Origin of the sequence: Xanthomonas hortorum, from assembly GCF_040279205.1 — a bacterium.
GTDB classification, from domain to species: domain Bacteria; phylum Pseudomonadota; class Gammaproteobacteria; order Xanthomonadales; family Xanthomonadaceae; genus Xanthomonas; species Xanthomonas hortorum_F.
On sequence record NZ_JBEOLS010000048.1, the window covers coordinates 1 to 40,939 of the forward strand.

Here is a 40,939-nt window from a genome sequence, read left to right on the forward strand (position 1 = left end):
TTATCGTTTCGAGTGTCACCTCGGGCAACTGTTCGGGCGAATCAAGGGAGAATCCGGCGTGGGTACCAAGCTACACGGCGATCGCTGAGATCCAGGCTCTCACGGTGGCCCACGCCGGCTCTCGACACCTAATCTGCCAGATTGCGAACAGATAAGGCTCTTACGCGGCATCCATGCCGCGTAAGGTCCCGCGACGGTGAGCGGGCAAGGACCAGTCGAGTTGATCGGCGTGCATAGCTTTCAATAAAGCAATCAGCAAACTGTCTGGTGCGGTGTCCTCACCGATTGCGGGACCGTGTGGCGGCATGGATGCCGCCACCGAGCCTACACGGACGTACTTGCGGCGTGTCCCGCGAGCGGTGAGGGCATCGCGCCCTCGATCCACTGAGCCTTTGCCTGCAGCCTCGCCGACCTTGCGTTTCTTGAAGCGCTCCGCTCGCACCTGAGGATTGCCCGCTGCGTTTGCCAGCACCCTGAAGACGGACATGAAAAAGGCGCCTCGCGGCGCCTTTTGCGTTCAAGCGTATTGGCCGATCAGTTCCAGCTCAACACGACCTTCCCGGCCTTGCCTTCTTCCATCAGGTCGAAGCCCTTCTGGAAATCGTCGATCGGCAATTGATGGGTCAGCACCTTGTGCAGCGGGAAACCCGACAGCACCAATTGGGTCATCTTGTACCAGGTCTCGTACATCTTGCGGCCGTAGATGCCCTGTACGGTGAGGCCCTTGAAGATGATCTTGTCCCAGTCGCAGCCGGCGCCGCGCGGCATGATGCCGAGCATGGCGATCTTGCCGCCGTGATACATGCAATCGAGCATGTCGTTGAAAGCGCGTGGGTTGCCGCTCATTTCCAGGCCCACGTCGAAGCCCTCCATGTGCAGGTCGGCCATGACATCCTTGAGCGATGTCTTGGAGACGTTGACCACGCGGGTGGCGCCCATGTCGGCGGCCAGCTTGAGGCGGAAATCGTTGACGTCGGTGACCACCACGTTGCGCGCACCGATGTGCTTGCAGATACCGGCGGCGATGATGCCGATCGGGCCGGCACCGGTGATCAGCACGTCTTCGCCGATCACGTCGAATTCCAGCGCGCAATGCGCGGCGTTGCCGTAGGGGTCGAAGAACGCGGCCAGCTCGGAGGGAATCTGGTCGGGGATCGGCCACAGGTTGCTGGCCGGCATCACCATGTATTCGGCGAATGCGCCATTGACGTTGACGCCGATGCCGACCGTGTTGGGGCACAGATGCGGGCGGCCACCGCGGCAATTGCGGCAATGCCCGCAGACGATGTGGCCTTCGGCCGAGACGCGCTGGCCGACCTGGTAACCGGTGACCGCCGAACCGAGCTCGGCCACACGGCCGACGAACTCATGGCCGATGGTCAGACCAGGCTTGATGGTGCGCTGGCTCCACTCGTCCCACAGGTAGATGTGCAGATCGGTGCCGCAGATTGCGGTCTTTTCCAGCTTGATCAGCACCTCGTTGGGGCCAGGGCTGGGGACGGGAACCTGTTCCAGCCAGATGCCCTTGTTCGCTTCGCGCTTGACCAGCGCCTTCATCGTCTGCGCCATCTGGCGGGACCTGCTGAGTGAAAGTAAGGCGGCGATTATAGGCGTCGCGAGGTTTACGCCATGCGGCGGTGCGGGAATTGGCGGTGTTGGCCGACACGGATCTTGGCGGGGTAGGCGCCGATGTAGTCCTTCTCCCATCGGGAGAAGGTGGCGCGCAGCGCCGGATGAGGGGGCGCCTCAGAGACTTACCAGTCCCTGCAATGACAAACGCGTCGCTACGCGCCTTCAGAAGTGACGCGCCGACTGCTTCGCCCGTACCCTCACCCAAACCGCCGCTCCGCGCCCCGGCCCGCGCTTGCGGCGCTGGCGCTCCCAGCCACGCGCGCCAGTGGCGCGCAAGCCGCGCCTTTTCGCCCCGCAGGAGAGGGGAAAAGGCGCCGGCAACTCAGAACTTCACATCCAGGCTCATGAAGTATTGCCGCGGCGCGCCGACCACCATGGTCTGGTTGTAGCCATCCGGATCGGAGGCGACATAGCCATTGGTGCCGGTGCTGGCGAAGTAGCGCTTGTCGGTGAGGTTGGTGATGTTGAGCGCCAGCGCCACATCGGCCACTCCGCCCACACGACCGAAGTCGTAACGCGCGCCCGCATTGAACAGCCAATACGAAGGCACCTGCGAATCGTTGAGGAAAGTGATGTAGCGCTTGTCGACGTACTTGCCGTCCAGATCCAGGCGCAGGTTGCCGAGTTGGTAGCTGGCGCTGGAGGAGAACATCAACGCCGGGATGCCGACCACGTCCTTGCCGGAGGTGGCGACCACGCCGTTGTTGAGGTAGTCGTCCTGATAGCGCGAGCGATTCCACGACAGCGAGTTCAACCAGCTCAGGCCCTCCATCGGACGCCACATCAAGGCCAGATCCGCACCCGCGCTGTGCACGGCACCGACATTGCTCAGGATCGCCGCGCAGGTCTGCACCGCGCTACACGGCGAGGTGGTCAACAAGCGGTTGGAGAACTTGGTGAAATAGGCATCGGCAGAAAGCTGGAACTGCGCATCCTGCACGCGGTAACCCACCTGCACGGTCTGCGATTCTTCCGGCTCCAGCGTCGAACGGCTGCGGTCGAACGCGGCCTGCGAGGTGCCGAACGGGGTGAAACCGAAGGCGGCGATGTTCTTGCTGTAGGAGGCGTAGATGTCCTGGCGCTCGTCGAGCTTGTAGTTCACGCCAACCTGCGGCAGGAAGTTGTCTTCAGCGCGGATGCGCCCCTGTGCCAGCGCGGTGGTCGGCACCAGCGATTGCGCGCGCGTGGTGGTGCTGAGCGCCTTTGCGCCGTAGTTGAGGGTCAGGCGATCGTCGAGCAGACGCACGGTGTCCTGCAGGTACAGCATGCGGGTCTGGGTGGTATAGCGCTGCAAAAAGTCGCGACGGAACGGGGTCTGCGCTTCGTAGACGTTGTACAGCGAGGTGTAGCCCTCGTTGCCCAGCGCGAAGTAATTGCGCCCTTGCGTGGTGCGTGCATTCTCGGCCCACACGCCGGCTTCCAGATCGTGATTGCCCCACGACCACTTCAGTGCGCTGGTACCGCCGAAACGGTCCAGGCCATAGTCGGTGGTGCGCATCGACACCGGGATCTGCGCCGAGGTGACGACATACGGTGTCACCCACTGACCTTCGCCACGATTGCTGTGATAGTAGCCGGTGGCATCGAGTGTGGCGCCACCGAACACGAAAGTGCCCGACAAGCCTGCCAGGTTGTCGCGACGCAGACCACCGCCTGCGTAGTAGCTGGCATCCAACCAACTGTAATCATCGGGCAGCCCGGCCAGCGATTGCGGGTAGCCGTTGGCCACGCCGCTGGTGGCACCGGTGTTTTGATACGCACGCGCCATCTGTACCGCAGTGGCCCAATCCGGCTGCAGATAATCGTAGTCCCAGCCCAGCGCACGCTGGCTGGTCAACGACAGATCCATGTAGTCGTATTCCTTGCGCCGCGAGGTATCCACAAACAGGCTCAGACGATTGCCGTCGCCCCATTGATACACGGTCTTGAGGTTGGCCTGCTCGGACTGCTGGTCGCCAAAGCCCTTCCACTTGTCGGTGGTGGCATTGGCATAGGACAGATACGCCGACAACCCATTGCGATCGCCGGTGTCGCCACGCACGAAGGTGCGACGCGTCGCATCGCTACCCACTGTCTGCACCAGCCGCAGGCCAGGCGTGGTCTGCGGATCGGCCGAATAGAACTGCATGGTGCCGCCGAGATTGGTGTTGGACGCAGTACCGAGCGCGCCAGCGCCTTGCGCGATTTCCACCGAGCCGAGGTTTTCCGAAATGATGGCGCGCGTGATATGCAGGCCGTTGGTGACGCCGTAGCTCATGTTGCCGAGCGGAATGCCATCGAGCGTGTAACCGAGCCGGCTCTGATCGAAGCCGTGCAAGGTCACCTGCGTGGACCATTCGTAGGTGCCGAACGGGTCGGCCGATTGGAACTGCACGCCCGGCAATTTTTCCACTGCCTTGAAGGCGCTGCTGCCCGGTGTCAGTTGCTCGATGTCCTGCCGGCTGATGCGCTGCACCTGGCGCGTGCTGCCTTGCGAGACCACGTTGATCGCATCCAGCTGGGTGGCATTGGTTGCGGTATCGGCGGTGGTGACCGGCGCATCCGCGACCGGCGCGTCTGCAATGGCAGCCGGATCGGCAGCCGTTGTGGCGGCAGATGCCATGACGGGAAACAGCGCTGCCAGGGCGAGCGCCGGCGGAGTGACATGAAAACGACGAGTGCAAGTCATGGGGGAATCCTGTTCGGGCACGGCTGAGGGCGGACGCGCGGTGCAAGACCGACGTTTCGCGACGCAGGGTGTCAACGACTCATGAAACATTGATGACGGTCGCTGTCTTAAAACTGTCGCGCCCGCCCGCTATACGTGTCGTGTCCAGCCGCAACCTGCGGCCACGCACCCGTATTTCTGCAAGGTTTCGCATCCATGACGTCTTCCCCCTCGCGCCGTGATTTCCTCAAGCGCGTCGCCGCGCTGACTGCTGCCGGCGCCTTGCCGTCTTCGATCGGCCGCGCACTCGCGCTGCCGGCCAATTCGCGCACCGGCACGCTGCGCGACATCGAACACGTGGTGATCCTGATGCAGGAAAATCGCTCGTTCGATCATTACTTCGGTGCGCTGCGCGGCGTGCGCGGGTTCGGCGATCCGCGTCCGCTGCAGTTGCGCGATGGGCATCCGGTATGGAGCCAGCCGGCAAAGGACGGTCGTCGCTTGCTGCCGTTCGCCTTCGATTCACAAAACACCTCCGCGCCGTTGATCAAGAGCCTGGATCACTCCTGGAAAGCCGGCCACGGGCAGGACCCGGCGCGCTGGGCCGAGTACGACGCCTGGGTGCCGTACAAGGGCGAATTGACGATGGGGTATTTCCAGCGTCACGACATTCCGTACTACCACGCGCTCGCCGATGCGTTCACCATTTGCGATGGCTACTTCTGTTCGCTGCACGGGCCGACCAATCCCAATCGCATGTATCTGTTCACCGGCACCAGCGGCCCCAGCGTGGGCAATGTCGGTGCGCAAGCGGTGACCAATGCCGACGACGGCAACTGGACCGCCGACATGGCGCGCGACAAACCCGGTTACTCGGCGATGGACTGGACCACCTACGCGCAGCGTCTGCAGGCCGCGGGTGTGGATTGGCGCGTGTATCAGGAATACGACAACTTCGGCTGCAACTCGCTGGCGTATTTTTCCCACTATCGCGATCTGCAGCCCGGCGACGAACGCTATCGGCGCGCGCGTGCGTGCGTGCCCGGTTCCACTGCGGAAAACGCCACCACCACGCAGGCCGAGCATCTGGTCGCCGCGATCGCCGCCGATGTGCAGGCCAATCGTTTGCCGCAGGTGTCGTGGGTCGTTCCGCCCACCGCCTATTGCGAACATCCGGAAGCACCGCCGGCCTATGGCGAATCGCTGGTGGCGCGTTTGATCGATGCGCTCACTGCCAATCCGGAGGTGTGGGCGAAGACTGCGCTGATCATCAATTACGACGAGAACGACGGCTTCTTCGATCATGTGCCTGCGCCATTGCCGGCGCTGGATGCGCGCATGGGGCGCAGCAATGTCGACACGCGTGGCGAGGTCTACGAGGGGCTGCCGATCGGCCTGGGCATCCGCGTGCCGATGCTGGTGATCTCGCCATGGACGCGCGGCGGCTGGGTCAATTCGCAGGTGTTCGATCACACCTCGGTACTGCGCTTGCTGGAGCGCCGCTTCGGCGTGGCCGAGCCCAACATCAGCCCGTGGCGGCGTGCGGTGAGCGGCGATCTGACCAGCGTGTTCGATTTCCGCAAGCCGGACGATTCGGCGTTGAGCGCGTTGCCGGCGATCGGCGACTATCGCGCACGCACCGCCGCCGTGAGTGGCAAACCATTGCCGGTGCCGCCGACGAAGGCCAGCATGCCGCGACAAGAGCCGGGTCAACGCCCTGCACGCGCGCTGCCGTACGCCTTGCAGGTGCATGCGCGTGTACAGAATGGAGACGGTGTGCAACTGCAGTTCGTCAACAGCGGCGCTGCGGCAGCCGCGTTCAACGTCTACACCAGCGCTGCAAGTGGTGGCCCGTGGTACTACACCGTGCTGCCCGGCACGCAGCTCGACGATGTACCGCTTGGCGCTACACACAACGGTGCCTATGCCTTGAGCGTGCATGGGCCGAATGGATTCCTGCGCGAGTTCGCGGGCGAACTTGCAGCTGTGACGCAATCTGCAGCGCCGTGGTTGGAAGCCAGGCAGGACGGCGAAATACTGGTGCTGGAACTCGGCAATGCCGGGCGCCAACCGTGCACGCTGCAACTGCGCGCACTGGATTACGCAGACCCGACTGCGCGCGCAGTGCAGCTGGCCGCAGGCCAACGGCAGACCATCCGCCTGCCGTTGGCAGCAAGCGATCACTGGTATGACGTTGTTGTGGAGCAGCCGGGTGGGGCATTCCGCCGGCGTCTGGCCGGGCATCTGGAAACCGGCAAGCCCAGCCGCAGCGACCCGGCGTTCGGTCGCGGCTGAGGAGCTGGCGCAGCGCGCGCTTTCAGCCGTGCGGCGTGCTCGGCGGCCATGCGGCCGGGCACGCCGCAAGCGGGTAAGGTTCGGCCTGGCGTCGATCCCGCCACTGAGCGCAAACCACGGAGGGCGTGGGGCGGTATCATTCCGCTCCCGTCTGGCCGCAAGGCACGTCGGACCCTCCCCCAAGGAATCTCTCGCGCATGCGCATCCTGCTTGCTCGTCACGGCGAGACGCCGTGGAACGCCGAAGGCCGTTACCAGGGCCAGATCGATATCCCGCTGTCGCCGGTCGGCGAAGGCCAGGCCGCTGCCCTTGGTGCGCGCCTGCAGTCGCTGGAGATCACCCGCGCGGTGGCATCGCCGCTGTCGCGTGCGCAGGCCACTGCGAAGCTGGCGCTGGGCAGTGCGCGCGAGAGCTTGCTGCAGACCGACGCGGACCTGCAGGAAATCGCGCATGGCGAATGGGAAGGCTTGCTGGCCAGCGAGATCAACGACAAGGATCCGGCGCGCTTGCGTGCCTGGCGCGAAGAACCCGACACCGTGCTGATGCCCGGCGGCGAATCCCTGCGTCAGGTGCTGGACCGCAGCTGGCGCGGGCTGGTGCGCGCCGCCGAAGGCCTGGGCGCCGACGACACCTTGCTGGTGGTGGCGCACGATGCAGTCAATCGCGTGATCCTGTGCAAGATTCTGGGCCTGCCGTTGTCCAAGCTGTGGACCTTCCGCCAGGCACCGACCACGCTCAACCTGCTCGAAGGTGAGGACGTGGATCATCTGGAAGTGGTGCGTCTGAACGACTGCGCGCATCACACGCCATTTTTCGGTGAAGCCAAGCATCGGGCGTTGTAAGGCTTCGATTGGAAGGGGGTAAGCAGTTCGGTGGCGCGCAACAGTGGAGCAACCTCCAAGCGTACAAAGCCCATCAAGCTGGCACTGGTGCTCGGACTCTCAGGCCTGCTGGTGCTGGGAGTCTTCGGCAATTTCATCCCCGCCACGTTTCTATCTGGTCGGCAATGGCTAGCGCCGATGCTGCTGACAGGAGCCATTCTGACGGCCCTGCCTTTTCTGCATGCCTACCGCTACGGGCGACTTAAGGCAGTTGTCAGCAACGGCGTGTTCAATACGTTGCTGGCAATCGTCGTGGCGCCGCCGTTGCTGGGCTGCGTGTGCTGGCTGATGCTGGCCCGAGGTGCGCCGTGGGTGTACACGCGTATCGCCGGTGTCAGTTTTCAAGAAACGCATGTCATGCAGACTGAGTACTTTCAAAGCGGGCGTTCGTGCAAATACAGATTGAGTGGCGGGCCGCTGGAAGATCGGTTTCCCAGCCATCTGTGCATCAGTGAGGCGCTGTATCGTCGGCATCCCGATCAGCAGATGACCGTGGTGTTGACCGGTCAGCGCTCGGTGCTGGGAATGCGGATTGCAGCGATCGAAGACGTCCCGTGAGCGAGGACGTCTCGACACAGGTAATTGGATTTGGCAACGACAAGCGCATGTGCCTGAGCACGCCGTCGTCTTTTGTCCGAGCACGTCGCGGCCTGGAAATTCGCGATAATGCAGTTCTTCCTGCGCAGTCCTCGCCGTGAACGCAACCAACTCTCTCTTCGACTGGCTCGCCTACATCGAGCAACAGCATCCGCAGAACATCGCCATGGGCCTGGAGCGCGTGCGCGAGGTCGCTGCGCGTCTGCAGCTCGCAGCGCCGGCCACCCACGTCATCGTCGTCGGCGGCACCAATGGCAAAGGGTCGACCGTGGCCTTTATTGAGGCGATCGGGCGCGCGGCCGGCTGGAAGGTGGGTACCTACACTTCGCCGCATCTGCTGCGCTACAACGAGCGCGTGCGTATCGATGGAGAAGAGGCCAGCGATGCACAACTGGTCGACGCCTTTGCAGCTGTCGAAGCGGCGCGTGGCGAGACCGCACTGACCTATTTCGAGTACGGCACGCTCGCAGCGCTGTGGCTGTTGCAGCGCTCCGCGCTGGACCTGGCGGTGCTGGAAATCGGCCTGGGCGGGCGCCTGGATGCGGTGAACATCATCGACTCCGATGTGGCGGTGATCACCACCGTGGATATCGACCACACCGATTGGCTGGGCGAAGACCGCGAGGCGATCGGCACCGAGAAGGCCGGCATCATCCGCGCCTGGAAACCAGTGGTCCTGGGCGAAATCGACCCGCCGTCGAGCGTGTTGCGGCGCGCCTACCAGCTGGGCGCCAATGCAATCCGCGCCGGCAGCGATTACTTCTTCGAGCGGATAGATGCACAGCATTCCGACACACAACAATCCGCCCCGCAGCATTGGCGCTGGCGCGATGTTGCAGTGACCCTGGAACTCCCGATGCCGGCCCTGCACGCGCCGGTGCAACTGGCCAACGCCGCCGCCGCGATCGCCGCGCTGCAGGCATTGCCAGTCGAGGTACCCCATGCGGCTTGGGCGCAGGGCATCACCAACGCGCAAGTGGCCGGGCGTCTGCAGCGCATCGATGTCGATGGCGTGCAGGTGGTGCTGGATGTCGGCCACAACCCGCAGGCCGCGCGCGCGCTGGCCGACGCACTCGGCGCGCAAGCGCACCCAGGAAGCACGCATGCGATCTACGCCGCATTGGCAGACAAGGACGTGCCGGACGTGGTGGCGGCGGTAGCCACGCAGATCGACCACTGGGTGCTGGCCGGGCTGGCCGGCGCACGTGGGCAGTCGGCCGAGGCATTGCAGCAACGCCTGCAGGGCACCGCAGCGGCGCAGGCGCCGTGCCATCGTGACGTCGCAAGCGCACTGCGCGCGGTACTCGCGGCGGCCAAACCAGGCGATCGCGTGCTGGTGTTCGGCTCGTTTCATACCGTCGCCGACGCGCTGCACGCACTTCATTCAGGCCACCAAGGTCGGTAGCCCGGCTGCGGCCTTATAATCGCCGCGGCAACCCGCCACGCCGCCTCTCGTCTCTTTACGTGGATACTGCTCTGAAACAGCGATTGATTGGCGCCATCGTTCTGGTGGCGCTTGCCGTGATCTTCCTGCCGATGCTGGTCAAGGGCCCTGCGCCGTCGAGCGGCGTGGCCGATGTGCCGCTCGATGCACCCGCAGCGCCTGCCAATGGCGAGTTCGAAACCCGCGAATTGCCGCTGGTCACCCCGGGCGATGCGCCGGCCGGCGGTGCGCTGGGCATGCGCGGTGCCGCCACGGCGCCGGCAGCGGTGCAGGACAACCCGGATGCGGCCGACCTGGCCAAGCCCTCCAGCGCGCCATCGGCCCCTGATGTGGCCGCCGGCAACTACGCGGTGAATTTCGGTGCCTACGCCACCAGTGCCGATGCCGATGCGGTGATCGCGCGGCTCAAGCAGGCGCAACTGCCGGGCTTCAGCGAAAAGACCCAGATCAACGACCGCCCTGCCTGGCGCGTGCGTGTGGGGCCGTATGTCGATCAGGCCCAGGCCGAATCGGCCCGCCTGCAGGCTGTGAAGGTGCGCGGCGACGTCAACGCGCAGGTGGTGACGCTGGATGCCAATGCCGCCGCGCCAGCGCCTGCAGCTGCGCCAACGCCTCCGCCGGCCGCAAAGCCCAGCAGCAGTGTGGCAGCCGCCAGCACCTCCGCGCCGACCAAGACCGAAAGCCTGCCGCCGGAACCCGCCAAGCCGGTGGCCGCCGCGCCCAAGCCGGCCGAAGTGCCCAAGCCTGTGCCGGCCAAGCCCGAACCTGCCAAGCCGGTCGTGGCTGCGCCTACCGCGCCGGCAGCGCCTGCGGCCAGTTCGGTCGGTTTTGCGGTGCAGTTGGGTGCGTTTGGCCGCGCCGAAGACGCCAATGCCCTGCGCGACCGCGTACGCGCCGCCGGCTTCAGTGCGTTCGTCGAACAGGTCCGCACCGACAAGGGCGCGCTCAACCGCGTGCGTGTCGGCCCGGTGGCCAACCGTGGCGATGCCGAACAGCTGCGTGCGCAGGTGGCGGCCAAGGTCGGCATTTCCGGCATGGTGCGTCCGCATCCGTAAAACGGCTGCGCCGCCATCGGGTGGGCGTCGCCGGTATCAGACATCTGCATCGGCGCGACCCTTCGTACACTGCGCTGCTGCAGGCCGTCCGCATCAAGCCTGACAGCCACTCACGACATGTCGTCGGTGGCTGTCAGATTCCCGATCGCCTCACACCCATGGAGGGGAGCGCAATGAACACCGAGCCAGGTTGCAGCAACGGCGCGCGCGCCGCGCGGAGAAGTGGGCAATGATCGACATGGTGCTGGGCGTCATCATTCTGGTGTCGGCCCTGTTGGGCTTGCTGCGCGGCTTTGTCGCGATCGTGGTCGGCACGCTGTCGTGGTTGCTTGCTGGCTGGGCCACATTCCAGTTCGGCGGCTCGGCCGCGCGCTGGATCGCCGACGGCAAGCATCCGTCGGCCACCGAGTCGTTCGGCGGCTACGCGATGGTGTTCGTCGGCGTGCTGATCACCGTAGCGGTGATCGGCATGGTGATCCGTGCCGGCGTCGATGCGGTGCGGCTCGGCGGGATGGACCGCATGCTCGGCTTCGGCCTGGGGGTGGTGCGCGGCGGCTTTCTGGCCAGCGTGCTGGTGCTGCTGATGAGCTTCACCCCGTTGCCGCGCGAGCCGGCGTGGCGGCAATCGGTGCTGATGCCGATGCTGTCGCCGGGCGCGGGCTGGATGCGGGCGCAACTGCCGGCCTGGCGGATGCCGTCGATGGACATGCCATCAATGGAACTCGGCAACTTGCCTACGGAGTTGGGGAAGTTGCCCTCGGCAGGCGATAATACGGACCTGGGCAAGGCGCTATCCGGGTCCGGTCTGAGCGACACCATCACGCGTGCGCTTGGGCAACCCGGTAAAGCCGCCAGCGACGGACGTGATCCGACGCAGGCGATGCCGGCCAATATCGATCCGGCGCAGATTCGCGGCGGAGAAAGCGACCCGGCTCGGGTCGAGTCTCAAGGCCAGGCACGGCCACCTTCACAGTAACGGCGCAAGCCGCAGCGGAGAACGCGCACCATGTGTGGCATCGTCGGTATTGTCGGCAACCAAAACGTCGCCGGGCAGCTTTATGACGGCCTGACCGTCCTGCAGCATCGTGGGCAGGACGCGGCAGGCATCGCCACCGCCGATGGCACGCGCCTGCGCGTGCAGAAGGCCAATGGCCTGGTGCGCGATGTCTTCGACGAAAAGAAGATGGCGGTGCTGGAAGGTCGCGTCGGCATCGCGCATTGCCGCTACCCGACCGCCGGCTCGGAAGGCATGGACGAGGCGCAGCCGTTCTACGTCAACTCGCCCTACGGCATCGCGCTGGCGCACAACGGCAACCTGATCAACACCGAGGCCTTGCGCCAGCAGGTGTTCGAGGCCGACCGCCGCAACATCAATACCGATTCGGACAGCGAAGTGCTGCTGAACGTGTTCGCCTACGAGCTGGACGCGCAGCGCATGCTCACCCCCGAGGCGGCGATCCGTGCGGTGGCCGGTGTGCACCGCCGCTGCAAGGGCGGCTATGCGGTGGTCAGCGTGGTGCTGGGCCTGGGCCTGGTGGCATTCCGCGACCCGCACGGCATCCGTCCGCTGGTGCTGGGCAAGCGCGATCACGCCGAAGGCACCGAATACATCGTGTCCTCCGAATCGGCGGCGCTGGATATCCTGGGCTACCAGCGCGTGCGCGACGTGCGCCCCGGCGAGGCGCTGGTGATCACCGCACGCGGCGAGCTGTTTTCGGAAATCTGCGCCGCGCCCACCGACCATGCGCCGTGCATCTTCGAGTACGTGTATTTCGCGCGTCCCGATTCGATGATCGACAACATCTCGGTGCACAAGGCGCGCATGCGCATGGGCCTGAAGCTGGGCGAGAAGATCTTGCGCCTGCGCCCGGATCACGATATCGACACCATCATTCCGATCCCGGACACCTCGCGCGATGTGGCGCTGGAGATGTCCAACGTGCTCGGCGTGAAGTACCGCGAAGGCTTCGTCAAGAATCGCTATGTGGGCCGCACCTTCATCATGCCGGGGCAGGGCGAACGGCAGAAATCGGTGCGCCGCAAGCTCAACCCGATCCACCTGGAATTCCGCAACCGCGTGGTGCTGCTGGTCGACGATTCGATCGTGCGCGGCACCACCAGCCGGCAGATCGTGCAGATGGCACGCGATGCCGGTGCGCGCAAGGTGTATCTGGCCTCGGCCGCACCGCCGGTGCGTTACCCCAACATCTACGGCATCGACATGCCGGCCGCCGAAGAGCTCATTGCGCATGGCCGCAGCGAGCACGAGATCCAGGAATTTCTCGGCTGCGACTGGCTGATCTATCAGGATCTGGAAGACCTGGAAGTGGCGGTGCGCGAAGGCAACCCGGACATCAAGCAGTTCGATTCCTCGTGCTTCAACGGCGAGTACATCACCGGGATCGAGCCGGGTTATTTCCAGCGCATCCAGCAATTGCGCTCCGACGAAGCCAAGCGCAAACGTCGCGCGTGATGGTGGTGGGGCAGCGTTGTGGAGTTGCGCTGCCCGCGAACGACGGAGCGCTGATGTGACGATGGATCTCTTGCAGGCCGCGCACGCCTGCCTGCAAGCGGCCGATCCGCTGGAGAAGGTCGCGCTGACTCAGCGACATGCGGCCGCGTTCCGCGCCGGCACGCTATCGTTGCCGTCGCCGCAGGCCGCGCCCCCCGCGCCGATCTGCATGCCTGGCCGGCCTGCAACGCCGGTGCTGGTGCATCCGCGCGAGGTGCCACGGCGTGGATTGGGCACGCCGGAAGGGCGCGCCGCCTTTATCCACGCCATCGCGCATATCGAACTCAACGCCATCGATCTGGCCTGGGATGCGGTGTACCGCTTCCGCGGGTTGCCGGATGCGTTCTATGCGGATTGGGTAGCGGTGGCCGACGACGAATCGCGTCACTTCATGCTGCTGCGCGCGCGATTGCAGGCGCACGACCACGATTACGGCGATTTCCCCGCGCATAACGGCCTGTGGGAAATGTGCGAGAAAACCGCGCATGACGGCCTCGCACGCATGGCCCTGGTGCCACGCGTGCTGGAAGCGCGTGGTCTGGACGTGACACCGGCCATGATCGTCAAGCTGCGCTCGCTCGGCGATATCGCCACTGCGCAGGTGCTGGAAACCATCCTGCGCGAAGAAGTGGCGCATGTAGCGGCCGGCTCGCGCTGGTATCGCTGGTATTGCGCGCAGGCCGGCATCGAGCCGCGCGCGCGTTTCAAGGCGCTGCTGCGCGAATACGCCGGCGGCTATCTGCATGGACCATTCAATATCCAAGCGCGGCTGCTTGCTGGTTTCGATGAGGATGAGTTGGCCAGTCTGGTGGAGCAGGCTGGCTGAAAAATGTGCGCGGGTTCCCTCCGCGCAGCCGCCGGAATCGCATGCATTCAAGGCGAGCATCACAGAACTGTAATTTTCCTTTGCAACTACTTGCAATGTGGACTGCCACTCCGGCCTTAATGGCGTCCCGGGGGCAGGGGCCCGGTGTTTCACATCCGTTACTTCCATGTCTAAGGAGAGAGAGACGATGAAGTCGAAGTCGATGTGCACCACGGTGGGTCTGATCGCCATGTGTCTGGCCGGTTCGGCCGCCGCTGCGGGCAAGCCGCTGTATCAATCCGGTCCTGCGCTGAGCCGCAGTGCTGCCGCCACTGCCACCACCGAACCCTCGCTGCAACGTGTGTTGAGCTCACCGTCCACAGCCACCGCGCAGGTGGTGCAGCTCGATGCCGGTGCAGTGACCGCATCGGAAAAACTGCTGGAACTGCAACTGGATGGCCAGATCATTACCGCCACCCAGGCCAAGGTCGATGCCTTGGAAGGCGGCAATAGCGTGTGGTACGGCAACCTCGGCCCGCGCGGTGGCACGCGTGCACGCACGCTGTCGGGGGTAGACCCGCTGAACTCGGCCATTCTGGTGCGCAGCGGCGACACCGTCACCGGCACCATTCGTTACGCTGGCAAGCTGTATCGCCTGCGCCCGCTCGCCGACGGGCGCCACGTGCTGGTGCAGGTGGACGAGCAGCGCATGCCGCAGGAACATCCGGCCGAATACAGCGTGCTGCCCAAGTTCGACATGCCCAGCGACGGACGCGTTAGCGCTGCCGCCGCATCGTCCGGCAGCCCGGCCACCATCCGCGTGCTGGTGGTCGCCACCAATCAGGCAGTGACGGCGTACGGCGGCAACATGCAAGCGCTGGTGCAGCTGGCGGTCGCCGAATCCAACCAGGGGTACATCAACAGCAACGTCGGCCTCACCTTGCAGCTGGCGCGTTACGAGACCACCAGCTACAGCGAAACCGGCAACTTCACCACCGACCTGCAGCGCTTCCGCGTGACCAACGACGGTTACATGGACAGCATCCACACCAGCCGCAACACGTATACCGCCGATGTGGGCGTGATCGTGTTGAACAACGCCACCTACTGCGGCCTGGCATCGGGTATCGGTTCGACCGCAGCAACCGCCTTCGCATCGGTGTACTGGGATTGCGCCACCGGCTACTACAGCTTTGCGCATGAAATCGGGCACCTGCAGAGCGCACGCCACGACGCTACCAACGACCCGAGCACCTCGCCGTATGCCTACGGCCACGGTTATCGCTATGGCAACAGCTGGCGCACCATCATGGCCTACGACTGCAGCAGCGGTTGCCCGCGCCTGAACTACTGGTCCAACCCCAACATCAGCTACAACGGCGTGCCCATGGGCAATGCCAGCACCGCCGACAATCAGCGCGTGCTGGTCAACACCAAGGCCACGATTGCCGGCTTCCGCTGAGGTTGACGTTGAGCGTTTCGCTGTCGGCCCGGCACTCCATGTGCCGGGCTTTTGCCGCTACACCCGCGCGCGGGTGTAGCGCAGACTAGGCGCACCGTCGGCAACTGCCGGCCTTGTCTTGTGGAGCGGAGCACTCATGTCCAAGTCCTTGCGTTATGCGGCGCTTTGCCTGGCCGTACTTGCGGTTGCCGGCTGCAAACAGCAACCCGCCGAGCCGGCTCCCTCGCAACCCAAGCCCGCTGCTGTGGCGACGGCAACGCCTACCGGCAACGATGCCGAAGCGCGCGCGCTGCATGTGCTGGAAGCGCGCTTGCAGAGCGATCATTTTTATCCGGACAACTGCATCAGCATCCTGTCCGAACAAGGCGATGCGCCCACCCCGGACGCCTCCGAATTCGCAGTGCACGAGCGCCATGGCAACGACTGCCCTGGCGACCCGCAGACCAGCCCGGTACGCGACCGCTTCCGCGTGCAAGCCGACGGCACGGTGCTCTGGTACGACGTGGTCAATGCCGATTTTGTCGACTACGCCGAGCATGCGCGTAGCGTGCAGTGATGCCTGTACTCGCTAGGTTCTCTCAGCCACGCTAAAGCGCCAACTGCTCCAGCGCGATGCTATCGGCATCCACACGCAACACCGAGCCTTGTTCGTACCAGTCGCCCAGCACGATGCGCGTGCAGGTGTGGCCACCGGCCTGCAGCGTGTGCACGTTGGGGCGATGGGTATGACCGTGGATCAAGCGATCCACGCCATAACGTACGAAGGTCGCTTCCACTTCGGCCGGTGCGACGTCGGTAACGGTTTCGAAGCGCGATTGATCGCCCTGCTTCAGTTCCGATTGCCGCGCCTGGCTGGCGCTGCGCGCCTGCTGCGCGAACGCCACCCGTGCGGCCAGCGGCTGGGCCAGGAACTGCGCCTGAAACACCGGGTCGCGCGTCTGTGCACGAAACGCCTGATAGGCGGTGTCGTCGGTGCATAGCAGATCGCCGTGCATCAGCAGCGTCGGATGCCCGTACAGATCGATGACGGTGGGGTCGGGCAGGATGCGGAAGCCGGCGCGCTGCGCATAGGTCTGGCCAACCAGAAAATCGCGGTTGCCTGCCATGAAGAACACCGGCACGCCGCTATCGGCGACGGCATGCAGCGCAGTGGCGACCGCGTCTGCGGCGGTCGACGGGGTGTCATCGCCGATCCAGGCTTCGAACAGATCGCCGAGGATGTAGAGCGCGTCGCTGCCAGGTACCTGCGTGCGCAGGAAGTCCAGAAACAGTTCGGTAATTGCCGGCCGGGCCGGATCCAGATGCAGGTCGGAAATGAACAGGGTCGTCATTGCGCCATTGTACGGCGGCAGCGCGGGACGGGAACCGGGACGCTGGGGTAGGCAGCGTGAGCAGGACAAGCACGGAGCGAAATCCCCTCTCCCTGCGGGAGAGGGGTAGGGGTGAGGGTACGAGGCGAAGCCACACGCTGAAGTTGCAATTGCTGCGTGTTGGCTTTTTATCAACCTTCGCGAGAGATCTTCTACGGCGAGTGCGCGAGGCTTCGCACGTCCCCTCATCCGCCCCTGCGGGGCACCTTCTCCGAGGGGAGAAGGGAGTGCTGAGACGCGTTACTTATCTGGGCGGATCACTCGGGCCGGCCCGGCCTGATTCATCACCCCAACAACACCGGCAATCCCCACAACGACAAGCTGGCCAACACCACCCCGATCGCCGTCGCCGCCAGCACATCACTGGGATAATGCAGTCCCAACACCACCCGCGACAGCGCCACGCCCGCCGAAAACGGCACCAGCAACGGTGCCAGCCACGGATAGTAGGCCAGCGCCACGATGCTGAAGGACACCGCGTGCAAGGTGTGGCCGGACGGAAAACTGAACTCGTCCAGCGGTGCCACCCAGGCGCGAATACGCACGTCGGCGGCATACGGGCGTGGCCGCCGCGTCCAGCGTTTGAGCGACTTGTACAAGGTCAGCGCGAGCACGCCGGTGGCCGCCATGTGCGCAGATGCGCGCACGCCGTCCATGCCGTCGAGCAGCACCAACAGGCCCATCAGGCCATACCAGAACACCCCATCGCCGAGCCGGCTGATGGTGGCGAACGCGCGCCGCACCGGGTGGCGCCGGCACCAGTGATTGGCGCGCCGGCACCAGCGCGCTTCGTGACCGCGTAACACCTCAAGCCGCGTTGCCGACATAACGCCCCCGTGCAGCGGTGATGCCCAGCAACAAGGCTTCGAAATCGGACACCACATTGTCCGGGTGCAGTTTCTGCATCGCCTGCGCGGCCGCAGCGCCCATGCGCTGGCGCATCGCGTCGTCGTCGGTGAGTGCGACGGCGGCCTGGATAAACGCCGCGTCGGTCTCGACGGCCGCGCCGCTGTGGCCGCTGCGCAGATACTCGCGTGCAGCGCCGTAATCGAAAGCGACCGTGGCCACGCCGCTGGCCATGGCCTCCAGGGTCACGTTGCCGAAGGTCTCGCTGCGGCTGGGGAACAGGAACAGATCGCCGCTGGCGAAGTGGCGTGCCAGCGCTTCGCCGCGCTGGATGCCGCAGAAAATGAAATCGGGATTCTCGTGCGCGATCTTGTCGCGTGCCGGGCCATCGCCCACCCACACAAAGCGTGCCTTCGGGCGAATCTGCTGCAGCTTGCGAAAGGCATGGATGGCAAGTGGCAGGTTCTTTTCGTTGGCGATGCGCCCGACGTAGATTGCAGCGAAGCCTTCGCCTTCGATCCCCCATTCGGCACGCAGGGCGTGATCGCGTCGCGCCGGATCGAACTGCTGGTTGTCCACCGCGCGCGCCAGCAATTGCACGCGCTCGAATCCGCCCTCGCGCAGGAATTGCTGCAACTCGCGCGTCGGCACCAGGGTGGCATCGGCCTGGTTGTGAAAGCGCCGCATCCAGCGCAACGCGGTGCCTTGCAGCCAGGCGGCGCCGTAGTCGGGCAGATATTCGTCGAAACGCGTATGGAAGCCGGTGGCGACCGGGATGCCGAGCCGGCGCGCTGCACGCATCGCCGACCAGCCCAAGGGGCCTTCCGTGGCCACATAGATCGCATCCGGTTGCGTGATTCGCCAATGACGGATGAGGCGCTGCGTTGCCGGCAGCCCGAATTTCAGCCCCGGATAGCGCGGCAGCGATGCGCCGCGCACTAACAATGCAGTCGCCGGTTCCGTATCGCCGCTCTGACGCGGGCGCACCACGTCCACCTGATGCCCGCGTGCGCGCAGGCCGGTTTCCAGGCCGTGCACGGTCAGCGCTACACCATTGACTTCGGGGGGATAGGTTTCGGTAACGATCGCGTAGCGCATGCCCGTTCTCCGGTTTTGGCTAGCTTCCGGGAGAGCGATGGCATGGATGTTGCGGCGATAAGTCGCGGCGGTGACAAGCGCGACGGGAGTGGGAATTCGGGATTCGGGATTGGAGATTCGAGATTCGCAAAAGCGTTCTCTGCTTATCTCGGCGAGCACGCAACACATCACGTACCGCGGTCAACAAATCCCGAATCCCGAATCCCGAATCCCGCCTGAGGCCGCAGGGCCTCAGGTCACAAACGGCTTGAACGCGATTCCCAGCCCGGCCATGCTTTCGACTTCGCCAATCAGATCGGCGCGCAGCAACGGGCGCGAGTCGATCCAGCTTTGCGACAGGATCAATGACAGCCGGGTGTCATCGGCAGTGATTTCCAGGGTCGGAATCGGGTCGGACTCGTGCGCGCGATGCAGCAGCACTGCCAGCCGCAACAATGCGGCCTTGCGTCGGGTCGGCAGCAACAAACGGTCCGGCAGCGCCTCGAACGCGGTCTTGGGCACGTTGCGCCGGTGCGTGCGCACCAGCGACGCCAGCACCTGCTGCTCCTGCCGCGAGAAACCGGCGATATCCGAATGCTCCAGGATGTAGCTGCCGTGCACGTGATATTGGCTGTGCGCGATGATCAGCCCCAGCTCGTGCAACCGCGCGGCGCGGCGCAACACCTGCGCATCGTCGCCATCCAGTTGCCAGGATTCGCAGACCTGATCGAACAGGCGGCAGGCGGTGGCTTCCACGCGCTGGGCCTGCACTTCGTCGATCCCGTAGCGCTGCACCAGCGAGGCCACCGAGCTGTCGCGCGGATCGTTCTCGCCGCCGCGGCCGAGCATGTCGTACAGAATGCCTTCGCGCATCGCCGCCTTGCTGACCATCAGCTTCTCCAGCCCCAGGGCCTGGAATGCAGCCTCGAGTACCAGAATGCCGCCGGCAATAATCGGGCGCCGCTCGGCAGCCAATCCGGGCAGCTGGATGTCTTCGATGCGCTTGGCCTTGAGCAGTTCATCGCGCAGCGCCGGCAGCGCCTCGGCAGTGATCGCGCCCTTGGTGAGCTTCATCGCCGCGCAAATCTCGCCGATGGCCTTGTGGGTGCCGGACGAACCGATCGCCTCATGCCAGCCCAGCGCCTTGTACTGATTGGCGAACTGCTGGAACTCGGCGCCGATCTCGGTCAGCGCGTCCTTCCACTTCTTTTTCGACAACTTGCCGCCGGGGAAAAACCGTCGTGTGCTGGCGATGCAGCCGGCCTGCAGACTTTCGCGTTCCAGCGTCTGAAAACCGCGGCCGATGATGAACTCGGTCGAGCCGCCGCCGATGTCGATCACCAGCCGGCGCTGATCGGGCTTGGGCGGCTGCGCATGTGCAACGCCCAGATAGATCAGGCGCGCTTCCTCGCGGCCGCTGACCACTTCGATCGCATGCCCGAGCGCGGTTTCGGCCGGCATCAGGAACGCTTGTGGCGAACGCAGCTGACGCACCGTGTTGGTGGCCAGCGCACGCACGCGCAACGACGGCACTTCACGAATGCGCTGGCCGAAGCGCGCCAGACATTCCAGTGCACGTTGGCGCGCTTCGTTGGAAATGCCACCTTTGCCATCCAGGCCATCGGCCATGCGCACGGTCTCGCGCAGGCGATCGACGACGCGCAGCTGACCCATCAGGTAGCGCGCGATGACCATGTGGAAACTGTTGGAGCCTAAGTCGATGGCGGCAAGGTAATCGCCGTCGCGCAGTGGCGGTATCGTGGGGGAGGGTGTTGGCATGGCCGCATGGTAGCCGATGGATGGTTCGCCCCGTGAGAGGCACCGACAAAACGACTGCGCACACTGCGGCAAGGCGTGTGTGGCGCCCGCCGCGTACCAACCACGAGCCGGCTGCGCTGCGCCGCCGGCACCAATGCACGACTGCGCGCTAGGTGTTGTCAACCGCTCGTTAGACCCGATCGAGCAAGGTCATCTGCGCCGAATGCGCCGGCTCGCCGGGGCCCGGCGTGCGCTTGTGATAGACGCCCTCGGCATCCAGCTCCCAGGCGTTGACGTTGTCGTCCAGGTAGTTCTGCAACGCTTCGCGATAGACCCGCTTGGCCAGGTCCGGGTCCAGGATCGGGAAGCAGGTCTCCACGCGCCGCAGCAGATTGCGTTCCAGCCAGTCGGCGCTGGCGCAATACAGTTCCGCCGCACCATCGTTGCCGAACCAGTACACGCGGCTGTGCTCCAGAAAACGCCCCACGATCGAACGCACGCGGATGTTGTCGGAGAAGCCCGGCACGCCCGGCCGCAGCGTGCAGGCGCCGCGCACGATCAGATCGATCTGCACACCGGCTTGCGACGCCGCGTACAACGCGCGCACCACTTGCGGCTCGTTGAGGGCATTCATCTTGGCGATGATGCGGCCCGGGCGCCCATTGCGGGCCAGCCGGGTTTCGCGTTCGATCCGCTTCAGCACCCCGGTATGCAGGGTAAACGGCGATTGCAGCAACTGCTCCAGCTTCATCCGCGGTGCAAGACCGGACAATTGCTGAAACAGCATGTGCACATCGTTGCCGATTTCCACATCCGCCGTGATCAGGCTGATGTCGGTGTACAGACGCGCGGTGCCGCTGTGGTAATTGCCGGTGCCCAGATGGACGTAGCGTTTGAGCTTGCGGCCCTCGCGTCGCACGATCAGCAGCATCTTGGCGTGCGTCTTGAAGCCGACCACGCCGTAGACCACCTGCACGCCGGCTTCCTGCAGCTTGTCGGCCAGGCCCAGGTTGGCTTCTTCGTCGAAGCGCGCACGCAGTTCCACCACGACGGTGACGTCCTTGCCGTTGCGCGCGGCCAGGATCAGCGCATCGACAATCAACGAATCCTTGCCGGTGCGGTACAGCGTCTGCTTGATCGCCAGCACGTTCGGGTCGACTGCGGCCTGGCGAATCACGTCCAGCACCGCAGTGAACGCATCGAAGGGATGATGCAACAACACATCGCCCTTCTTGACGATCTCGAAGATGCCGTCGTTGTCGCGCAAGGTGCGCGGGTTGAACAACGGGTACTTGAGTTCCGGGCGCTGCACCAGATCGTAGACCTGGGTGACACGGCTCAGATTGACCGGCCCGACGATGCGGTACACCGCGTTTTCGTTCAAGCCGAAGTTCTGCAGCAGCGTGCGCATGATCGGCGACGGGCAGTCGTGCGCGATCTCCAGCCGTACCGCCGGCCGGTAGCCGCGCGTGACCAGTTCGTCGCGCAAGGCCAAGGCCAGGTTTTCGACTTCTTCCTCGTCCACCACCAACTCGGAGTTGCGGGTGACGCGGAACTGATACGAGCCCTTGACCTGCATGCCCGGGAACAGCTCATCCACAAACTCGGACAGCACCGAAGACAGAAACACAAAGCTCTGCGTTCCCTCCGGCGACAGGCTGGCCGGCAACTGGATGATGCGCGGCAACGAACGCGGCGCCCGCACGATGGCCAGATGGCCGGCGCGGCCAAACGCATCCTGGCCATCCAGCACCACCACGATGTTCAAGGTCTTGTTGAGAATCTTCGGGAACGGATGCGCCGGGTCCAGGCCGAGCGGCGACAGCACCGGCATGATCTCGTTGCGGAAGTACGCGCGCAGCCAGCGCTTCTGGCGCGAGTTCCACGTCGAGCGACCCAGCACCGCCACCCCGGCAGTTTCCATCGCCGGGCGTAGCACTTCGTTCCACGCGTGGTACTGCTGCTCGACCAGCTTCGCCGCGCGATCGTGCACGGCATTGAGGATGGCGGTGGGGCTCAGCCCATCGGGTGCCGGCGGCAATCCGAATTCCTGCGCGTGCCGGACGGTGGCCGCGCGGATTTCGAAGAATTCGTCCAGGTTGGTGCAGGAAATGCACAGGAAACGCAGCCGTTCCAGCAACGGGACCTGCTCATCCAGCGCCTGCGCCAGCACCCGGAAATTGAAATCCAGCTGCGACAGTTCGCGGTTGATATACAGCGACGGCTCGCGCAACGGATCGGCGGCGATCTCTTCGGAAGAAGCAGTGTCGTGGGAGTGTTTGGCGTGGCCCATGGAGTCGATCATCAAGACGGAATGGAATGCGTCGTTAGCGCGCGCAACGTGCAGCGCGGTGCGACTTGGCGTGCGCTGCGCAGGTGCATCGCACCGCGCTGCGGCGCGCACCCACTACATATCACGCCGAGCGTGACAGTGGCAGGGACTGATCGCGCTGCACCACGCGTGCAGCCACAAAATGACACGAGAATTCGCTGCCGCGCCCGACTTCGCTTTCGATCTCCAGCCGCGCCTGATGCAGCCCCAGGATGTGCTTGACGATCGACAACCCCAACCCGGTACCGCCGCTCTCGCGCGAGCGGCTGCTGGAGACGCGATAGAAGCGCTCGGTGATGCGCGGCAGGTGCGAGGCGGGAATGCCGTAGCCGGTGTCGCGCACCGCCAGTGCCGCGCCATCGCCATCGCGCATGAAGCGGATCGTCACCTTGCCGCCGCCCGGCGTATAGCGCACCGCGTTGGTGACCAGATTGGAGAACGCGCTATGCAGTTCCTTGTTGGAGCCAAGCAGATCCACGCCGGCCTCGTCGAACACTTCCACCGTGTGGCGGCCCTGGCTATGCGCTTCTGCTTCGCGGCGTAGCGTGGAGAGCATCGGCGCCATCGCCACGTGTTCCTCGCCGAGTTCTTCCTGCGATTCCAGCCGCGACAGCGTCAGCAGATCTTCGACCAGCTGCGCCATGCGTTGCGATTGCTTGCGCATCTCCGCCAGCATCGGGCCCGAGTCGGGGAAGTCCTCCGGGTCGAGCATGTCCAGATAGCCGTGCACCACCGTCAACGGTGTGCGCAGTTCGTGCGAGACATTGGCCACGAAGTCGCGGCGGACCTGCTCCAGCCGCAGCAGCTTGCTGACATCGCGCGCTACCAGCAGCCAGTAGTCGTCGGAATAGGGGATCAGGCGCAGATTCAGCCGCAGATCCGGATCGACCGGCGAGGCGGCATCGAGCATGGGTTCTGCATTGCGACCGGCCGCCAGCCAATGCGCCAACGGCAACGGCTGCAACCGCTCCACCACCGACACGCCCATATCGCCGGGATGATGCAGGCCAAGCAGGCCACCGGCGGCCTTGTTGAACCACTGCACGCGCTGGCTGTTGCGATCCACCACCACCACCGCATCGGGTAACGCCTGTGCGGCGGCGCGGTAGGTGCGCAGCATGTCGATCAGACGACGCTTGCGCCCGCGCATTTCGGCCTGGCTGCGATAGAGCAGCCGATCCAGTTCGTTCCAGGCACCGACGCCTGCGGCCGGCTCGGCACGCTGGCGTGCAGTGAGTCGCCGCAGCACCTGACGCAGCCGCCAGTAATGCCAGGCCAGTACGCCCAGCGCAGTCAGCGTCAGCGCCATCCACACATGTTCGATCAGCACGCCGGTCAGCACGGCAGCGCCCAGCAACAGCGCCAGGGTACCGAGCGTCTTGAACCAGGCGGAACGAATATGTTGGGGCATGGAAGGCGTTACCACGGAGCGTCGGGTAGGCACGCAGCCCGACCGGTGTCAGCGGCCGGGCCGGCCTGTGCGGCAAGCATCAGGCGGCCGAAGAGAAACGGTAGCCCGAGCCACGCACGGTCTGCACCATGTTTTCCAGGCCGAACGGTTCCAGCGTCTTGCGCAGGCGGCGGATATGTACATCGATGGTGCGCTCTTCCACGTACACGCTGCCGCCCCAGACATGATCCAGCAACTGGGTGCGCGTATACACGCGCTCCGGATGGGTCATGAAAAAGTGCAGCAAGCGGTATTCGGTCGGGCCGATCGGCACCGGCGCGTCGCCGGCGAACACCCGGTGCGCGGCGCCATCGATGCGCAGCCGGCCCACGGCCACGCTGCCGTCTTCGTCGTCCTCGCGGGTGCGGCGCATCACCGCACGGATGCGCGCCAGCAACTCGCGCGCCGAGAACGGCTTGACCACGTAATCGTCGACCCCGGCTTCCAGGCCACCGACGCGGTCGTTTTCTTCGCCGCGCGCGGTCAGCATGATGATCGGAATCTCGCGGGTCAGCGATTCCTTGCGCCAGCGCCGCGCCAGGTCCAGCCCGCTGGTGCCTGGCAACATCCAGTCCAGCAGGATCAGGTCCGGCACACGGTCGGCGATGGCGGTCTGCGCCTCGCGGGCGTCGCCAGCATGGATAGGTTCGAACTCGCCCTTGCGCAGCGCGAACGCCACCATGTCGCGGATTGCGGGTTCGTCGTCGACGATCAGGATGCGTTTCTGCACGCGGGGCTTACCGTCTGGCTTCGATGGTCGCCAGTAGACTACGGTTTTGTGACTCTAATGTGACATGGCGGGCGCATTACGTCGTTCGCAACACTAATAAGCGGGCTGTGCTGCAAGGCGCCAGGCAGTCGTTGCGGCATCGAACACGCGATTTGTCATCCCGGACAGTGAAGCCACCGCACTGCATGACATGCGCTAACGCGTGGACAGATCCGGGTCGCGGATGCCCTGGCGGCGCAGTTCCAGCACCGTGGGCGTAATGGCGGCAATGCGGGCGTCTACGCGCGCACGTGTCACATAATCGAGATCTTTCTTCTTCAGCGCCTCGAGCTGGATCAGCGCCTGTTCGGCGCGGCCGTTCAAGTACGCGGATTCGGCATAGGCCTCGCTGGCGCGCAGCTGGTCGCCGGCCAATTCGCAGGCGCGCGCGTAGGTCTGCTGCAACAACGCATCATCGCTGTTGCGATACAGCAGCGGTTCCAGCACCTGGCGCGCGCGCTGGCCGGATGTCTCGGTCGCCTGCTCGTTGAGCGCGCCGGCATAGGTCAGCGCCACCGCACGGTTGGTCGGCAATTGCTTGAGCAGCGCATCGAAACGCGCATTGGCCACCTCTCGCTGGCCCACGCGCGCCTGCGCTTCGCTCAGGCCCAGCGTCAGCCATAAGTTATCCGGATGCGCCTCCAGCAGGCTGGCCAGTTCAGCCACCGGCTCGCTTGGCCGCCCGCCGCTGTTGCGCAAGCGCGCCAGGGCCAGCCCGTAGCGCTGCGCATCGGTCAGGCCGCCCTTGGCGCTGCGGCGCAGGGTCTCGTATTCGCGAATGGCCGCATCCGGCGTGGCCGCGCTGAGCACGCGCAGGCGCTCCTTGGCCCAATCGAAGCCCTGCTGTTCGCCGCTGCGGCTGAGCGCATCCACCGGCAACCGCAGCGCATACGGAAGAATCGTATTGCCGTTGCGGCTCAGCGGCTCCGACAGCGACGGGTCGGAGGGATTCACGCGCTCCTGGCGCGTGCCGCCCGGCACCGAGGTGGTCAGCACCACGGTGTTCTTTTTCATCTGCTCGGCGCGCGCCTTGGCCTCGCTGATGCGGGTGACGGTGACCGGGTGGGTCTGCAGGAAGTCCGGCGCGCTATAACCGCCCTCGTTGGCGCGCATCGCCACCGACATGCGCTCGAAGAAGCCGGCCATCGCATCCACGTCGTAGCCGCTGCGCACCAGCGTGCGGATGCCTAGCCGGTCGGCTTCGGACTCGTTGGAGCGGGTGTAGTCGATCTGGCGCTGCTGCATCAGCCCCATGGCGCTGGTGATGCCGGCCATGGTGGCGTCGCCCTTGGAATTGCCGCCCGCCTGTTGCGCGGCGACCACCGCCGCCAGCATGCCGAGCAGGATCGGGATCTGATCGCGCTGCGCCCGCTCCACCCCACGCAGCACATGCTGCTGGGTGACGTGGGCGATTTCGTGGGAGAGCACTGCGGCCACTTCGTCCTCGCGCTCGGCCGTCAGCACCAGCCCGGCGTTGACCGCGATGTAGCCGCCCAAGGTGGCGAAGGCGTTGATCTGGCGGTCGCGCAGCATGAAAAACGTAAACGGCTGCTGCGGTTGGTCGCTGTTGGCGCCCAGCCGGGTGCCCATGGTCTGCAGCCAATCGGTGACCAGCGGGTCGTCCAGCACATAGTCGTAGTTGCGCAGCTCGGCCAGCATCATCTTGCCGTACTCGGCCTGGCGCGCCGGGGTCAGCAACTCGCCGGCAGACGAACCGATATCGGGCAGGCGGCTTTCCTGCGCAGGTGCCACACCCATGGCAACGGCCAGCGTGAGGGCGGTGGCGAGCGGTAGCAGGCGCAAGTGGAACTCCCAGGTGATGCGCGGAGCATGCGGGCAGCAAGGCGCAGGGGCGTGAATCGACAGTTAATCCACAGTGTTGCGGTGACGACATGGAAATTCCAGTCGCCCGGTACCATTGTCAGACCTCAGACCAACCACGGAGTTTCCCGTGAGCCAAGACCCTAACGTGCAGGATGCGGCCACCGGCCCGCAGATCACCCTGTATTCCTCCTCGATCTGCCCGTACTGCGTCGCGGCCAAGAACTTCCTCAAGAGCAAGGGCCGGACCTGGACCGAGGTGCGCATCGACCTGGACCCGGCCGAGCGTAACAAGATGGTCGCCCTGGCCAAGCGCACCAGCGTGCCGCAGATCTTCGTCGGCGACGTCCATGTGGGCGGCTACGACGACATGATGGCCATGCACCGCGCCGGCAAGCTCGAACCCTTACTGGCCGGCGCCACGGGCGGCCAGGCATGAGTGAGCACGAGGGCGGCAGCGACGACCGTCTGCGCGAGTTCACCGAATTCCGCCAGCGCATGAATCAACGCATCCTGGCCGAGCCCAACCAGGTGGTGCGCCGCTTCTTCGCGCTGGACACCCAGACCTATCAGGCCGGCGCGCTGGACGTCAAAACCAAGGAACTGCTCGGCCTGGTCGCCTCGATGGTGCTGCGCTGCGACGACTGCATCAGCTACCACGTCGCCCAGTGCAAGGAGGCCGGCGTGACCCGCGAAGAGTTCTTCGAGACCTTCTCGGTCGGCCTCTTGGTCGGCGGCTCCATCGTCATTCCGCATCTGCGCCGCGCGGTGGACTTCCTCGACCAGCTCGAAGGCGGCGCACCGGCACCGGAGCAGCACGCGCACGGGTGATTAGGGCAGGAATGGTGATTCGGGATTCGTGACGGCGGGCGAGGGTCCATGCCGCCTTTTTTTTCGGCGGCGTTGCATTAGGGCGTCCGATTTTGGCGCCGCCCGCTGGCTGGGGGGCAGGTGCTTTCAGGGCATCTGCACTGAAGTTATGTCTGCATGCTTTGGTACGTGCGGCCGTTTCTGCCGCCGCTCGCTGCACCGAATTGCCGCCGTGCGCATCTGGGGCTCTTAGACCAAGGTCGGTTTGGGCGCCTTCACCGGCATCGGGCATAATTGCTCGTGAAACCTCCTTGCGCCGCTCTGCCGGGTTTTGCGGCTGGCGCTCCCCCCTTCAAGTTCGGAAACCCAACGTTATGACGCAGACAATCACGGTCATCCGCGGCGACGGTATCGGCCCGGAGATCATGGATGCCACGCTGTTCGTGCTCGATGCGCTGCAAGCTGGCCTGACCTACGAGTACGCCGACGCCGGCCTGGTCGCGCTGGAAAAGCACGGCGATCTGCTGCCCGAGTCCACCCTGGCCTCGATCTCCAAGAACAAAGTCGCGCTGAAGAGCCCGTTGACCACCCCGGTCGGCGAAGGCTTCAGCTCGATCAACGTGGCCATGCGTCGCAAGTTCGACCTATATGCCAACGTGCGTCCGGCCAAGTCGTTTCCCAACACCAAGTCGCGTTTCGCCGATGGCGTGGACCTGATCACGGTGCGTGAGAACACCGAAGGCGCCTACCTGAGCGAAGGCCAGACCGTGTCCGAGGATGGCGAGACCGCGTTCTCCGGCGCCCGCGTCACCCGCAAGGGCTCCGAGCGCATCGTGCGCTACGCCTTCGACCTGGCGCGCGCCACCGGCCGCAAGAAGGTCACCGCGGTGCACAAGGCCAACATCATCAAGTCGACCTCGGGCCTGTTCCTGAAGGTGGCACGTGACGTCGCCACGCAGTACCCGGAAATCGAATTCCAGGAAATGATCGTCGACAACACCTGCATGCAGCTGGTGATGCGTCCGGAACAGTTCGACATCATCGTGACCACCAACCTGTTCGGCGACATCATCTCCGACCTGTGCGCCGGTCTGGTCGGCGGCCTGGGCTTGGCCCCGGGCGCCAACATCGGTCTGGACGCGGCGATCTTCGAAGCCGTGCACGGCTCGGCACCGGACATCGCAGGGCAGGGCAAGGCCAACCCGTGCGCGCTGCTGCTGGGCGCAGCACAGATGCTGGACCACATCGGTCAGCCGCAGAACGCCGAGCGCCTGCGCGAAGCCATCGTGGCCACACTGGAAGCCAAGGACTCGCTGACCCCGGATCTGGGCGGCACCGGCAACACCATGGGCTTCGCCAAAGCCATCGCCAGCCGCCTCTAAGCATCGAAGCGAGCTGCAAAACAAGAAAGGGCGCCTAGGCGCCCTTTCTTTTTGCTCGATACTTGCGCGTAACCAGAATGCACAGGGAATCCGCTCTTACGATTCCCCAATCCCGATTCCCGATTCCCGGCTCAGTTGCGCGACTGCAACTTCGACAGCAAGCGCAAGAACTCGATGTACAGCCACACCAGCGTCACCATCAGGCCGAACGCCCCGTACCACTCCATGTGCTTGGGAGCGCCCTGTTCTACACCGCTTTCGATGAAGTCGAAGTCCAGCACCAGATTCAGCGCTGCCACCACCACCACGAACAGGCTGAAGCCGATGCCGATCAGCCCCGAGTCGTGGATGAACGGAATACGCACGCCGAACAAGCCCAGCACGATGGTCGCCAGATACACCAGCGCAATGCCGCCGGTGGCCGCAACCACGCCCAGCTTGAAGTTCTCGGTGGCCTTGATCAGCCCACTGCGGTAGGCAAACAGCAGCGCGAACATCGTGCCAAAGGTCAGCAGCACCGCCTGGAACACGATGCCGTTGAAGCGCGCCTCGTACACCGCCGAAATCGAGCCAAGAAAGAAGCCTTCCACCAGCGCATACAGCGGCGCGGTGATCGGTGCCCAGGTCGGCTTGAAGCTGGTCGCCAGTGCGAACACCAGCCCGCCGATCGCGCCGGCAATCATGTACAGCTTGGCTGCAGGCAATGGCATGCCGTCTGCACCGATCGACTGCGACCAGGCAAAGGCAGCGGTGAGCACGGCCATCAACAACAACGCACCGGTCTTGTTGACGGTGCCGTTGAGGGTCATCGCCTGGCCGTCGCGGGTGACGACCGAGCCGGAGCCAAGGTCGAGGAATGTGGATTCCCGAAGGGCAGGGTTGCCGCTACGCATGCGTGTTCTCCATGAAATGTAGGTGCTCGCCATGGTGGTGAGCGTTGTCGCGAGGATACCGGATCGGTGAATTGACGCAGAGTGATTGACAGCGAGGCCAATCGTTCCCAAAATAGCCGACCTTTCCAGCCTTCGGGATTGAAAGGTCCCGCCGGGGTATAGCGCAGTCTGGTAGCGCGCCTGCTTTGGGAGCAGGATGTCGGGGGTTCGAATCCCTCTACCCCGACCATTCCGAGCTTCTTGCGGCGTGGGAATGCAACGTTCGGTCCGGGCGCCCGTAGCTCAACCGGATAGAGCACCGGCCTTCTAAGCCGGCGGTTACAGGTTCGAGTCCTGTCGGGCGCGCCATCGGCGGTGCGGTAGGAAGTAGGTTTTCAGTGGTGGCTGTAGCTCAGCTGGTTAGAGTACTGGATTGTGATTCCAGATGTCGGGGGTTCGAGTCCCCTCAGCCACCCCACTGATTGCAGGAAATGTTGGACCCGACGCATCGCGGAGTGTTGCAACGAAGCAAAAACGCACATACAATGTGCGACCAGTTTCAGGGCCGTTAGCTCAGTTGGTAGAGCAGTTGACTCTTAATCAATAGGTCCAAGGTTCGAATCCTTGACGGCCCACCAATTAAAACAGCCACTTAGCGCAAGCCAAGTGGCTGTTTTTCTATGTGTCGGGAAAATTGCCGGGAAAATTAGGCTGGGCGCCGCCGTGAAAGCGCTGCCCGGCAGTTCGGGCAGCGAAGTGTTCAGCGGTTGGCGGGCGGGGTAGGTGGCTGTACCAGCGGGACGTCGTGCGCGTATCGATTCGTCATCTGCTGCGTCGCGTGACCGGCAGCCTCCTGCTTGTCGGCGCGGGTGCCGGCGGTGTCCGTGATGCCGCGATGCTTCAATCCATGCAAGCTAAACCGCTGTTCGGCTGTAATGACGCCATCCTTGATGGCGAGCGCGATCATCCGCTGCCAAGCGCTGTCCAGCGCTGATTTGCTTAAGGGTGCACCCGACTGATTCACCAAGAGCCGGCGACGCTCGGCTTTCATGTGCGAGGGCCGTCTATGAGCGTTCATCGCTCTTTGCCGATAGGCCGCCAGCCAGGCCCACGCTTGGCGGAGGTCGTCGTTCCAGGCGGTGATCGTGTCACGTGAGCCCTTACGGCGACTGCTCCGTATGCCCTCAGCCTCTGCGTGCGCATCTGTCAGGTCTGTGACCTCAATGCCGCGCAGGCGCACGTTGTAGGCAAGCAGCATCACGGCGTGGAGGTAAGGCGGCACGCTCCCACGTGTATGCGCCTTGAGGCTGCCGCGTTCGAGCGCGAAGGTCAGCACAGTGGCAAACACATCGGATTCGGGCATGTTGTGCTCGCCGCGCTCCTTTGCCTGGCGGACACCCTTGGCAGGGTTGTGCTCGCATAAGCCCATGCGGATGCCCCAGCCGAACGCGCGGCGCAGGTAGCGCAACACGTGGTTGGCTTTGCTGGGGCGCGGCTCGATTGCCGGCTGCAGTTTGGTTGCTGGCCGACCTCCCGCCAGCGTCTCGACCAGGCGCTGCATCGCCGGCACGTTGATGCGCGCAATCTGCATCTTGCCGAGCGTCGATCCGTCCTTGAGCACGTAGGTAGTTGCGGTTTCCGCGCACCAGCGGTAATCCCGCTGTGTGTCCTTCGACAGTTCGGCAAATTCGGTGGATTCCTCAAGGCGCTCTGTGAGGTAAGCCAGTGTGCCTCGGACCTCATTGCCGGCCGCGGCCTCAGCGATGCCGTGGAGCTCAGAGAGCCGGATATCAGCGTGGGCGACCGTCCGCTTTCGCGGACGTCCCCCTTCGGGATGAGCCTCTAAGAGATACCAGCGGTTGTCCTCCCAATAGACGCCCTTGGGAAGCGCTGCCTGGTCAATGTGCGCCGGAATAGCAGGGTTGAACTTCCTTTTTCTACCGCGTCCCATCAGATCAGCTCCATGGCATTTTCGTGGTTGGCCGCAGGCTCGGCGATGCCGAGCGCGGCGTTCACAGCGTCAATCGTTGTCCAGATCCGGCCCTTGCGGTCGTAGCGGTAGCGGATGCCCTCGCGGTCCGCCCAGCGGCAGACCACCATGAGGCGCGGGGCTGGGCCGTCCGGCGAACAGATCCGCTGCAGGTCGGCGAAATGCAGGATTCGCCCGGTCATAGCAGCTGCTCCTGCTGCCACTGCCGGCGGCTCTTCCACTGCTCGCGCATCTCGTCGCGCAGATCCTGCGCCGCCTGGTCGCCGCGCTTGGCGGCGATCAGCTGCTGCAGCAGGGCGACCGATCTGGCGTCGGTGTATCCCTGTCGCAGCCAGTAACGCGCTTCGCATTGGCGCCGGTGCGCTTCTGTGTCCTCGTCGATCACCGGCTGTCGCCTCCGCGCAGGCGCAGGCCGAGTTGAACCACGTTGCTGTCGGCAGGCGCCGATTGGCGTGGCACGCGGATGCGGTGCATACGCTTCCACTCGGCCAGCGCCTGGTCGAAGTCGGCGTGCTTCTTGGTGCGCCCGCATCGGCATTCGATGGCATGCCCGCCACCGGCCTGCAGACGGCGGCTGTCGACGATGTGTCGGCCCGCGTGACCGGCCCTGCAGGCGGGCAGAGGTTCGGCATGCGATATCTCGCGCTGGGTCATCGCAGGCCTTCCTCCACGGCTCCTGCGCTACTGCCGATCGCCCGCTCTGCCTGGCGCAGGTGCGCGATGGTGCCCTCGTCAATCCGATCAAGCGCCTGAGCGATGGTGTAGTCCATGTCTGCAAGCCAGTCGTGCCGGTTGAGTACCAAGGCGGCCGTCAAGGCCTCGCCCGTCGACAGTGGGCCGGGGCCACCGTAGTGCTGCGCCGCTCGGCTCACAGCAATCACGCGATCGAGCGTCATCGTGGTGACCTCCAAGCAGCGCCGACGCGCACACGCGCGTCCGCGATGGCAACCACTTCAATGCGCAGACGCTGCGCCGTCAGTTCGGCCAGCAACCGGTCATTGGTCAGCATGAGCACGTCGTGCTGGGCCAGCTGCCAGTCATCCCCCTTGCGCTGCAGTCGCTCATCCAACTCGACCACGCGTTTGAGCTCGTAGGCCAGGCGGATTGCGTCAGCATTGAGCGTCTTGCCGCTACCCATTGGCCCGCAAACAACGATCGACTCAGCCATGGGTCACCACCCGGCGCACGGCCATGGCGCGGCGACGGCGCAGGCGCTGCGGGATCTGCCCCACAGCCAGCCCGACGTGTGCAACGCGCGCCGGGCGCGTGAGCCACAGGCGATACAGCAGCGCGCCGCCAGCCGTTGGCGCGATCAAGATCAGGGCCAAATTAAGCATGGGCCACCTCCCGCGCAGCAGCGGCAATCGCGGCCTCGGCGGCCGTTGTGGGCCGGCGCGGCAGCATGTTGGCCAGGTCGAACGGAAAGTCCAGATCGTCCATGAAGTCAGCCAGCGCGTTGCTGATCCGATCGGCCTCACTGCTGAACAGCTGCGGGCCGCTGATCAGTTTCCAGCCCTTGCCGGGACCACGGCGGCGCTCCCACCGCTGGGTGGCGCTGGTGTGGTGACCCATGTTGAGAACAGCCACCACCACGACCGCGTCGTGGGTGATGTAGAGCGTTGCGATCGCGCTGCAATCTTTGCCTGCCGCGATGTCGAAGCCGGTCACGGCGGGCGTGCTAGCCTCCTCGCCGGGTCCGGTGCCGGAAATTTGCGTGCGTGTGACAGCGTGCTGTTGCATGTGGCTCTCCTCGAGCTTCGTTGATGGAAGGCCCAGGGGCGGTGTTGGCGCACCGCCCGCCGGACCCGCTGGGACAGGTCAAATCAAATCGGCGCCCGTGGGCGGCTCGGTGGGTTCGCGCAGGCATCTGGCGCTTGAAGCGATGTCGAGTAGTTCTTCGCGCATGAAGTCAGCGACAGCGCTGACGCCGTCGTAGCTGATGCCGGCGCGGGTCGCCACTTCATGGTTCAGTGCAGCGAGCAGGCTGGCAGCCTGTTGCACGCGCCACAGGCGATCGTGCTCTTCCTCACTGAGCGCGTAGTCGGCGTCTTCTGGATATGCGATTGCACGGGCCGAGCTCATCGTGCGGCTCCGTTGGTGCGTGTCTGCTTGCGCAGCCAGTCGAGCACCGTGCCTGCGGGATCTACACGCATGCAGACATGTAGCCGGCCAAGCACCAGGCTCTGCCCGTCACCGCCCAGTAATAGGTCATCAAGGCCTGCGGATTCGCAGGCGATCAATACCGGGGCGACGTCGTGTTGTGCATCGGAATGCAGCATCACAAGCACGTAGCCATGCATCAGCTCGAAGCTGAGTACGACGCCGGCGCAGACGCGGAACTGCTTGTTGGCGCTCATCGCTGCGCCTCCTTGAACAGCGCGTCGACAGCCGCGACGGCAGTTTCGATGTCAGCAAGCGTGAGTGCGTGAATCGCCTTGCCAGTGCCTTCCAGGCGTGCCATGAGGGCCAGCCAGGCGGCGTGATTCCAGTCGAGGGTGTTGGCGATCAAGCCAAAGAAATAAGCGACCTGGCGCGCGGCAGATGCCGGCGCCTCTTGAGCGTCGTAGGACATGCAGGATTCCTTTTGTAATTTGGAATCCGCCCACTCGCTTCTAAACGAGGTGGCGGACGGTACGCGGTTAGAAGACCGGCCAAAAGGGAACCGGTGGGCCTTGCGGCCCCCGCGCACCGCCCGCCATAAAACTGGCTTGCGTGCGCCCGCGACGATGCGGGCAACAAAAAAGCGCCATGCATCGGTCGATGGGCGCTGGTGCGCCTTTTGATTCGGGCTTCTAACCCCGGTCGCCGATTGTGCGGCGACGTAGGAATACTCGCTCCGATCCTTGGGGCGTGTCAACGGAAAAATGCGGAAATCTGCGGTACTCATTTCGAGAACACCCAGCACTTCACAGTCGTGCCCGCGCCGAAGCCGTTCGTGAGCACGGCGCTGTTGACGGCGGTGTTGGCCGACACCAGCTTGTGGCGGCGTGAGTCGGCCAGCAGACCGCGCAGAATCTTGAGATCCGGCACTGCCTGACTGAACTGCGCAGCCCTGCCGGCGAACTGATTGAGATTGATTGCAATCCGGCTGGCATCGCGGCTGTGGTTGACCACGGCTTTGCCATTGCCGGTGGCCTCCAGATACTCGTAGACCTCCCAGAATTCATTCACCATCGGGTGGTCGGCACTGATCGCCTTCTGTCGCTCGAAGGCCATGTCCAACAGCGCATCGCGCGTGGCCTTGACCATCTCTTCGGGCAGTGTCATCACCAGGCGCAGGCAGTCCAGCAACGCAAGCATCTGCGCGTGGTTCTTGATCACACGTTCCAGGCGCAGATCCGGCTTCTCGCGCAAGCGCGCCTCGTAGAACTTCACCCGCTCGGCAAACTTGTCCAGGATCGCGCCTTCGCTGCGCACGGCCTTGATCAGGAAGTGGCTGAGCTCTTCGACCTGCAGCGCGTTGAGATTGTCGGCCGCAATGCGGCTTTCGGTGGTGACCTGTGGGCGCTTGAAGTGCAGCTTCACGATACGCGTGAGGATCGCTTCTGAGGCGTCAACCGCCGCGTTCTGGCTGATCACGATCGTGCCGCGAAACGGCGGCTCGTAGGTGTCGTTGCCACCGTTACGCACGCCGCGCGTCGCCAGGGTGCCGCCACCGAAGAAATCCTTCAATTCGTCCCACTCGAAGGTCTTGGTGTGCGCCTTGTCTGGCTCACTGCGGTCGGCTTCCAGCAACACCACCGGCATGCCGGAAATCTGCCCCATGGCACGTGCACGGCCCGCCTTGGATGACTTCGCCGGGTCGAAGCCCTCGTAGTCTGAGCGGCCCAGCAGCTTCCATAGAAACGTGAGCAAGGTGGTCTTGCCGGCGCCCGCTTCACCGGTGGCTTCGAGGAACGGAAAGCTCTTGTGGCTGGCACGAATTTGCTCGGCAAACAGTGAGCCGAACCAGAACGTCATCGCGACCACGCCGTGCGTGCCGAAGCACTGCCACAGCCAGGGCAACCAATCCGTGCGGAACGCCTCCGGGTCACGCTGGATCTCCATGCGGATCGACTTCTGTGTGCTCTTCAGGCGCAGCTTCTTGAAGCTGAAATAGTCCTCTTCGTTCGCGGTGACCACCTCGCCATCGCGCACGGCGATATCGCCCAGCAGATAGGCGCGGTGTTCCTTGGAATAGCCGACAAAGTCGATGGCCTCGACGGTCTTGATGGCCTCGGTCTGGTCTTCAATCAGCCGGTCGAGCTGGTGGCCGCTGCCGGTGAACATTGCGCCCGCAGCCAGGCTGATCAGGCGCTTCTTGAACTCGCTGGCGCTGGAAATGTGGCCGCCTGTAAAGGTGCCTTTGACACTGGGCGCATCGTGTGGGAAGTCGATGCGGAAGTAGTACCAGCTTTCGTCAGTGACTTCCTGGCGCTGGAAGTACAGCGCCTCGGGGTAGCAGTTGGCGATCTTGTTCACTGAGCAGGCGGCGCGGCGGATCTTGGCGAGCTTGTCCGGGTCGATCTCGCCATCCTCATCCGGTTCCACGTCGCGCTGCAGCTTTTCAAAGCGCACCGCGTCGAACTCGAACCAATACAGGCGCGAGCGGTACTCCAGCCAGAACTCGGACGCTTGGTCGTGGTCATACATGAGCAAGCCCTTCTCGATCGCCGAGCGGGCCATCAGCAGGTCGCCCTGGTAACGCGCCTCGGCAACGGCCGCGTCCCATTGCTTGGCATGGTCGCTCGCGGCCTGCGCACGCAGATGCAGATCGTTCCAGTCGATCTTCTTGCCGGTGGCCGGCTGCTCGATCAGCGCCGCACGGCTCTTGAAGCCAAGCGCATCGGCGCGACGGGCGTGCTTGTGGGTGTAATCGCGGGCACCGGCCTCGTTATCCAGGCCCCACACCAGCGTTGGCAGGTTGCCAGCGCGTTGCTTTGCCAGCTGCCGCAGCGACTCGTCGGGGTAGGCATTGCATGACATGGCAGACACAGCACACACGCCGTATTGCAGCAGCGCGATCGCGTCGAAGATGCCCTCGACAATCCACACCTCGGCTGCGGTGGCCATCAACGCTGCAGCGGCAGGCGCACACCACCACATGCCGGCATAGCTCTGGCCTGGTGCGAAGCGCGCCTTCTGCTTGCCGAACCGGTGCGGCCGATCTATCAGGCGTTCCCACCAGCCGCCCTTGTCGAGCGCGAAACGCACCGTGGCGGTGGCTTCCTTGATCTTGATGTCGTAATAGGTTTCCTGCGTGTACAGACCACGCAGTGGCGCCAACGCAAAGCCGCGCGAGGACTGCAGATAGGCGTCGGCCGACGCCGTCGGCGAGGTCTGCGTGATCGGGTAACGCTTGGACCAATCGTCGAACAGGTCGTCGTAGAGATCCTTGACGTGCAATTCGTGGCCGCATTTGGCTTCGCGGCCGCACTTGACGACCCACGGTTTCGGCTCGAATGCGTAGAGCTCCTTCTTGCCGCAGGCGGGGCACTTGCCGCCGCGCATGTAACTGGTGCCGCTGCGATGCTTGAGCGCGTAGTCGCGCTCAAGCCGCTGCAGCACAAGTTGCCGTAGATCTTCCTGCATGGATCAACCGCCCTTGCGCACAGTGGAGCGCAGCGCCAATGCGGCCAGGCTCTTGCCGATCGGGCGTGGTGTGGTGATCACCTCATAGGCGCCACCCTGTGCCAGGTGCGCGTCGACCTGACGGCGGAGGGTGTCGGCCTGCTCGCGCTTCTTGTGAGGCGACACGTACTGCTGGCTGCTCTGCGATGGCGCATCGACAAAATGCGGCGCCTGTGCGGTGGCCCATCCGTTGCTCTGGCTCATGCGCTGATCTCCCGCGCCACGCTGCCGTAGTCCAGCAGTTCCATCGCCGCATCGGTTGCCAGCACGTGCATCGAGTGCGTGCGGCTGCTGGTGAGCATGCCGCGCACCATCAGTTGCGCCACGGTGGCGGTGTCGTAGGTGCGCCCGGTCTCGCGCTCATGGTGATGGCGCGGTGCGTATTCGGTACCGATTTTCGCCAGCCCACCGCAACGAATGGCGGATTGCAGGCACAACTGTTGAGCGGACGTAAAGTCCGCAAGCTCGATCTTGCTCATCATCAAAGCCCCCTGAAGGCTGAAAAACTAAGGTGCTACGGTATCCAGAAGGTCCATCTGCGCAGCGTTGGCTGCGTCGCGGTACGCCTTCAATGCAAGTGCTCGGAGGTAGCCTGGTGTCGGTGGCAAATCGCTGTGTGCGTTTGGGATGCCGCTGGGGCTGCACAAGCCGGTCAGTTCGGTGTGGCCGGTGTAGCTGGCACCGCAGACCGGGTTGTCGCAGACGTACACGTCATTGCGTAGAAAGCGATGCGTGAGGTAGCTGCTGCGCTTGTGCAGTGACGACCCGCAGCCCTCGCAGATGAAGACTGCTTTGCGTCGTGGGAGAGCGGCTGACATGTGCGTTACTTCTGCGAAGCTTTAGGGATTTCTATGGCAGAATCTGGGCGCGGTTTCAGCCCGAGGGCTACTGCGGCGCTGTGTGTTTTGCCGTAGTTGCCGCGTGTCCTCCCTCGCAAAAGATCTGCCACGACATCACGGCTAATGCCATGGCTTCGGGCGAACTGGGAGACGGTGACGCCGTTGTCGCGCAACCATGACTTAGCTTGGTCTGGTGTGCGCAAGGAGGATGACTTGTTGGATGTTTTCATGACGGAAGCTTGGTAGGCGTTCCGGAATGATAGGGAAGTAAACTGCACCTTTCAAGGGGTAAATTGTGTCGTTCGGAAGTCGATTGAAGGATGAGCGCAAACGTATCGGTCTGACGCAGACCGAATTGGCGGAGCGTTGCGGGTTGACAAAGCGTTCCCAGGTCAACATCGAAAAGGACGAGCACGTGCCGGGCGGAACCTATTTAGCCGCCGCGAGCGAAGTGGGCATTGATGTGCTGTATGTCCTCACTGGTCAGCGCCATGGTATGAGCACGGAAGAGGTGCAGTTGGTGTCCGCTTACCGCCTTGCGCCGCCGGAAGTGCGCCTTGCCGTGGCTGCTGCTTTAGGAGCGACAGCCAGGGCTGCTGGACGAGCAAAGTTTGTGATGCACCAATCAGAGGTAGGTCAGGTCCTGTCCGGGGGCGAAATATCCCAGCCCAATCTGACGATAAACGTCGGTGGCGGACGTAAAAAAAATCGGACGTGATGCAATTGGTGGTCGGACAACTGCTCATCGGCCGGGCGATCCATATCGGCACAAAATTGGCGATCTGAAGTGCGCGTGGCACGAGATGAGGCCGACGCCTCAATTGATTTCTAGCCTGTTGACACACGTCGAAGGCGTCTTCAAGAAGAGAGAGAGAAAATGCGAGACCACAACGAGCGAATGGACGTTAAGAAATCTGAAATCGGCCAGCTTATCCAGACTGCAAACATCGAAAATCAACAGATCAATTACGGTCAAGGAACGCCGAGTCCATCGCTTGAAGAGCTGGAAATTGAGCAGTTGGTTGTCAATGAGGTTTTGAAGAAGGCACGCTTCTGGGATGGGTTGTACACAATCACCTGGGGTGTGGGGTCTATGCTCGTATGGATGAAGCTTCAGGGAATTTCCCCATCTTCAGTGATGGGTGAACAGATTGCTTATCTTGCTCTCTGGATCGCAGTTCCAATCACAATCAGGCTTCTAATGCCGGTCGGTTTCCGCCAGAAATATGCGCAAGCTCGCGCCACGATCAAGTCGGAAAAGAAAAGGCAGATGGAATTGGCGATTCAGATTGAAAGACTGAAAGTGCGCAGAAAGTTCGAGGCAGGGTGATAAAAAAAGCCGCCGGTCTACAACCGGCGGCTTTCGTTGAGGTGTCGGTGCCTCACTCCATGTGATCGAGCCGTCGCCGTCCTGGCAACGCGAGATGACCAGACATCCTTAGATCGGAACGCTATAACGATCGAATAGCGTTGGCTGTCAGATAAACCCTACACGCAGCGTAGGGATTGCACTTGATTTGCATCAAGTGTGCGCTGCGTTTTATTTGCGATAATCGTCTCGATGAGTTGTTGAACTGCGTGGCTGCCCAGCGGCCCGATTCGGTGAGACGCCCCTAAATTTTGGAGAGACGCATGGATGATGCAATGGTTCGCCTGTCAGGCGAATACGTGTTGACTGCACACGTTGTTTGGCTCGGCGATGAATGCTGCGCAGAAATTCTTGTCTCCAAGAGCGGTGGCATCACGTTACGGCAGCATAGATTGCCAGTCACCGGATTCACTTCATACGCCGAGGCGACCTCCTACGCGCTGAGCCAAATGCGCAAATGTAGAGTCTCAGGCGACGGCACGCTATTGATGCCGGTAGCCGCTGAAAACAAGCTGTTGCAGTAGAGAAGACGAAAGCGTCAGACGACGCTTTCCAACTCAAGCGACGTTGTGAATCCGTTACCTCCGAGTGCGTGTGTGGCTTTTGCAACCAGCCAGCGCTGTGCGTCAATTTGTGGCTTGAAGCCGCTGACAGCCACGCTTTGTTCCGGTGAGATCTCTGCTCTGCCAATGGCGAGCACATAGTCGAATTTCGCCATGCAGCGTTTGACGCGCTCCAGTTCTGCATACGCATGCTGGCGTGCGGTTGCTTCGTTCGCATATGACTCGCGCAGGCGCTTGGCATTGTCGTCCGTGCCCACCAGCACCGACTGCCGCCGCGCCTTGCCCTTGTCCACCCAGTAGGCGCGCACGCCAGTGTAGGCATCGCGGTCGGCTACCGAGTAGCGGTGCTGGTCGCCATCGCGCCGCGTCAGCGTGACGGTCGGCAGTGGTTTGCCGGTTGCTGTGGTGCCGGCGCCGATCGGGGCAAACAGCAGCGCACCGGCTTTGATCGTGGCCACCGCGTTGAAGCGTTGCCCCAAGCTGGTAAGCAGGTTCATGTCGCTCTCGTTGGCCTGGTCGAGGTGCGGCAACTTGATACGCGCCAGTGCCTCGGCCACGCGCGGCGTCAGTGCATGCTCGCCGGCGAGCGTGTTGAGCACTGCACCCAGCGTGGTGTTGTGCCAACTGCGCTCGCGCCGCGTGCGCATGTCAGTGGTGAGGTCTGCACTGCGCGCGCGCACCGTGATGATGTCGGGGGCGCCGCTGTACTCCACCTCGTCCACGATGAAGGTGCCTTTGTCGACCAGGCCGG

The 40,939-nt window shown here is 64.0% G+C and carries 45 protein-coding genes and 4 tRNA genes; 20 read left to right on the plus strand and 29 right to left on the minus strand.

Annotated features, from left to right (window positions below):
• Positions 1-160 precede the first annotated feature (160 nt).
• The 3 genes from ABS769_RS16620 to ABS769_RS16630 all read right to left on the minus strand — a co-directional run bounded on the left by ABS769_RS16620 (position 161) and on the right by ABS769_RS16630 (position 4,390).
• Positions 161-487, minus strand: a complete 327-nt coding sequence (locus tag ABS769_RS16620) for a hypothetical protein (RefSeq protein WP_317062544.1) — start codon at positions 485-487, stop codon at positions 161-163.
• Between the two features lie 47 nt (positions 488-534).
• On the minus strand, positions 535-1,569 hold the full coding sequence (gene tdh, locus ABS769_RS16625) for an L-threonine 3-dehydrogenase (RefSeq protein WP_317062543.1): 1,035 nt from the start codon (positions 1,567-1,569) through the stop codon (positions 535-537).
• 385 nt (positions 1,570-1,954) lie between these two features.
• Positions 1,955-4,390, minus strand: coding sequence for a TonB-dependent receptor (locus tag ABS769_RS16630; protein WP_317062542.1), 2,436 nt, complete (start codon positions 4,388-4,390; stop codon positions 1,955-1,957).
• Between the two features lie 105 nt (positions 4,391-4,495).
• Between ABS769_RS16630 and ABS769_RS16635 the strand changes: the two genes are divergently transcribed.
• The 10 genes from ABS769_RS16635 to ABS769_RS16680 all read left to right on the plus strand — a co-directional run bounded on the left by ABS769_RS16635 (position 4,496) and on the right by ABS769_RS16680 (position 15,886).
• Entirely contained in the window at positions 4,496-6,574 is a 2,079-nt protein-coding gene (locus ABS769_RS16635) for a phosphocholine-specific phospholipase C (RefSeq protein ID WP_317062541.1), read from the plus strand.
• A 197-nt stretch (positions 6,575-6,771) separates the two neighbouring features.
• On the plus strand, positions 6,772-7,416 hold the full coding sequence (locus ABS769_RS16640; protein WP_317062540.1) for a histidine phosphatase family protein: 645 nt from the start codon (positions 6,772-6,774) through the stop codon (positions 7,414-7,416).
• Between the two features lie 87 nt (positions 7,417-7,503).
• Entirely contained in the window at positions 7,504-8,013 is a 510-nt protein-coding gene (locus ABS769_RS16645; protein ID WP_317062545.1) for a hypothetical protein, read from the plus strand.
• Between the two features lie 136 nt (positions 8,014-8,149).
• Positions 8,150-9,457: a bifunctional tetrahydrofolate synthase/dihydrofolate synthase gene (gene folC, locus ABS769_RS16650; RefSeq protein ID WP_317062539.1), complete on the plus strand. Its 1,308-nt coding sequence runs from the start codon at positions 8,150-8,152 to the stop codon at positions 9,455-9,457.
• A gap of 59 nt (positions 9,458-9,516) precedes the next feature.
• A complete protein-coding gene (locus tag ABS769_RS16655) occupies positions 9,517-10,551 on the plus strand; it encodes an SPOR domain-containing protein (RefSeq protein WP_317062538.1) in 1,035 nt (344 codons plus the stop codon).
• Between the two features lie 229 nt (positions 10,552-10,780).
• Complete coding sequence (locus tag ABS769_RS16660; protein WP_006449394.1) at positions 10,781-11,527, plus strand: CvpA family protein; 747 nt, start codon at positions 10,781-10,783, stop codon at positions 11,525-11,527.
• Between the two features lie 30 nt (positions 11,528-11,557).
• The gene (gene purF / locus ABS769_RS16665) at positions 11,558-13,024 is read left to right on the plus strand and encodes an amidophosphoribosyltransferase (RefSeq protein ID WP_006449393.1); all 1,467 of its coding nucleotides are present in this window, start codon (positions 11,558-11,560) and stop codon (positions 13,022-13,024) included.
• A 61-nt stretch (positions 13,025-13,085) separates the two neighbouring features.
• Complete coding sequence (locus tag ABS769_RS16670) at positions 13,086-13,889, plus strand: ferritin-like domain-containing protein (RefSeq protein ID WP_180315541.1); 804 nt, start codon at positions 13,086-13,088, stop codon at positions 13,887-13,889.
• Positions 13,890-14,076: 187 nt separating this feature from the next.
• Positions 14,077-15,330 carry a zinc-dependent metalloprotease gene (locus tag ABS769_RS16675; RefSeq protein ID WP_317062537.1) on the plus strand — a complete coding sequence of 418 codons (1,254 nt, stop codon included), beginning with the start codon at positions 14,077-14,079 and terminating at the stop codon, positions 15,328-15,330.
• A 136-nt stretch (positions 15,331-15,466) separates the two neighbouring features.
• Positions 15,467-15,886, plus strand: a complete 420-nt coding sequence (locus ABS769_RS16680; protein ID WP_317062536.1) for a hypothetical protein — start codon at positions 15,467-15,469, stop codon at positions 15,884-15,886.
• Between the two features lie 31 nt (positions 15,887-15,917).
• Here the strand turns inward: ABS769_RS16680 and lpxH are convergent, their stop codons facing one another.
• From lpxH to ABS769_RS16720, 8 genes are all read right to left on the minus strand, one after another.
• Positions 15,918-16,661: a UDP-2,3-diacylglucosamine diphosphatase gene (gene lpxH, locus ABS769_RS16685; RefSeq protein WP_317062535.1), complete on the minus strand. Its 744-nt coding sequence runs from the start codon at positions 16,659-16,661 to the stop codon at positions 15,918-15,920.
• A gap of 323 nt (positions 16,662-16,984) precedes the next feature.
• Entirely contained in the window at positions 16,985-17,527 is a 543-nt protein-coding gene (locus ABS769_RS16690; RefSeq protein ID WP_043909856.1) for a phosphatase PAP2 family protein, read from the minus strand.
• Entirely contained in the window at positions 17,508-18,644 is a 1,137-nt protein-coding gene (locus ABS769_RS16695) for a glycosyltransferase family 4 protein (protein WP_023902862.1), read from the minus strand. Before ABS769_RS16695 ends, ABS769_RS16690 begins: the two co-directional genes overlap by 20 nt.
• A 231-nt stretch (positions 18,645-18,875) precedes the next feature.
• Positions 18,876-20,402: an exopolyphosphatase gene (gene ppx / locus ABS769_RS16700; RefSeq protein WP_317062533.1), complete on the minus strand. Its 1,527-nt coding sequence runs from the start codon at positions 20,400-20,402 to the stop codon at positions 18,876-18,878.
• 169 nt (positions 20,403-20,571) lie between these two features.
• Positions 20,572-22,674, minus strand: coding sequence for a polyphosphate kinase 1 (ppk1, locus tag ABS769_RS16705; protein ID WP_104551379.1), 2,103 nt, complete (start codon positions 22,672-22,674; stop codon positions 20,572-20,574).
• Positions 22,675-22,795: 121 nt separating this feature from the next.
• Entirely contained in the window at positions 22,796-24,124 is a 1,329-nt protein-coding gene (gene phoR / locus ABS769_RS16710) for a phosphate regulon sensor histidine kinase PhoR (RefSeq protein ID WP_006451736.1), read from the minus strand.
• Positions 24,125-24,203: 79 nt separating this feature from the next.
• Entirely contained in the window at positions 24,204-24,893 is a 690-nt protein-coding gene (phoB, locus tag ABS769_RS16715; RefSeq protein WP_006451737.1) for a phosphate regulon transcriptional regulator PhoB, read from the minus strand.
• Positions 24,894-25,088: 195 nt separating this feature from the next.
• Positions 25,089-26,735 (minus strand): M48 family metalloprotease, encoded by a 1,647-nt coding sequence (locus tag ABS769_RS16720; protein WP_115039927.1) that lies wholly within the window; start codon positions 26,733-26,735, stop codon positions 25,089-25,091.
• A gap of 148 nt (positions 26,736-26,883) precedes the next feature.
• On the opposite strand from ABS769_RS16720, the gene grxC reads away from it, so the two are divergent.
• From grxC to ABS769_RS16735, 3 genes are all read left to right on the plus strand, one after another.
• On the plus strand, positions 26,884-27,192 hold the full coding sequence (gene grxC / locus ABS769_RS16725; RefSeq protein WP_317062532.1) for a glutaredoxin 3: 309 nt from the start codon (positions 26,884-26,886) through the stop codon (positions 27,190-27,192).
• On the plus strand, positions 27,189-27,584 hold the full coding sequence (locus ABS769_RS16730; protein ID WP_317062530.1) for a carboxymuconolactone decarboxylase family protein: 396 nt from the start codon (positions 27,189-27,191) through the stop codon (positions 27,582-27,584). The genes grxC and ABS769_RS16730 overlap by 4 nt, the downstream gene beginning before the upstream one ends.
• Positions 27,585-27,937: 353 nt before the next feature.
• Positions 27,938-28,945 carry an isocitrate dehydrogenase gene (locus ABS769_RS16735; RefSeq protein ID WP_317062528.1) on the plus strand — a complete coding sequence of 336 codons (1,008 nt, stop codon included), beginning with the start codon at positions 27,938-27,940 and terminating at the stop codon, positions 28,943-28,945.
• Positions 28,946-29,076: 131 nt separating this feature from the next.
• On the opposite strand, the gene ABS769_RS16740 is transcribed toward ABS769_RS16735, so the two are convergent.
• Positions 29,077-29,838 (minus strand): Bax inhibitor-1/YccA family protein, encoded by a 762-nt coding sequence (locus tag ABS769_RS16740; RefSeq protein ID WP_023902870.1) that lies wholly within the window; start codon positions 29,836-29,838, stop codon positions 29,077-29,079.
• A gap of 152 nt (positions 29,839-29,990) precedes the next feature.
• Here ABS769_RS16740 and ABS769_RS16745 point away from each other — a divergent pair.
• The 4 genes from ABS769_RS16745 to ABS769_RS16760 all read left to right on the plus strand — a co-directional run bounded on the left by ABS769_RS16745 (position 29,991) and on the right by ABS769_RS16760 (position 30,455).
• A tRNA-Pro gene (locus ABS769_RS16745) sits at positions 29,991-30,067 on the plus strand.
• 42 nt (positions 30,068-30,109) lie between these two features.
• Positions 30,110-30,186 (plus strand) — tRNA-Arg (locus tag ABS769_RS16750).
• A gap of 32 nt (positions 30,187-30,218) precedes the next feature.
• Positions 30,219-30,295: transfer RNA gene (locus ABS769_RS16755), tRNA-His, on the plus strand.
• 84 nt (positions 30,296-30,379) lie between these two features.
• Positions 30,380-30,455 (plus strand) — tRNA-Lys (locus ABS769_RS16760).
• Positions 30,456-30,577: 122 nt separating this feature from the next.
• Here the strand turns inward: ABS769_RS16760 and ABS769_RS16765 are convergent.
• The 16 genes from ABS769_RS16765 to ABS769_RS16840 form a co-directional block, all read right to left on the minus strand.
• Positions 30,578-31,768: a site-specific integrase gene (locus ABS769_RS16765; protein ID WP_317062526.1), complete on the minus strand. Its 1,191-nt coding sequence runs from the start codon at positions 31,766-31,768 to the stop codon at positions 30,578-30,580.
• Positions 31,768-31,989 carry a hypothetical protein gene (locus tag ABS769_RS16770; RefSeq protein ID WP_317062525.1) on the minus strand — a complete coding sequence of 74 codons (222 nt, stop codon included), beginning with the start codon at positions 31,987-31,989 and terminating at the stop codon, positions 31,768-31,770. Before ABS769_RS16770 ends, ABS769_RS16765 begins: the two co-directional genes overlap by 1 nt.
• On the minus strand, positions 31,986-32,192 hold the full coding sequence (locus tag ABS769_RS16775; RefSeq protein ID WP_317062524.1) for a DUF7696 family protein: 207 nt from the start codon (positions 32,190-32,192) through the stop codon (positions 31,986-31,988). The genes ABS769_RS16770 and ABS769_RS16775 overlap by 4 nt, the downstream gene beginning before the upstream one ends.
• Entirely contained in the window at positions 32,189-32,461 is a 273-nt protein-coding gene (locus ABS769_RS16780) for a hypothetical protein (RefSeq protein ID WP_317062523.1), read from the minus strand. The genes ABS769_RS16775 and ABS769_RS16780 overlap by 4 nt, the downstream gene beginning before the upstream one ends.
• On the minus strand, positions 32,458-32,703 hold the full coding sequence (locus ABS769_RS16785; RefSeq protein ID WP_317062522.1) for a hypothetical protein: 246 nt from the start codon (positions 32,701-32,703) through the stop codon (positions 32,458-32,460). Before ABS769_RS16785 ends, ABS769_RS16780 begins: the two co-directional genes overlap by 4 nt.
• Entirely contained in the window at positions 32,700-32,975 is a 276-nt protein-coding gene (locus ABS769_RS16790) for a hypothetical protein (RefSeq protein WP_317062521.1), read from the minus strand. Before ABS769_RS16790 ends, ABS769_RS16785 begins: the two co-directional genes overlap by 4 nt.
• The gene (locus ABS769_RS16795; RefSeq protein WP_350498203.1) at positions 32,968-33,144 is read right to left on the minus strand and encodes a hypothetical protein; all 177 of its coding nucleotides are present in this window, start codon (positions 33,142-33,144) and stop codon (positions 32,968-32,970) included. The genes ABS769_RS16790 and ABS769_RS16795 overlap by 8 nt, the downstream gene beginning before the upstream one ends.
• Complete coding sequence (locus ABS769_RS16800; protein WP_317062519.1) at positions 33,137-33,547, minus strand: hypothetical protein; 411 nt, start codon at positions 33,545-33,547, stop codon at positions 33,137-33,139. The genes ABS769_RS16795 and ABS769_RS16800 overlap by 8 nt, the downstream gene beginning before the upstream one ends.
• Positions 33,548-33,625: 78 nt before the next feature.
• Positions 33,626-33,889: a hypothetical protein gene (locus ABS769_RS16805; RefSeq protein ID WP_317062518.1), complete on the minus strand. Its 264-nt coding sequence runs from the start codon at positions 33,887-33,889 to the stop codon at positions 33,626-33,628.
• A complete protein-coding gene (locus ABS769_RS16810; protein ID WP_317062516.1) occupies positions 33,886-34,164 on the minus strand; it encodes a hypothetical protein in 279 nt (92 codons plus the stop codon). The genes ABS769_RS16805 and ABS769_RS16810 overlap by 4 nt, the downstream gene beginning before the upstream one ends.
• The gene (locus ABS769_RS16815) at positions 34,161-34,379 is read right to left on the minus strand and encodes a hypothetical protein (protein WP_249060006.1); all 219 of its coding nucleotides are present in this window, start codon (positions 34,377-34,379) and stop codon (positions 34,161-34,163) included. Before ABS769_RS16815 ends, ABS769_RS16810 begins: the two co-directional genes overlap by 4 nt.
• 311 nt (positions 34,380-34,690) lie before the next feature.
• Positions 34,691-37,378, minus strand: coding sequence for a toprim domain-containing protein (locus ABS769_RS16820; protein ID WP_317062515.1), 2,688 nt, complete (start codon positions 37,376-37,378; stop codon positions 34,691-34,693).
• A gap of 3 nt (positions 37,379-37,381) precedes the next feature.
• Positions 37,382-37,621, minus strand: coding sequence for a hypothetical protein (locus ABS769_RS16825; protein ID WP_249059962.1), 240 nt, complete (start codon positions 37,619-37,621; stop codon positions 37,382-37,384).
• Complete coding sequence (locus ABS769_RS16830; RefSeq protein ID WP_317062514.1) at positions 37,618-37,896, minus strand: hypothetical protein; 279 nt, start codon at positions 37,894-37,896, stop codon at positions 37,618-37,620. The genes ABS769_RS16825 and ABS769_RS16830 overlap by 4 nt, the downstream gene beginning before the upstream one ends.
• Before the next feature lie 27 nt (positions 37,897-37,923).
• Entirely contained in the window at positions 37,924-38,235 is a 312-nt protein-coding gene (locus tag ABS769_RS16835) for an ogr/Delta-like zinc finger family protein (protein ID WP_249059959.1), read from the minus strand.
• Between the two features lie 5 nt (positions 38,236-38,240).
• Entirely contained in the window at positions 38,241-38,486 is a 246-nt protein-coding gene (locus tag ABS769_RS16840) for a DNA-binding protein (RefSeq protein WP_249059958.1), read from the minus strand.
• Positions 38,487-38,551: 65 nt separating this feature from the next.
• Here ABS769_RS16840 and ABS769_RS16845 point away from each other — a divergent pair, with 65 nt between their 5' ends.
• The 3 genes from ABS769_RS16845 to ABS769_RS16855 all read left to right on the plus strand — a co-directional run bounded on the left by ABS769_RS16845 (position 38,552) and on the right by ABS769_RS16855 (position 40,149).
• Positions 38,552-38,974 (plus strand): helix-turn-helix domain-containing protein, encoded by a 423-nt coding sequence (locus tag ABS769_RS16845; RefSeq protein ID WP_350498204.1) that lies wholly within the window; start codon positions 38,552-38,554, stop codon positions 38,972-38,974.
• Positions 38,975-39,133: 159 nt separating this feature from the next.
• Positions 39,134-39,586, plus strand: coding sequence for a hypothetical protein (locus tag ABS769_RS16850; RefSeq protein ID WP_317062512.1), 453 nt, complete (start codon positions 39,134-39,136; stop codon positions 39,584-39,586).
• 302 nt (positions 39,587-39,888) lie between these two features.
• Complete coding sequence (locus tag ABS769_RS16855; RefSeq protein WP_350498205.1) at positions 39,889-40,149, plus strand: hypothetical protein; 261 nt, start codon at positions 39,889-39,891, stop codon at positions 40,147-40,149.
• Between the two features lie 14 nt (positions 40,150-40,163).
• Here ABS769_RS16855 and ABS769_RS16860 read toward each other — a convergent pair.
• On the minus strand, positions 40,164-40,939 hold a 776-nt coding region (locus tag ABS769_RS16860; protein ID WP_350498206.1), incomplete at its 5' end, for a contractile injection system protein, VgrG/Pvc8 family.

Bases quoted from the DNA above. Each gene is read 5' to 3' on its own strand.
- ppk1 (WP_104551379.1), bottom strand. From the start codon at position 22,674: ATGGGCCACGCCAAACACTCCCACGACACTGCTTCTTCCGAAGAGATC.
- ABS769_RS16795 (WP_350498203.1), bottom strand. From the start codon at position 33,144: ATGCTTAATTTGGCCCTGATCTTGATCGCGCCAACGGCTGGCGGCGCG.
- ppx (WP_317062533.1), bottom strand. From the start codon at position 20,402: ATGCCAACACCCTCCCCCACGATACCGCCACTGCGCGACGGCGATTAC.
- ABS769_RS16690 (WP_043909856.1), bottom strand. From the start codon at position 17,527: ATGTCGGCAACGCGGCTTGAGGTGTTACGCGGTCACGAAGCGCGCTGG.
- ABS769_RS16620 (WP_317062544.1), bottom strand. From the start codon at position 487: ATGTCCGTCTTCAGGGTGCTGGCAAACGCAGCGGGCAATCCTCAGGTG.
- ABS769_RS16785 (WP_317062522.1), bottom strand. From the start codon at position 32,703: ATGACGCTCGATCGCGTGATTGCTGTGAGCCGAGCGGCGCAGCACTAC.
- purF (WP_006449393.1), top strand. From the start codon at position 11,558: ATGTGTGGCATCGTCGGTATTGTCGGCAACCAAAACGTCGCCGGGCAG.
- ABS769_RS16660 (WP_006449394.1), top strand. From the start codon at position 10,781: ATGATCGACATGGTGCTGGGCGTCATCATTCTGGTGTCGGCCCTGTTG.
- ABS769_RS16635 (WP_317062541.1), top strand. From the start codon at position 4,496: ATGACGTCTTCCCCCTCGCGCCGTGATTTCCTCAAGCGCGTCGCCGCG.
- ABS769_RS16770 (WP_317062525.1), bottom strand. From the start codon at position 31,989: ATGACCGGGCGAATCCTGCATTTCGCCGACCTGCAGCGGATCTGTTCG.
- phoR (WP_006451736.1), bottom strand. From the start codon at position 24,124: ATGCCCCAACATATTCGTTCCGCCTGGTTCAAGACGCTCGGTACCCTG.
- ABS769_RS16825 (WP_249059962.1), bottom strand. From the start codon at position 37,621: ATGAGCCAGAGCAACGGATGGGCCACCGCACAGGCGCCGCATTTTGTC.
- ABS769_RS16640 (WP_317062540.1), top strand. From the start codon at position 6,772: ATGCGCATCCTGCTTGCTCGTCACGGCGAGACGCCGTGGAACGCCGAA.
- ABS769_RS16800 (WP_317062519.1), bottom strand. From the start codon at position 33,547: ATGCAACAGCACGCTGTCACACGCACGCAAATTTCCGGCACCGGACCC.
- ABS769_RS16680 (WP_317062536.1), top strand. From the start codon at position 15,467: ATGTCCAAGTCCTTGCGTTATGCGGCGCTTTGCCTGGCCGTACTTGCG.
- ABS769_RS16820 (WP_317062515.1), bottom strand. From the start codon at position 37,378: ATGCAGGAAGATCTACGGCAACTTGTGCTGCAGCGGCTTGAGCGCGAC.
- ABS769_RS16765 (WP_317062526.1), bottom strand. From the start codon at position 31,768: ATGGGACGCGGTAGAAAAAGGAAGTTCAACCCTGCTATTCCGGCGCAC.
- ABS769_RS16830 (WP_317062514.1), bottom strand. From the start codon at position 37,896: ATGAGCAAGATCGAGCTTGCGGACTTTACGTCCGCTCAACAGTTGTGC.
- ABS769_RS16740 (WP_023902870.1), bottom strand. From the start codon at position 29,838: ATGCGTAGCGGCAACCCTGCCCTTCGGGAATCCACATTCCTCGACCTT.
- ABS769_RS16630 (WP_317062542.1), bottom strand. From the start codon at position 4,390: ATGTTTCATGAGTCGTTGACACCCTGCGTCGCGAAACGTCGGTCTTGC.
- ABS769_RS16835 (WP_249059959.1), bottom strand. From the start codon at position 38,235: ATGTCAGCCGCTCTCCCACGACGCAAAGCAGTCTTCATCTGCGAGGGC.
- ABS769_RS16790 (WP_317062521.1), bottom strand. From the start codon at position 32,975: ATGGCTGAGTCGATCGTTGTTTGCGGGCCAATGGGTAGCGGCAAGACG.
- ABS769_RS16730 (WP_317062530.1), top strand. From the start codon at position 27,189: ATGAGTGAGCACGAGGGCGGCAGCGACGACCGTCTGCGCGAGTTCACC.
- ABS769_RS16850 (WP_317062512.1), top strand. From the start codon at position 39,134: ATGCGAGACCACAACGAGCGAATGGACGTTAAGAAATCTGAAATCGGC.
- ABS769_RS16780 (WP_317062523.1), bottom strand. From the start codon at position 32,461: ATGACCCAGCGCGAGATATCGCATGCCGAACCTCTGCCCGCCTGCAGG.
- ABS769_RS16735 (WP_317062528.1), top strand. From the start codon at position 27,938: ATGACGCAGACAATCACGGTCATCCGCGGCGACGGTATCGGCCCGGAG.
- ABS769_RS16810 (WP_317062516.1), bottom strand. From the start codon at position 34,164: ATGAGCGCCAACAAGCAGTTCCGCGTCTGCGCCGGCGTCGTACTCAGC.
- lpxH (WP_317062535.1), bottom strand. From the start codon at position 16,661: ATGACGACCCTGTTCATTTCCGACCTGCATCTGGATCCGGCCCGGCCG.
- ABS769_RS16695 (WP_023902862.1), bottom strand. From the start codon at position 18,644: ATGCGCTACGCGATCGTTACCGAAACCTATCCCCCCGAAGTCAATGGT.
- ABS769_RS16840 (WP_249059958.1), bottom strand. From the start codon at position 38,486: ATGAAAACATCCAACAAGTCATCCTCCTTGCGCACACCAGACCAAGCT.
- ABS769_RS16815 (WP_249060006.1), bottom strand. From the start codon at position 34,379: ATGTCCTACGACGCTCAAGAGGCGCCGGCATCTGCCGCGCGCCAGGTC.
- ABS769_RS16855 (WP_350498205.1), top strand. From the start codon at position 39,889: ATGGATGATGCAATGGTTCGCCTGTCAGGCGAATACGTGTTGACTGCA.
- ABS769_RS16675 (WP_317062537.1), top strand. From the start codon at position 14,077: ATGAAGTCGAAGTCGATGTGCACCACGGTGGGTCTGATCGCCATGTGT.
- tdh (WP_317062543.1), bottom strand. From the start codon at position 1,569: ATGGCGCAGACGATGAAGGCGCTGGTCAAGCGCGAAGCGAACAAGGGC.
- ABS769_RS16670 (WP_180315541.1), top strand. From the start codon at position 13,086: ATGGATCTCTTGCAGGCCGCGCACGCCTGCCTGCAAGCGGCCGATCCG.
- ABS769_RS16805 (WP_317062518.1), bottom strand. From the start codon at position 33,889: ATGAGCTCGGCCCGTGCAATCGCATATCCAGAAGACGCCGACTACGCG.